The organism is Mycolicibacterium celeriflavum (assembly GCF_010731795.1).
In the GTDB taxonomy this organism is placed as follows: Bacteria; Actinomycetota; Actinomycetes; order Mycobacteriales; family Mycobacteriaceae; genus Mycobacterium; species Mycobacterium celeriflavum.
In genome coordinates, this window is the sequence record NZ_AP022591.1 from 1,991,178 (window position 1) to 2,048,164 (window position 56,987).

The window sequence follows — 56,987 nt, forward strand, 5'->3', positions numbered from 1 at the left end:
TGGTGCCCCGATCGACGGACGATGCAGTCGCGGCGGCGGCGCGGCGCTTACGCTGCGGGGTGATGGCAGCGGCGGCAGCGGCGGCGTGCGCGGGATGGGCCGCAGCGGCGGTGGCGACGACGTGGAGGGCCCGCGGCATGCCGGCAGCCGGAATGGCCGCGCCTACGCCGGTGAACGCGCTGTTGCTGTTCACGATGTCGGCCCCTCCTCTCGCACAAAAAGCACCCAAGCGGTGCGATGTCGAGGCTAAGGGTAACAGCCGCAACGCACAACCGATTTTCTGACCTGCGGGTTTGGCGCGATTTTTACGACGATTGGCGTCCCTTGACCATGGCGAGCACATCGGCGCCGTACTGCTCGAGCTTGCGGGCGCCGATGCCCGGAATGGCGACCAGCGCGGCATCGTCGGCCGGCAGCATCTCGGCGATCGCGATCAGCGTGTTATCGGTGAATACCACGTAGGCGGGCACGCTCATTTCCTTGGAGGTGCGCAGCCGCCAGTCCTTGAGTTCGGTGAGCAGTTGCTCGTCGACGTCGGACGGGCAACTTTCGCAGCGGCGCAACATGATCGCGGGCGGTGCGGTCAACACGCTGTTGCATATGCGGCAGCGCGGGGTGGCGCCGCGCGCACGCCGCGGCTTCGTCGGGGCGTCCCCGCCATGTGACGACTGCGGTGCGATGCCGTTGAGGAAGCGGGACGGCTTGCGGCTCTGCCGTCCACCGGGCGTTCGGGCCAGCGCCCAACTGAGCGCCAAATGCACTCTCGCCCTGGTGATTCCGACGTAGAGGAGCCGACGCTCCTCTTCCACCGCTTCGCTGTCCGGGCCATGCGCGAGGGCGTGGGAGATCGGCAGCGTGCCATCAGCGAGGCCGACCAGGAACACGGCGTCCCACTCGAGGCCTTTGGCCGCATGCAGCGACGCGAGCGTGACGCCCTGCACGGTGGGAGGATGCCGGGCGTCGGCGCGCTGCCGCAGTTCGACGAGCAGAGCAGGCAGGTCCAGTGACGGGCGCAGCGCCACTTCCTCGGCGACGAGTTCGGCCAGCGCGGTCAGCGCCTCCCACCGCTCGCGCGCCCTGGTGCCTGCGGGGGGTTCGGCGGTCAGCCCCAGCGGCTCCAACACGACGCGCACCGCCTCGGGCAGTCCCTCGGCGTCGTCGGTGTCCACACCGCGTTCGGCAGCCCGTTGCAACGCCACCAGCGCCTGTCGGATCTCCTGACGGCTGAAGAACCCTTCGCCGCCGCGGACCTGAAACGGCACACCGGCTTCGGTGAGCGCTTCCTCGTAGACCTCCGACTGCGCGTTGATCCGGTACAGCACCGCGATCTCGGCCGGTTCGGTGCCGGATTCGAGCAGCCGTTTGACCTGTTTGGCCACCGCGTTGGCCTCGGCGACCTCGTCGGGGTACTCGGCGAACGTCGGCGCCGGGCCGGGGTCTCGCTGCCCGACCAGATGCAGCCTGCTGCCCGCCATCCGGCCGCGCGCGGCGGCGATGACTCGGTTGGCCAGCGACACCACCTGCGGCGTGGACCGGTAGTCGCGTTCGAGGCGGACCACCGCCGCATCGGGGAAGCGCCGGGAGAAGTCCAGAAGATAGCGGGGGGTCGCGCCGGTGAACGAGTAGATGGTCTGGTTGGCGTCGCCGACGACGGTCAGGTCGTCGCGCTCACCGAGCCAGGCGTCGAGCACCCGCTGCTGCAGGGGCGTGACGTCCTGGTACTCGTCGACGACGAAACAGCGGTAGCGGTCGCGGAACTCCTGCGCCACGGCGGCGTCGTTCTCGATCGCCGCGGCGGTGTGCAGCAGGAGGTCGTCGAAGTCCAGCAGGGTCGTGCCGTCGCGACGGGCCTTCAGCGCCTCATAGCCGGTGTAGACGGCCGCAACTTTCGCCGCATCGAACGGGATGTCGCGGCCGGCCTGCGCGACCGCGGCCGGATACGCCTCGGGGCTGATCAACGACGCCTTCGCCCACTCGATCTCGCTCGCGAGGTCACGCACGTCGTCGGTGCCCGTCGACAGACCGACCCGGTTAGCGGCCTGCGCCACCACCGCGAACTTGGTGTCGAGCAGTTCCCAGATCGTGTTGCCGACGACGCGGGGCCAGAAATAGGACAGCTGGCGGCGGGCGGCGGCGTGAAACGTCATCGCCTGCACCGAACCGGTGCCCACCCCGCCGGAAGCGGCGTCGAGCGCCCTCAGGCGAGCGCGCATCTCCCCGGCCGCGCGCGAGGTGAACGTCACCGCGAGCACCTGGCCGGGTGCGACGTGCCCGCCCGCGACGAGGTGGGCGATGCGGCGGGTGATGGTGCGCGTCTTGCCGGTACCGGCACCGGCCAGCACGCACACCGGTCCGCGGGCGGCAAGCACGGCCTCGCGCTGCTCGTCGTCGAGGTCGTCAATCGGGCTCGTGCCACTGTGCACCGAAGCGGCCTCTACCGACATGCGGTCCATCTTGGCAGGGGCCGGTGACAAATGGCCGGTACGCCGTCGGGCATGTTCGCTCCATCGGTTACGTTGAACGCGTTATGAGCGCAGCACAGACTCCCGTGATCATGTACACCACCACCTGGTGTGGCTACTGCGTGCGCCTGAAGAAGGCGCTGCAGGCGGAGGGCATCGCGTTCACCGAGGTCGACATCGAGAACGATCCCGCGGCTGCGGAGTTCGTGGCCTCCGCCAACGGCGGCAACCAGACCGTGCCGACGCTGAAGCTTCCCGACGGTTCGACGTTGACGAACCCGACCGCGCGCGACGTCAAGGCCAAGCTGGCGGGTTAGTTCGCCCTCAGCCCTGCGCGACCCAGGATTCGATGATCTCGCGCGCGATCGAGATCGACCCCGGAAGCAGCAGCCGCGACGTGGAGTCGCTGCTCCAGTCGCCGTGCTCCAGCGCGTCGCGGATCTCGGCGCGGGTGAACCAGGCCGCCTCGGCGATCTCGCCGTCGTTGAACGAGAACTCCTGCTCGGGATCGCCGATCGCGTGAAAGCCGACCATCAGCGACCGCGGGAACGGCCATGGCTGGCTGCCGAGGTAGGTCACGTCGGTGACCGTGAGCCCGATCTCCTCGGCGATCTCGCGGACGACGCAGCTCTCGAACGACTCACCGGCCTCGACAAAGCCCGCGAGTATCGAGAACAGCCGCTCCGGCCACACCGTCTGGCGGGCCAGCACTGCGCGGTCGTGTCCGTCGTGCACCAGGCAGATGACCGCGGGATCGATGCGCGGAAACTCCTCGTGGCCGTTGACCGGGTTGACCCGCGCCCAACCGCCCTTGACGGCCTTGGTCGGCGACCCGTCCACCGCGCTGAAGCGCGCGCTGTCATGCCAGTTGAGCAGCGCGGTCGCGGTCGCGACGAGTTGCGCGCTGACATCGTCGAACACCTGGCCGGCCCGGCGCAGGTCGAGCACCTCGGTTTCGGTGTGCGGGTCTTCCGGCCCTTCGAGCGCACCGCGGATCGCCCACACATGGCGGCCGTCGTTGAGCCGGCCGAGGAACACCGCGTTCTCCGGCGGGCGATCGCCCAGCTTGGCGGCGTCGCCGAGCACGACCCGGCCGTCGGCGAGCAACACCTGGTTGCGGCGGTCGACGCGCAGCACCAGCGCGTCGGGCCACCCGGCCAGCGCCGCGTCGACGTCGGTGCGCAGGGCGTCGGCGCGGTCGGCACCGACGCGGGACAGCAGGGGGACGTTACGAAGCCGGAACGGCGCCATCATTCGGAGTCCGCGCTCCGGATGTAGAGCAGCCGGTCGCCGGCTTCGACCGTGTCCACCTCCGGTGAGTCGACGCGCAGCAGCTGTCCGTCGCGCACCACGCCGAGCACGATGTCATGAAGGTGGCGCGGAGATCCGCCCGCCTCTTTGGGCGTCACTTCCCGTTCGGCGATCGCAAAGCCGGCATCCGGTGTCAACAGATCCTCCATGATCTGCACGACGCTGGGCGTCTGGGTGGCGATACCGAGCAGCCGGCCGGCGGTCTCCGAGGACACCACAGTGGAATCGGCACCCGACTGCCGCAGCAGATGCTGATTGTCGGATTCGCGGGCGGCGGCGATGATCTTGGCGTTCGGCGCCAGTTCCCGCGCCGTCAACGTGACCAGCACGGCGCTGGCGTCGTCGTCGGTGGCCACGATGATCGATTTCGCGTGCTGGGCGCTGGCCAGCCGCAGGATGTCGGCTTTGGTGGCGTCGCCGTGAACGGTGACCAGCCCGGCACCGCGGGCCCGCTCGAGCACCGCTGCGTTCTCGTCGACGACGACGATGTCGGCGGGGGCGACCTCGTCGCCGACCATCGCGGCGACCGCCGTCCTGCCCTTGGTGCCGTAGCCGATGACGACGGTGTGGTTGCGCACTCTGCTCCTCCATCGCTGGATCTTCAATGCCGCGCGCGACTGGCTGGTCAGCGTCTCCACTGTGGTGCCGATCAGCACGATCAGGAACGCCACCCGCAGCGGCGTTATCACCAGCACGTTGATCAACCGGGCTTCGGGCGTGAACGGGGTGATGTCGCCGTAGCCGGTGGTCGACAGCGACACCGTCGCGTAGTACAGGCAGTCCAGCAGCGACAGGGTGTTGTCCTGCACGTCGCGGTAGCCGTCGCGGTCCAGATAGACGATGAGAACCGCCGCGAACAGCGCCGCCGTCGCATAGATGACCCGCCGGATGATCCGCTGAGTGGGGCTGACGAACGGCTCGGGAATTCGCAGGATGTCGACGAGCCGCGAGTCCGGCTGTGAGGTCAGGTCCTGCTCGATCGCGGCGAGCCGGCGCCGCAGCCTACCTTTTGCCACGAGGACCCGTTACCGGTCCCGCAGGGGTGTGCACGCCACAATGTAATCATGACCTCTCCCCTGCCCGAACTGCAGCAACCGCCCGCCCCTTCGCGCGCCTACCGAATGGGGGCCGGCCTGCTCGGCATGGGGACGTTGCATTTTGTCGCGCCGAAGCCGTTCGACACGATCATTCCCGCCGAGTTGCCCGGCAGCCCGCGCTTCTACACGTATGCGTCGGGCCTCGCCGAACTCGGTGTGGGCGGCATGCTGCTCGCGCCGAAGACCCGACGCGTCGGCGCGCTCGCCGCGGTGGCACTGTTCCTCGCGGTGTTCCCGGCCAACGTCAACATGGTCCGGCTCTGGAAAGACAAGCCGCTGCCGATGCGGCTGGGCGCGATCGCCCGTCTGCCGCTGCAGATTCCGATGATCCTCGAGGCTGTGAAGGTATACCGGGAGTCCTAGGCCGCCTCCAGCAGTCCCGTGAGTTCCTCGACGCCGGGCAGTGGATCGGGGACGACAGTCGTGCCGCTGCGGACATAGTGGAACGCGGCCCGCACCGATTCGACCGCGCAGCCGCGCAGCGCCGCCCACGCCAGCCGGTACACCGCCAACTGAACCGCGTTGTGCCGCTGAGCTTCCGGTGTGCCCGGCGGCTGTCCGGTCTTCCAGTCCACCACGGTGACGCCGCCGTCGTCGTCGGCGAAGACCGCGTCGATACGGCCGCGCACCACCCTGCCCCCGATCACCATGTCGAACGGGACCTCCACATCGATCGGGGTGCGGGCGGCCCATGGCGAAACCGCGAACGCCGCCTGCAGTTCGGCCAGTTCATCGGCAACAGCGGCGTCGTGGTCGACCGCGCCCGGCAGATCGTCGAGGTCGAACAACCGCTCGGCGTGGTAGAAGCGCTGCACCCAGTCGTGAAACGCCGTGCCCAGCAAGGCATGCGGATCGGGACGGGTCGGCAGCCTACGGCGCAGCCGCTGCCCGACCGCCTCGGGATCCCTGCCGAGTTCCACCAGCGTGCTGACCGACACCTGAAGGGGCAGTGGCGGCGCCGGTGTGTCGGTCACCCGGTCGCGTTCGGCGATGAGCGCGTCGACGTCGGCCACCCAGCCTTCATAGTCGACGGGCTGCTCATCACATCCGCCGGCCATCGCCTCGGCCACCAGCGCGGCACCCCGCTCGACGTCGACGCGGCGCGATCCGGCCGGGTCGGCAGGCCACACGGCTTCAATCACCTCGTCGCGCAACGGATTCGGTTCACCGTCGGCGGGAGTGGGCGCCCAATGTTCGATGACGCCGCACGGTTCGCCCGTGGCGGCGGACCGGTCGATGACGTCCTTGAGCTCACACAGGAATTCCGACGGTCCGCGGGCCTTGCCCTCGGCCGCCCCCCAGTGATGACCCGAGAGCAGCAGCGTGTCTTCGGCGCGGGTGAGCGCCACATAGAGCAATCGACGCTCCTCGTCGATGCGGCGCTGCTCGAGGCTCTTCTTGTGGTCGGCGATCGCATCGGAGAGCCGCTTGCGGTCGTTGACGTCGGCGGTGTCGAGAACTGGGACGCCGTGCTCGGACGTCGTGGCCCGGTCGCCACGCAGCAGCGGCGGCAAATCGCCGGCGTCGGTGAGCCAGGTGCGAGCGGCGCCGGTGGACGGGAAGACCCGGCCGCTCAGGTGCGGAACGGCCACCACCTGCCATTCGAGTCCCTTCGCCGCGTGGATGGTCAGGATCTGCACCCGGTCGGTCGCGACGGACGCCTCGGCGGGGGCGAGGCCGTTCTCCACCTGTTCGGCGGCGTCGAGATAGGCCAGAAACCCGGTGACGCCGGCCCCGGGACGACTCGCGAAGTCCGCGACCACGTCGGCGAACGCGTCGAGATGTTCGGTACCCGTCCAGCCCGCCGAGACCGGACGGCGCGCGCGCACCTCGGTGTCGACGCCGAGAACCCGACGCACCTCGGCGACGAGTTCGGGCAGCGGGTTCGACAGGTGCGCGCGCAACGCGGTCAGCTCGCGACCCAACGCCACGATCCGGGCATAGCCCGTCGGCGAATATGCCTCGGGCGCACCGGGGTCGGTGACGGCTTCGGCCAGGCAGGCGGCATCGGCGTCGGGGCCGGCTTGCACGGCGATCCGCTCCGCGGCGTCCGCAGTCGCCACGCCGCCGGTGTCGTCGAGGTGCACCGCCCGCCGCCACAGTGCGGTGATGTCGCGTCCGCCCAGCCGCCACCGCGGCCCGGTGAGCACGCGCATGGCCGCGCTGCCGGCTGTGGGGTCGGCGATCAGCCGCAGCATCGCGACCACGTCGGCCACCTCCGGCACACCGAGCAGACCAGCCAGCCCGACGACTTCGACGGGCACACCGCGTGCGGTGAGCGCGTCGGCCATCGGCGAGGCGTCGGCGTTACGCCGCACCAGCACAGCGGTCGTCGGCGCCGGCACGCCGCGCCCGCGCGCCCCGTCGTAGAGAGCGGCGATGTGGTCGGCGACCCACTCACGTTCGGCCACAACGTTGTTCAACAATGCGCACCGGATGGTTCCCGGATCGGCGTCGGGCCGCGGCCGCAGTGAGCGCACCGCCACCGAACGGCGCCGCGCCTGCGCGGATACCGCGTTCGCCAGGTAGAGCGCGCGAGGCGGATTGCGCCAGCTGGTGCGCAGCTCCAGCGTGGGCGCCGGTGTGCCGTCCGAGCGGGGGAAGTCGGTGGTGAAGCGCGGCAGATTGGTGGCCGATGCGCCGCGCCAGCCGTAGATCGACTGGATGGGGTCGCCGACGGCGGTCAGCGCGAGGTCGTCGTCCACGCCGCCACCGAACAACGACGACAGGGCGACCCGCTGCGCATGGCCGGTGTCTTGGTACTCGTCAAGCAGCACCACCCGGTACCGGCTGCGCAGTTGTTCGCCGACGCGCGGGAACTGCTCGGCCAGTCGGGCCGCCGAAGCCATCTGGATGCCGAAGTCCATCACCTTCTCGGCACGCATCCGGCGGTGCAGCTCGTCGATCAGCGGCACCAGTTCGGTGCGCTCGGTCTGGGTGGCCAGCAGCCGCAGCAGCCACTGGCTCGGGCCGCGGTCGCGTTGGTACGGCCCGGCGGGCAGCGTGTGCACCAGCCGCTCGAGTTCGACGTGGGTATCGCGCAGCTGGTCGGTGTCGACGAGGTGCTCGGCGAGCTGACCCGCCAGCCGCAGCACCATGGAGGTGACCGCCGCCGGTGTCTTCTCGGTGTCCAGCTCGGGGTGCTCGCACACGACACGGAAAGCCAACTGCCACAGTTCGGTTTCGCTCAGCAACCGGGTATCCGGCTCGACGGGCAGCAGCAGCCCGTGCTCACGCAGCAGGTCCCCCGCGAACGCGTGGTAGGTGCTGATGGTGGGCGGTTCGTCGGCGTCACCCGCTGGGTAAAAGGTGCCCGTTCCCGACAGGCGCGCCAGGCGGGTGCGGACCCGGCGCAGCAGTTGTCCGGCGGCCTTGCGGGTGAAGGTCAGCCCGAGTACCTCGCCGGGGCGGGCGTAGCCGTTGGCGACCAGCCACACCACCCGTGCGGCCATGGTCTCGGTCTTGCCCGCACCGGCGCCCGCGATGACCACCAGAGGTCCAGGTGGTGCGGCGATCACCGCGGCCTGCTCGTCGGTCGGCGCGAACATGCCCAGCGCCGCGGCGAGTTCGGACGGACTGTAGCGCGCGGTCATGACACACCTCCGGTGGCGGTTTGGGCGGGGCACATCGACCGCACGGGGCAGTGACTGCATCCGTCGTTGATCCGCGCGACGAATTCCGGGCCCTGAGTGGCCGCCGCGGCCCGGCGCACGGTGTCGCGCCACTCGGTGTGCTTCTCCGCGGTCAGCGCGTCCTGCTCCCGCTGGGTGGCACCGGCGGCGCCGGTCTTGCCGAGGTAGACCAGGCGACCACCGCCCGGTGACTCACCATGACCGAGCAGACCTTTCGCGATCGCCAGCTGATACATCGCCAGCTGCGCATGGCTCTGCGCGTCGTCCTTGGTCACCGGGCTCTTGCCCGTCTTGAGGTCGACCACCACGAGCCGGCCTTCGCTGTCGCGCTCGAGGCGGTCGACCCGACCTCGAACCCGCACGTCGGGCGCGCCGTCATCGCAGTCGACGACCACGCCGTCGACTGCGACCTCGCTGCCCACCTCGGTGAGCTCGTCGCGGGTCTGCGCGCGCCACTGCGCGAACGTCGCCAACATCGCGCGGTGGCGGCCGAGTTCGTTGTCGGCATACCAGCGGGAGTCGAACGGCAGGCGGGGCCAGAGCTTCTCGAGAACGTTGACCATCTGGCTTTCGGTGCGCCCGGGGTCGGCGACCAGGGCATGCACCAGCGACCCGACCGCCGAGCGCACGTCGCGACCGTCGGCGCCGCCGTGGCGTTCGAGCAGCCAGCGCAGCGGGCAGTCGGTGAGCATCTGCAACGTCGACGGGGAGAGCGTCACGGTATGGTCGTCGCCACTCCACAGCGGTTCTTCGCTGGACAACGGCGTCATGGTCTGCCACTGCGCAGGGTCGGCGCCCGGCACCCCGGCCGCCGCCAGCCGAGCCAACTGTGTTGCCGCACAGGCCCGCACGTCGTCGTCGGCCGCGCCGTCGGCGGCGCACACCACCCCCCGTAACCGCCCGACCAGCGCGGCAGGCGCCAACATCCGCGGCGCGGTGACCGGTGTGGTGATGTCGGGTACAGCGTCACCCGCCTGCTCGGCGAGTTCGTGGCAGAACGCCGAGGGGAGCATCGACTCGTCACCACTGTCGCTGTCGACCGCCGTCACCAGCAGGCGACCGCGGGCACGTCCCAGCGCGGCGATGAGCAACCGGCGCTCCTCCGCCAGCAACGGCGCCCTGGTCGACACTCCCCGGTCGCCTTCCGCGGTGACACCGTCGAGCACGTCGACGAGTTCCTGGGTGGCCAGCACGCCGCCGCGGGGAATCGTGTTGGGCCACAGCCCTTCCTGCATACCGGCGATGACGACGAACTCCCACTCACGGCCCAGCGCGGCGTGGGCGCTGAGCACCGCGACCGCCTCGACGTCGCCGCCGTGCTCACGGGCGGGCAGGCCGAGTCCCGCGACGTGGTCGATGAGCCCGCGCAGGGATGCCGCCGGGGTGCGGTTGACGTACTGCTCGGCGACGTCGAACAGGGCGGTGACGGCGTCAAGGTCCCGGTCGGCCTGCGCACCCGACGGGCCGCCGCGTTCGCTTGCGGCCAGCCAGCGCCGTTGCAGACCCGAGCGGTGCCAGGCCTGCCACAGCGTGTAGCGCGGGTCGTCCCCGTCGTCGGCGCTGCGGCGGGCCCCGACCAGCACCCTGCGCACGCGACTCAACGGACGGGCCAGGTTGTCGGGCAACCCGTCGACGCCGTGCTGCAACGCCTCGACGAGCAGGTCGCCGAAATCCCTTGGCGGCCGGGAACCATCGAACCGCCGCAACGCGCGGCGCAACTGGCGCAAGGACACCGGATCGACACGGCCGATCGGTCCGGTGATCAGCGCCGAGGCCCGCTCGACGTCCAAACCCTGCGCGGTCGCGGCGAGCACTGTGAGCAGCGCCTGCACCGCGGGCTGCTGACCCACCGGCGTCGACGACGGCATGTCGACGGGAACGCCCGCGGCCGCCAGCGTGCGGGCCACCGCGGCACCGAGGCGGGGCACGGACCGCACGATGACCGCCATCTGCGACCAGGGCACCCCGTCGACCAGGTGGGCGCGCCGCAGCGCGTCGGCGATCAGCGCCGCCTCGGCATGCGGCGAGGCGGCGATACGTACCGCGAGCGTGCCCGCCGGGCCGGGTGTTCCGGTCAGCACACGACCTTTGTCGGCACCCGGCAAGCGTCGCGCGACTCCGGTGATGGCGTCGGCGATCGCCGGTGCGCAGCGGCGGGATTCGGTCAGCACGATCGCCGCCTCGTCGCCACGCAGCAGCGCAGGATCTGCCCCGCGGTAGCCGAACACCGCCTGGTTGGGATCGCCCGCGAGCACGGTGAGTTCGGCCCCTTGGGCCAGCACGCGTACCAGCCGTGCGGCCTGCGGGTCCAGTTGCTGCGCGTCGTCGACGAGGAGCAGTTTGACGCGGGACCGCTCGCCGGCCAGCAGCTCGGCGTCGGTGCCGAACGCCTCCAGCGCCGCCCCCACCAGTTCTGCGGCGCCGAGCGCGGGGATGGTGGCTTGCGGCGCGGCCATTCCGACGGCCGAGCGCAAAAGCATGATCTGCTCGTAGGCCTGCGCGAACTGACCGGCCGCCAGCCACTCCGGCTTGCCCGAGCGCCGTCCGATGCGTTGCAGGTCAAGGGGATCCACACCGCGTTCGGTGCAGCGCGCGAGCAGGTCACGCAGCTCGTTGGCGAAGCCGACGGTGCTCAACGCCGGCCGCAGGTGATGCGGCCACGCGATCGCCGACCGGTCGCCGTCCTCCACGTCGCCGGCGAGCAGTTCCCGCACAATGCCGTCCTGTTCGGCTGCGGTGATCAACCGCGGCGGCGGGTCGCCATTGCGCTGCGCCGCGAGTCGCAGGACCGCGAAGGCGTATGAATGCACGGTGCGCACCAGCGGTTCACGCACAGCGGTGTGCGAGCTCGCTCGCAGCAGTTCGGCGGTGATGGCAGCGCGGGCCCGCACCCCGAGGCGAGCCGAACCGGTCAGCAGTAGAACGGCTTCGGGCTCAGTGCCCGCGGCGATGTGCGCCGCCGCGGTCTGCACCAACAGCGTGCTCTTACCGGTGCCCGCACCCCCGATCACGCGCACCACGCCGCGCATGCCGGGCTCGGTGAGCGCGGTCGGGCTGAGATCGGTCTGTGGCGCGGACATGAACGCATGACACCACGGGGGTCCGACAAGTGGGCGGCACCGGATGCTGGCAGCATCAACACCTGTGACCGAACTCCTGCATGTTCACCGCTACGGTCCGCCGGGTTCGGCGCAGGTATTGGCCATCCACGGCCTGACCGGGCACGGGCAGAGGTGGCAGACGTTGGCGACGCAGCATCTGTCCGAGTTCGCGGTCGCCGCGCCGGACCTGCTCGGCCACGGTCGTTCGTCATGGGCGGCGCCGTGGACGATCGAAGCCAATGTGGCGGCGCTGGCCGGGTTGCTCGACGGGCCGGTCGTGGTTGTCGGGCATTCGTTCGGCGGTGCGATCGCGTTGAGTCTCGCTGCTGCGCGACCGGATTTGGTGTCGGCGCTCGTATTGCTCGATCCCGCAGTGGGGTTGGACGGCAGGTGGATGCGCGACATCGCCGACGACATGTTCGCCTCGCCGGACTATCCCGACCGCGCCGAAGCACGCGCGGAGAAGGTGAACGGGTCATGGGGCGAGGTGGACGCGAACGAGCTGGAGCGCGAACTCGACGAGCACCTGATCGACCTGCCGACCGGCCGGTGCGGTTGGCGGATCAGCATTCCCGCGATGATGGCCTACTGGAGCGAGCTCGCGCGTCCGATTACGTTACCGTCCAACGGTGTTCCGGTAACGCTGGTACGGGCGATGAAGACCGACCCGCCGTATGTCACCGACGACTTGCTCACAGGAATCGCCGACCGTCCCGACTTCACACTGATCGAATTCGATTGCGACCACATGGTGGCTCAAGCCCGGCCCGAAGAGACCGCGGGCCTGATCCGCGAGCGATTGAACTAGCGATGGCCGCGATCACCGACGAACAGGTCGAAGCGGTGCGCGCTCTGGTGGCGTCCATTCCTGCCGGTCGCGTGTCGACGTACGGCGACATCGCCGAGGCGGCAGGGCTTTCCAGTCCGCGCATCGTCGGCTGGATCATGCGCACCGACTCGTCGGACCTGCCGTGGCACCGCGTGATCACCGCGTCGGGGAAGCCCGCACCGCACCTGGCGACGCGTCAGCTGGAGCGGCTGCGGGCAGAAGGCGTGCTCGCGCACGACGGCCGGATACGGCTCAGCGAGGTTCGGCACACGTTCTGAGCACGTCGAGTGAGAACTGACGGCTGTGCTCGATACCGGGTCGCGACCAGGAATGCTATTTCGCGCGCAAAAGGCGCCCTAGAGCACCAGGCGCACCAACGCCGCCGTGCGAGCCAGTCCGGGGAACGCGGCAGCCGTCGACCGCGGGTGAAGCGCGTGCACCGCGATGCGGAACATCAGCGCGCGCAACAACATCTGCGGCCATTCGGGCAACGGGCTCCACCGTTCGATGAGCCCGTCGTCGGCTTCGCCCCAGGACAGCGCGTCGACCACGACGACGCCGGCCGCCCACGATGCCGGCCGCCAGTACGGGATGATGTCGGTGATCCCCGGCGCGGCGGTGCCCGCGAAAAGCACTGTGCCGTAAAGATCCCCGTGCACCAGTTGGCTGGGGCTCTTCGTCGGCCTGCGCAGCCCGGCGAGTTGGTTGAGCAGTTCGACCGAGCGCTGCCCGTCGGCCGAACCGGGCGCCACGCGTGCGCCCGGCGGCAGCGAATGCAGCGGGCGTTCCTCCCACGCTGCGCGGTCGGCGGCGATGAACACGTCGACGTCGGCCCACGGCGCCACCGGCGGCTGTGTCAGAAACCTCGGGCGTTCCAGCTTGGCCGTCGCCTCGTGCAGCCGCACCGCGGCCGAGACCACCTCGTCGTGGCGCGGCTCCGGGGTCCCCGCTACGAAGGTATCCGCGCGCCAGCCGGCGACCACGTACCGTCCGTCGGTGGAGCGCACGGGACGCGCCAACCGCACTCCGTCGACGAACAACGTCTCCCGCACCTTGGCCGACCAGGCGGCCCGGGCATGGTCGGCGACCATCGACAGCACGACTTCGCCGCAGCGCCAGCCGCCTTCCCAGCTCGATCCGAGAGGAACCGGCGCAACGCCGGTCAGGCCGAACGCGGCCAGCACATGATCCGGTGGCCGTTCGACAGTCACCACCTCAGCGTAAGCCGAATACCGGCTAACCAGCCGTTAGTACATGACCATGTCGGGTTCGAGTTGGTTGCCCCAGGCCACGATTCCGCCCTGAACATGCATCGCGTCGGAAAATCCCGCCTTCTTCGCGATCGCCAACACCTCGGCGGAGCGCACCCCGGTCTTGCAGTAGAACACCGGCGTGCGGTCGACCGGCAGCCTCGCCAGCGCCTCACCCGACTCGAAGGAGCCCTTCGGGATCAGCTCGGCACCCTCGATGCGGTTGATGTCCCACTCGACCTGCTCACGCACGTCGATCAGGGCCAGCGGCTTGCCGGAATCCAGCAGCTCCTTGAGCTCGCGCGGGGTGATCGTGGAGTCGGCAGCGGCTTCGGCGGCGGCATCGGAGACGACGCCGCAGAACTCGTCGTAGTCGATCAGCTCGGTGATCTTCGGCGTCGAGGGGTCCTTGCGGATCTTGATGGTGCGGTACGTCATGTCCAGCGCGTCGTAGACCATCAGGCGGCCCAGCAGCGTTTCCCCGATTCCGGTGATCAGCTTGATCGCCTCGGTGCCCATCACCGACGCGACCGAGGCGCACAGGATGCCCAGCACGCCGCCCTCCGCGCAGGACGGCACCATCCCGGGTGGCGGCGGCTCCGGGTACAGGTCGCGGTAGTTCAGGCCCCGACCGTCGGGGGCGTCCTCCCAGAACACCGAGATCTGGCCCTCGAACCGGTAGATCGAGCCCCACACATACGGCTTGTGCGCCAGCACCGCGGCATCGTTGACCAGATAGCGCGTGGCGAAGTTGTCGGTGCCGTCCAGGATCAGGTCATACTGCTCGAACAGCTCGACCGCGTTGTCGGGCTCGAGGCGGAACTGGTGCAGCCGGACGTCTACCAGCGGGTTGATGTCGAGGATCGAGTCACGGGCGCTTTCGGCCTTGGACCGGCCGATGTCGGACTGGCCGTGGATGATCTGGCGCTGCAGGTTCGACTCGTCGACCACGTCGAACTCGACGATTCCGATCGTGCCGACGCCGGCCGCGGCGAGGTACAACAGCGTCGGCGAACCCAGCCCGCCGGCGCCGATGACCAGCACCCGGGCGTTCTTCAGCCGCTTTTGCCCGTCCAGGCCGAGGTCCGGGATGATGAGGTGGCGGCTGTAGCGCGCAACTTCCTCGCGGGTGAGTTCGGCCGCCGGTTCGACCAGCGGCGGCAACGGTGTCGACACCGAGAAATCTCCTTGTTTGACGTCTGCAGACCATCTCAGCAGGTACGACTTTCAACAGCAATGCGACCTCAGCGCTTCCCGCACGCTCGCCGGCTGTGAGCGTGCGGGAAACGCTGGAAAACGTCGGCGTGTCGTGTGCAAACCCGCACGTTCGCGCAGAAGACGCAACGGAGGGGGTGACGCAGGTCTCGCTCAGGCGATCGGGTACGGCCAGGGGTTGGGCTTGCAGGTGTGGTTGTCCGGCTGCACCGACTGCGGGTCGAACCGCGCGGCATCGTTGTTGTTGGTCGAGAAGGTCTGCTGCATCATCACCGGCGCCAGCTGATCGTTACCCCCGCACGGCTCGTGCCGCTGATAGCCGATCGCGTGGCCGACCTCGTGGTTGATCAGGTACTGCCGATACGAGCCGACGTCGCCCTGAAACGGCACCGCGCCGCGCACCCAGCGCGCCTCGTTGATGAACACGCGCGGCTGGCCGTCGGCGTAAGCCGGGTTGTAGCAGGACGCCTCCAGCTGGATGTCGTATCCGCAGCCTTCGCGAACGGTCATCGGCGTGCTCAGCGAGATGCGGAAGTCGGGCTCGCCGCCCGACGCCGCGTCGAGGCGGATGAACGCGAACTGCGGATTGTGCGTCCAGCTCTTGGGGTTGGCCAGCGTCTCGCTGACCATGCGGGCGAACGCCTCATCGCCGCCGAACGTCGCGGTGTCGATGCCGTTTTCGACCTCGACGGTGTATCTGAACACCTTCGCGGTGCCCTGCCCGACCTGGGCCGTGGTGCCCGGCACGATGTGCCACGTCTTGGCGCCGGCTTGGGTGAACGGCCCGCCCTGAGGCAGGATTCCGGTCGGCAGGTTCGCGTCGAACTGTGTCAGCCCTTTCGGCGGCGCGCCGATGATCGCCGTGCTGGCCACCCCGATGGTCGGTGGACCCTGCACCGGGCCCTCGGCCTGCTTGGGCGCGGGCGCGCTGGTGCCGGTGATCGTCTGGTACACCACGACCGCGGTCACGACGACGAGGACCGGCAGCGCGTAGGCCCGCCAGCCGTAGGTGGAAAGGAAGCGGCCGAGCCACGTCTGCTTGCGAATCCCGCGGTGCTCCTCGCGATTGGACCTGACCCGTCCCGAGCTCTCGGCGAGCGGGTCACGTTGAGCGCGCAGCGGCTCGCGCCACTCGTCGCGCAGCACGGGCACGCGGCCGCCGCCGCGACGCTCTGGACCCAGTTGTCCTCCTCGCGTGCGGGAGTCGTAGGTCACCGAAACAGGATGACACAGGCCAGCGCCGTCGAACTTCCGGCGCGCCACCGTCGGCTGGAGTCGCTGTGAGCCGTGCCTCACGTGCGCGCATTGCCAACGGTAGTAGTGTCATTGCGAAAAACTACAGCCAGATGACGCCAGATGAAGGAAGTGATGAGCGATCTCGCCAACACCGCCGCGAGGAGAGGCGCACAGCCGGGCAGCGGCGAAGTGTTGAACCGCCGGGGCAGCAGACTGCCGCGCGATGAGCGCCGCGGCCAACTCCTGGCCGCTGCCAGCGAGGTTTTCGTCGATCGCGGCTACCACGCCGCAGGGATGGACGAGATCGCCGACCGTGCCGGTGTGAGCAAACCCGTTCTCTACCAACACTTCTCGTCGAAGTTGGAGCTGTATCTTGCGGTGCTGGCCAGGCACGTGGAAAACCTGGTGTCCGGAGTGCGCCAGGCGCTGCGCACCACCACCGACAACCGCCAGCGGCTGCGCGCCGCGGTCCAGGCGTTCTTCGACTTCATCGAGCATGACGGCCAGGGCTACCGGCTGATCTTCGAGAACGATTACGTCAACGAACCGCAGGTCGCCGCGCAGGTGAAGGTGGCGACCGAAGCGTGCACCGACGCGGTGTTCGACCTGATCAGCCGGGATTCGGGGCTGGAGGCGCACCGCGCCAGGATGATCGCGGTCGGCCTGGTGGCGATCAGCGTGGACTCCGCGCGGTACTGGCTCAACAACGAACGACCGATCTCGAAGGACGCCGCGGTCGAGGGCACGGTGCAGTTCGCCTGGGGCGGCCTGTCACACGTGCCGCTTACCCGGTCTTAGCCCCGAGTCCGACCCCGAAGCCGACGCGCCGAACATCGGCGGCGCCGATCTCCACGTAGGCGATCTTGGACGTCTGCACCAGGAAACGCCGACCCTTCTCGTCGGTCAGCGCGAGCACGCCCGAGTCCTTGGCCAGCGCGTCGGTGAACAGTTTCTCCACCTCGCTTGGTGTCTGCGCGCTGTTGAAGCTCAGCTCGCGCGGGCTGTCCGTGACACCGATCTTGACCTCCACGCCGTGGTCCCTTTCCGTTGCACCGAAGAACTTGACGCAAGGCTAATGGACGGCGCGCCGCGCGCAGCGCGGCGGTGAGTTCGCGGTCGGCGAAGCTCCGAGATCAACGGCGACCGAACCGAGTCCGGACCGTAACCAACACACCAGCCGCTGAACCTCACCCGTCACTCCAGCATCGATAGCATCAGGCCCGGCAACAATTTCCGTGCCCCACACGACCCGGGAAAACCCATATGAACAGGCCTTACACTGCGCATTCACCGTATTCGCTGACCCCGACCGAACGGATCCCCAGCTACGCCGGATACGCCGGACCACCCGCCGCGGACCTCGATTACGAGCACGACGGGATGCCGGCGCCCGAGGAGTACGAGGACTACGACGAGTACGAACAGCAGTACGACGAGGAGCGCATCGATCGGCGCTGGATGTGGGTGGCCGGGATCGCCGGCGTGATCCTGTTCATCGCAATCGGAACCACCGGCATCATCCTCGGCGGCGGCGACAGCGGTTCGGTGTCAGCCACCGCGACCTCGGATGCACCCACGCTGTCGAGTGCGCCGGCCACCACGACCGCCCCGCGGGCCGGCGGCACCCAGCCCGTCCCCTCGTCGCTGCCGCCGGAGACGGTCACGACTGTCAGCCCGACCGCCGAGACGACCGCGCCACCCACCTCGGCCCAGCCCGCGGCCGTCCCGCCGCCTGCACCGGTATCACCGCGCACCATCACCTACCGGGTGACGGGCAACCGCCAGCTGATCGACCTGGTGACGGTGATCTACACCGACGGCCAGGGCGCCCTGAGGACCGAGGTCAACGTCGCGCTGCCGTGGGCCAAGCAGGTGGTGCTCGAACCCGGTGTGGAGCTCAAGTCGGTCACCGCGACCAGCGTCGCCGGCCAGCTGAACTGCAGCATCACCGATGCGGCGGGCACGCTGATCACCGCGCAGAACAACAATTCGATGATCGCCAGCTGCACCCAGTAGCGCAGTCACGGCGGGGGTCAGGCCAGCCCGAGCTCCTGCATGCGGGAGGTGTGTGTGCGCTGCAGCCGGTCGAAGAACTCGGTCAGTTGCGTCAGCCCTTCGCCGCTGGCCATCACCAGATCGACCAACTCGTCGTGATCGGCCAACACGAACTGCGCCTGGGTGATCGCCTCACCGAGCAGGCGACGCGACCACAGCGCGAGCCGGTGCCGCTGCTTCTCGCTGGCCGTCACCGCCGCGCGCACCTCGGCGACGACGAACTGCGAGTGGCCGGTCTCCGACAGCACCGCGCGCACCACTTCGGCGACCTCGGCGGGCATCGAGTCGGCGATCTCGAGGTAGAAGTCGGCGGCCAGAGCATCGCCGACATATGTCTTGACCAAAGCCTCGAGCCAGGTGCTCGGAGTGGTCAGCCGGTGGTAATTCTCAAGTGCTGACGCGTATTTCGTCATCGCCGGCACGACGTCCACTCCGCGGCGCTCGAGCGCGTCCCGCAGCACCTCGTAGTGGTTCATCTCGGCGGCCGCCATGCTGGCCATGTTGATGCGTCCGCGCAGGTTCGGCGCCATGCGCGCCTCGTCGGTGAGCCGGTAGAACGCCGCCACCTCGCCGTAAGCCAGCAGCGCGAAAAGTTCGTTGACGCCGGGATGCTCGGCCGACACACCTGACGTCGCCGAGTCGGTTTGCCCGGGTGCCGGTGGCGTCGAGTTCATGGGCCCAACTCTAAACGTCACCGCGCCTGGCCGGTCGGGCGAACATCACCAGGTATGATGGTTTCGGGCAGCGGCATTGAAGAAAGCTCGCCGCCACCCAAGAAATGTGCGTGCACGCAGTCGGCCCGCCTACCTCAGCGCCGGGCTCTGGTCTTCACTGGCCATTACTTTTGTCGAACTCGTGCGCGCGTGGAAGCCATGAGGATGACAATTGAAAGGCCTCGTTTTCGCGTATGACGCATCTCAATCCCACATTTGCTGAACTCGGAGTCCGCGACGAAATCGTGCGCGCACTCGCCGAGGACGGCAAGCAACATCCATTTGCCATTCAAGAGCTGACCATGCCGATGGCGCTGGCCGGCGACGACCTGATCGGCCAGGCCCGCACCGGCATGGGCAAGACGCTGGCCTTCGGTGTGCCGATGCTGCAGCGCATCACCACCGACGCCGACCGCCCCCTGACCGGCGTCCCGCGGGCGCTTGTGGTCGTGCCCACCCGCGAGTTGTGTCTGCAGGTGTACGGCGACCTGGCGGCCGCCGGGAAGTACCTCACGGTCGGCGACCGCAAGCTGTCGGTCACCTCGATTTACGGCGGACGGCCCTACGAGGGCCAGATCGAGGCGCTGGAGAAGGGCGTCGACGTCGTCGTCGGAACGCCCGGTCGCCTGCTCGACCTGGCCCAGCAGGGGCATCTGAAGTTGGGCGGACTGTCCATGCTGGTGCTCGACGAGGCCGACGAGATGCTCGACCTCGGCTTCCTGCCCGACATCGAGCGGATCCTGCGCCAGATTCCCGACAGCAGGCAATCGATGCTGTTCTCGGCGACGATGCCGGACCCGATCATCACGCTGGCCCGCACCTTCATGAACCAGCCGACGCACATCAGGGCCGAAGCTCCGCATTCGGCGGCCACCCACGACACCACCGAGCAGTTCGCCTACCGTGCGCACGCGCTGGACAAGGTGGAGATGGTCGCCCGCATCCTGCAGGCCGAGGGCCGCGGCGCCACGATGATCTTCACTCGCACCAAGCGCACCGCGCAGAAGGTCGCCGACGAACTCGCCGAGCGCGGGTTCAAGGTCGGCGCCGTGCACGGCGACCTCGGCCAGGCGGCCCGCGAGAAGTCGCTCAAGGCGTTCCGCACCGGCGATGTGGACGTGCTGGTCGCCACCGACGTCGCCGCCCGCGGCATCGACATCGACGACATCACCCACGTGATCAACTACCAGATCCCCGAGGACGAGCAGGCCTACGTGCACCGTATCGGCCGCACGGGCCGCGCGGGAAAGACCGGAATCGCGGTGACGCTGGTGGACTGGGACGAACTGGCACGTTGGACGATGATCGACAAGGCGCTCGGCCTCAACACACCCGATCCCGCCGAAACGTACTCCAGCTCGCCACATCTCTACAGCGAGCTGGGCATCCCCGCCGACGCCACCGGCAATGTCGGTGAGCCCGTCAAGGTGCAGAGCAAGCGCGCCCCGACGGAGAAGGCGGCCGACCGCCCCGCCCGCACCCGCGACCGGACCCGTCGCCGCACGCGCGGAGGCAAGCCGGCCGGCGGGCATCCCGAAGCGTCCACCTCACCCGAGCAGGAGTCCAGCGACGCCGGCGACAGTTCCGGTGACGTGGGTCCGGCCAAGCGTCGACGCCGGCGTCGGCCGCGCAAGGCCCCGGCCAGCACCGGCTAGCGAGGCGCCGGCGCGCGATGGTCAAACCCGAACGCCGCACCCGGACCGACGTGCTGGTGGCTCTGGCGATTGCCGTCGTGGTCGCGGTGACGGCCGGTTTGGTCTGGTGGACCAGCGACGCGCGGGCCACAATCAGCAGGCCGGCCGCTGCCCCGGTGCCGCCGCTCACCCCCGCCAAGGCGGTTCCGCAGTCGGTGCGCCAGTTGTGGACCGCACCCAGCGGGCGCACGACGAGGCCGCTCGTCGTCGGCGGCGCCGTGGTAACGGGTGACGGCAGCACGGTCCAGGGCCGCGATCCCGCGACGGGCGACACGCTGTGGAGCTATTCGCGTGACCTCGAGCTGTGTGGGGTCAGCTACGTCTACCAGTACGCGGTGGCGGTATACCCCGACATGCGCGGATGCGGCCAGGTCAGCACGATCGACGCCAAGACCGGCACACGGGGGCCGGCGCGGACCTCCTATGCCGATCCCGAGGTGAAGCTGACGTCGGACGGCACCGCCGTGCTCTCCGCGGGCGAGAGCCGACTCGAGCTGTGGCGCTCCGACATGGTTCGGATGATCAGCTACGGCGCGCTCGACGCCCGCATCAAACCGGACACCCCGGCGTCGCCGCTGTGCCGGTTGGTGTCGGCGCAGGCCAGTTCCAGCGCGGTGTCGGTGCTCGAGGCGTGCCCGCGGCAGCCCGATCTGCGCCTCACGCTGTTGCGACCCTCCGACGAGGAGGACACCCCGGAGTTGAAGTACGTGCCGCAGCCGGGCGTGTCGAAGGATTCCGGCGCGCGGGTGGTGGCGGTCGCCGACACCACGACCGCCGTCTACGTGCCCGCTCCCAAACCGGCGGTGAACATCGTCGACGAGACGGGCGCGACAATCGCCAGCACGGAGGTGGCCCGCCCGCCGTCGCCGCAGGCCACGATGTCGCGTGCGGGCGACCTGATCACCTGGTGGACCGGTGAGAGCGTAATGGTCTTCTCCGCCAACGGACTTCGCTACAAGTACACCGTCGCACCGGCGGGCGGCAACGTGCCGGTGGGGCCGGCGACGATCATGGCGGGCCGGTTGCTGGTGCCCGTCACGGGCGGCTACGACGTGTTCGATCCGGAGACCGGTCGGGGCGAACGCCATATTCCGGTGGCCCGGCCGCCGGGTTCGGCGCCGGTGGTGCCCGCGGTGGCCGGGTCGACGCTGCTCGAACTGCGCGGCGATCAGCTGGTGGCGCTCGGCTGATTTGTGATTTGGGTGTAGTTGGTCGCGGTGGACGCGACGAACTACACCGAAATCGCTAAATTTCGGGGGCGAATGTCGGCATCGGCTTGCCGGTCTTCCAGTGCTTCAGCAGCGCCGCGGCCAACTCGCGGTAGGCGTGCGCGCCCTTGTTCTTGCGACTGGCCAGCACCGAAGCCCCCGAGGCGCTGGCTTCGGCGAACCGGACGGTGCGCGGAATCGGCGGCGCCAGCACCGGCAGGTCGTAGCGGTCGGCGACGTCGAGCAGCACGTCGCGGCTGTGCGTCGTGCGCGAGTCGTACAGCGTCGGTAGCGCCCCCAGCAGATTCAGATCGGCGTTGGTGATCGCCTGGACGTCGGCGATGGTGCGCAGGAACTGCCCGACGCCGCGGTGCGCCAGCGTCTCACACTGCAGCGGCACGATCACGTCGTCGGCGGCGGTCAGCCCGTTGAGGGTGAGCACGCCGAGAGACGGCGGACAGTCGACGATCACCACGTCGTAGCCGGTGTCGGAAAGCTTGGCCAGCGCACGCTTGAGCGCGTACTCCCGGCCGGCGCGCATCAGCAGCATCGCCTCGGCGCCCGCGAGGTCGATGTTGGCCGGCAGCAGTGTCATGCCCTCCGGGGTGTCGAGCAGCGCGGCGTCGGGTTCGACCTCGCCGAGCAGCACCTCGTGAATCGACACCGGCAGCTTGTCGGGGTCGTGGCCCAGCGAGAACGTCAACGACCCCTGCGGGTCGAGGTCCACCACCAGGACCCGCTTGCCGTCCTCCTGGATCGCCGCACCCAACGACGCCACCGTCGTCGTCTTGGCTACCCCACCCTTTTGATTGGCGACCACAAGTACCCGAGTCACGATGCTCATCGTTGCACGGGCAGGTACGTCGCGACGGGCCGTGCGGCAGAATCAGTGAGCGTGGGCCTTCTGCAGCACCGCCTGGTATTGCTTCGTCACGGCGAGACGGAGTGGTCGAAGAGCGGTCGGCACACCGGCCGCACCGACCTCGAACTCACCGAAACCGGGCGCGAACGCGCCAAGCTGGCGGCCGAAGTGCTGGCCCAACTCGAGCTCGACAACCCGCTGGTGCTCAGCAGTCCGATGCGGCGCGCCGCGGACACCGCCGAACTGGCCGGGCTGACCGTCGACGAAGTATCGCCGCTCCTGCAGGAATGGGACTACGGCCGCTACGAGGGGCTGACGACGCCACAGATCCGTCAGACCGTCCCCGACTGGTTGATCTGGACGCACGGCGCCGACGGCGGCGAGAGCGTCGCGCAGGTCACCCAACGCGCGGACCGCGCCGTCGAGTTGGCGCTGACACACATGGATTCACGCGACGTGGTGTTCGTCGGACATGCACACTTTTCCCGCTCGGTGATGGCGCGATGGGTCGAGATGCCGGTGGGCGAAGGGATCCGATTCGCGATGGCGCCGGCCTCGCTCGCGGTGCTCGGCTTCGAGCACGCCATCCGGCAGGTCATCGCGCAGGGGCTGACCGGCCACCGGGATCCGTGTAAGCCACGGTGACTCGCGAGCCGTCCTTCGTCCTGGCCTCCCGCGGTGCCGTCGTCGCGGAGGGGGTGCACACCGCATTCCCGAAAGTCGCCGACGCGCGCGCCGCGCTTGCGTCGCACAGCGCTCCGATCATCGTGGGCGCGTTGCCTTTCGACATGACCAAACCGGCGGCCCTGATCCGGCCGCAGAGTGTTCAGTTTCTCGACGCGTTGCCGGAGTGGGCGCTTCGTCCGCTGCCCGACGTGCGGATCGCCGAGACGCTGCCGGATCCGGACGAACATCGCTCGCGGGTCGCCGCGGCGGTGGACCGGCTGAACAATCCGTCGAGCGGGCTGCACAAGGTCGTGCTGGCCCGCGCGCTGCGGTTGGCCGCCGGCGGCCCGCTGGACGCGCGCACCGTCCTGCACCGGCTCGTCAGCGCGGACCCGGCGGCCAACGGCTACCTCGCCGATCTGACCGCGGCGGGCGGCGGTTACTCGGGGGCGGTGCTGGTGGGCGTGAGCCCGGAACTGCTGGTGGCCCGCCGCGGCGATCAGGTGGTCTGCGCGCCGTTCGCCGGATCGGCGCCCCGCTCCCCGGACCCGGACACCGACGAGGCGAACGGTGCGGCGCTGGCCGCATCCGCGAAGAACCGCCACGAACACCAGCTGGTGGTCGACACGATCCGCGACTTGCTCGAGCCGCTGTGCGCGGATCTCGACGTCGCAGCCGAGCCGGCACTGCGCAAGACCGACGCGGTGTGGCATCTGGCCACCCGTATCACCGGCCGGCTGCGCGAAAAGTCCACTTCCGCATTGGATCTGGCGATCGCCCTGCACCCAACCCCCGCGGTCGGCGGTGTGCCCACGGCCGACGCGGCCGACCTGATCGCCGAACTGGAGGGTGACCGCGGCTTCTACGCCGGCGCCGTCGGCTGGTGCGATCAGCGCGGCGACGGCCGCTGGGTGGTGTCGATCCGGTGCGCGCAGCTGTCGGCGGATCGCCGCACCGCCGAAGCGTATTCCGGTGGCGGCATCGTCGCCGAGTCCGATCCCGACGACGAACTCGACGAAACCACAACGAAATTCAACACCATCCTCACCGCTCTGGGTGTCGACCCGTGGCCGAGCTGATCCGCCGGGTGCGGCCGGGCGACGAGCCCGAACTGACGGCAATGATCCACGAACTCGCCGAGTTCGAACACGCCGCGCACGAATGCACCGTCACCGAAAACCAGTTGAGCCGAGCGCTTTTCACCGATCCTGCGACCTTGCAGGGCCACATCGCCGAGGTCGACGGGCAGGCCGCCGCGGCCGCGTTGTGGTTTCGCAGCTTCTCCACGTGGGACGGCGTCGAGGGCATCTACCTCGAAGACCTGTATGTGCGGCCGCAATTCCGCCGGCGCGGGCTGGCCCGCAAGCTGCTGGCCACCCTGGCCCGAGAATGCGTCGAACACGGATACAGTCGGCTGTCGTGGGCGGTGCTCGACTGGAACGTCAACGCGATCGCGCTCTACGACGCCGTCGGCGGCAAGCCGCAGACCGACTGGATCACCTACCGGGTTTCGGGACCCGAACTGTCGGCGCTGTCCGCGGAATCGCCCTGAGCACCCACCCACTGCAGCGCGGACGGGCTGAACAGCAGACCAAGCGTCACCACCGCCACGACGCCGAGCGCAACTGCGTAGACCCACTGGTGCGAACCCACACCCATGTACCAGACCACCGGCAGCAACAGCAGTTGCGCGAACACCGCGATGCCGCGACCCCACCGCCTGCCCGTCCACAACGCCCAGGCTGCGGCCAGCACCGCCGAGCCCATGATCGCGAACCACAGCGCGGTGCCGTACTTGTTCAGCCCCGATTCCTCGGCCCCGCCGAACCCGCTCACGAGGTAGACCAAGGCTGCCGCCAGCGCGACGACGCCCTCCGCGGCAACGAGGGCAGCGGCCTGCCGCACGGTCGTCGGTGAGGGAACGATCACGTCGTCGAGCGTAGAGGGTGCGGCGCGCCCCTTCAGTAGGCTCGGAGTCCGTGCGCGCCGTGCTGATCGTGAACCCCAATGCCACGTCGACGACTCCGGCCGGGCGCGACCTGCTGGCCCACGCGCTGGAGAGCCGGGTGAAGCTGACCGTCGCGCACACCGACCACCGTGGGCACGCCATCGAGATCGCCCGCGACTCGGCGCGCGCCGGTGTCGACGTGCTGATCGTGCACGGTGGCGACGGCACGGTGAACGAAGTGGTCAACGGCGTTCTCGAGATCAACGGCCCAGGCGCCGCCGCCCCGGCGGTCGGCGTCGTCCCAGGTGGCTCCGCCAACGTGTTCGCGCGCGCGCTGGGAATCAGCCCCGACCCGATCGAGGCGACCAATCAGCTGGTCGACCTGTTGTCGGGGTACCGGCACCGCAGGGAATGGCGGCGGATCGGCCTGATGGACTGCGGTGAACGGTGGGGGGTGTTCACCGCGGGCATGGGTGTCGACGGTGACGTGGTGGCTGCCGTCGAGGCCCAGCGCGCGAAGGGCCGGAAAGTCACCGCCTCCCGCTATGTGCGCGTCGCCATCCGGGAGGTGCTGACCAGCGCCCGTAAGGAACCGTCGCTGACGCTGCATCTCCCCGACCGCGAACCGGTCGATGCCGTCCATTTCGCGTTCGTGTCCAACGCCAGTCCATGGACCTACGCCAACGCCAGACCGGTGTGGACGAATCCGACCACGACGTTCGAGACCGGCCTGGGCGTGTTCGCCACGACCAGCATGAACGTGTGGGCGAACCTGAGGCTGGTGCGGCGAATGCTGGCGAAGAAGCCGCGTATCGAGGCCAAGCACCTCATCCGCGACGATGACCTGCCCTGGCTGCAGGTGACCAGCGAGACACCGGTTGCGTGTCAGATCGACGGTGATTACGTGGGCATGCGGGACTCGATGAGGTTCACTTCGGTCCCGGATGCGCTGGGCGTGCTTGCGCCGGCCCTAGAGAACGCCTCTGACCTGCGGTGATACGTTCGCGGCGTAAGATTCGAGGCGCAGTTGGATCGAGTCTAGTACAGGCGAGTGGGTGATATGCGAAGCCACCCGGCTAGTGACATTGCGCACTTGTTAACTCACGAGTATTGACATCTGTCCAGCCTGTGAAAGCATCGAAGCAACGTTGCAAAAACATTCAATGTGCACGCGTTAAACAGCCGAAGAAATAAGCGTGCGCTGCGCTGCGCACACTGGACATATCTTGACGAGGAGTTTGATCTTATGGATTGGCGCCACAAGGCGGTCTGTCGCGATGAAGATCCGGAGCTGTTCTTCCCGGTGGGGAACAGCGGCCCGGCACTCGCTCAGATCGCTGACGCGAAGCTCGTCTGTAACCGTTGCCCGGTGACCACCGAGTGCCTTACCTGGGCATTGGAGTCCGGACAGGACGCAGGCGTGTGGGGCGGCATGAGCGAGGACGAGCGTCGCGCGCTGAAGCGGCGCAACGCTCGCACCAAGGCTCGCAGCGGAGTCTGAGTTCGCGTCCAGCACCAACCTTTACGGCCCCGACATTTGTCGGGGCCGTATCTTTGTGCGAATTCAATTTGGCCAATTCGCCACATTGCGAATAGATGGGCCAATTAGCGAATGGCGAACAGTTCTACTGGGCGGCGCGCCGCGGGCGACCCAGCGGCACACGCAACACGACGTCGGTCCCGCCGGTGGGGACCTCGTGCATGTCCAGCGACCCGTCCAGTTCCGCCGACACCAGCGTCCGCACGATCTGAAGACCCAGCCGGTCGGCTCTCTCCAGGCTGAACCCGTCGGGCAGTCCGCGCCCGTCGTCGTGGACGACCACGTCGAGCCACCTCGCCGACCGTTCGGCCCGGATCGTCACGCCGCCCTGTCTGGTCCCAGGCTCGAATGCGTGCTCGATAGCGTTCTGCACCAGCTCAGTGATGACCATGACCAGCGCGGTGGCGCGATCGGCATCAAGCACGCCCAGATCACCCACCCGGTTGATGCGAATCGGACTGTCCACTGCCGCAACGTCATTCATCATCGGCAGGATTCGGTCCACGACCTCGTCGAGGTTGACCTCCTCATCCACCGACATCGAGAGCGCGTCGTGCACCAGCGCGATCGATGACACCCGTCGCACCGATTCCATCAACGCCTCGCGGCCTTCGTCGTTGTTGGTGCGGCGGGCCTGCAGGCGCAGCAGTGCCGCGACGGTCTGCAGGTTGTTCTTCACGCGGTGATGGATCTCCCGGATCGTGGCGTCCTTCGACAGCAGCGCACGGTCGCGACGCTTGACCTCGGTCACGTCGCGGATCAACACCGCCGCGCCGACGGCCTTGCCGTGCGCCACCAGCGGGAGCGTGCGCATCAGCACGGCGGCACCGCCGGCGTCGACCTCCATGCGCATGCTGGACCCGCCGGCCAGCGAGTCGCCCACGTGGTTCGCCAGCTCCTGCGCCTCGAACGGGTCGCCTATCAAGGGACGCGTGACCGTGACGAGGTTGTGGCCACCCAGTTCGGCGGCCAACCCCATCCGGTGGTAGGCCGAGATCGCGTTCGGGCTGGCGAAGGTGACCACCCCCGTCTCGTCGAGCCGGATGAACCCGTCACCGACACGTGGGCTCGACCGCGACATTGCCAGGTCTCCGACGTTCGGGAAGGTGCCCTCGGCCAACATGTGCAGCAGATCGCGCGCACAGTCGAGATACGCGACTTCCAGCGGGCTGGCTTTGCGGGAGGCCAGAGCGGTCTGATGGGTCAACACCGCGACGACCTCTTCCTTGTACCGAACAGGCACTGCCTCGACGTTGAGACCGGGTGAAACCTGTTGTCCCGCACCGTCTCCCACGACGATCTCACCCGAGGTGAACGCCGCAGCGACGACGGGCAGCGCGTCGGCCCCGGCCAGCGTGCTGACCGCGTCGGCCAGTAGCACCGTCGGGGCGGTGTTCGGCCGCACCTGCGCCACGCAGACCAGCGAGCCGTCGTCGCGGCGAACCCACATCAGGTAATCGGCGAACGACAGGTCGGCGAGCAACTGCCACTCGCCCACCACCGCATGCAGATGATCGACCGCGTTGCCGGGCAGCATGGTGTGCTCGGCGAGCAGGTCACCGAGGGTGGACATCGCGGCTTACTTCCTGCGGCGGATCACGCGGACGCGGTGATCAGCTGATCACCGCGATGAGGTCACCGGCCTGGATGACGTCGCCGACGGCGACGCTGACCTTGCTCACGGTGCCCGCCACCTCGGCCAGCACCGGAATCTCCATTTTCATCGACTCCAGCAGCACAAGGGTGTCGCCTTGGCCGATCTGATCGCCCTCGCTCACCACGACCTCGAGCACACTGGCCACGATCTCAGCGCGAACGTCCTCGGCCATCCTCACCCCACTCATTCCGCTGCTGTAAATGCCTATCGGCCTACATCGAACCACATGACCGGCCCGTCAGCGGTGTCGCCGGGCCATGAGACAATGGTCCCGACGCGCCCGCCGGAGGTGGGCCGAGCAATCCCCCAGATTATTCGGAGGTAGACCATGGCCAAGCGTGGCCGGAAGAAGCGCGACCGCAAGCACAGCAAGGCCAACCACGGTAAGCGGCCGAACGCCGGTTCGAAGTCGGTGCGCTAGTCGGGTCGAATGTCGGCCCGCGTGTCGCTAACCGCGCCGAATGATCGTCGTGCGGCTGATCTCGATGCGCAGCCGCTCTCGCAGGCTTTCGGGCGCCCGGTCGCCGCTGCACTTCTTCGCGATCAGCTTCTTGACCCGCTCCTCAACGCCGTAGTGCCGTAGACACGCCGGACAGTCTTCGAGGTGCTGGCGCAGTTTGTCCCGGGTCTCGGGCGTGCATTCACCGTCGAGCAACGTCCACACCTCGGCGATGACCGCCGCGCATTCGGGGTGCTCGGGGTCGACCGGGCGCTGCCAGCGCTCTTCGTCCGAGAACGAGCTCATGACGAGACCTCCTCGGGCGTGTCCATCTGCTGTCCCCGCATGAAGCCGCGCTCCCTGGCCACGTTGGCCAGCAGTTCGCGCAGCTGGCGCCTGCCTCGGTGCAACCGCGACATCACCGTGCCTATCGGCGTGTCCATGATCTCGGCGATCTCCTTATAAGGGAAGCCCTCGACGTCGGCGTAGTAGACCGCCATCCGGAAATCCTCCGGTAGCGCCTGCAGCGCTTCCTTGATCTCGTTGTCCGGCAGCAACTCGAGCGCCTCGACCTCGGCTGAGCGCAGCCCGGTCGACGAGTGCTCGGCATTGGCGGCGAGCTGCCAGTCGGTGATCTCCTCGGTCGGATACTCCGAGGGCTGGCGCTGCTTCTTGCGGTAGCTGTTGATGTAGGTGTTGGTCAGGATGCGGTACAGCCACGCCTTGAGGTTGGTGCCCTCGCGGAACGACCGGAAGCCGGCGTAAGCCTTCACCATGGTTTCCTGCAGCAGGTCCTCGGCGTCGGCCGGGTTGCGCGTCATGCGCAGGGCGCCGCCGTACAACTGGTCGAGCAGCGGAATCGCATCACGCTCGAAGCGCGCGGTCAGCTCGGCGTCGGTCTCCTGCGGCGGCGAGGTATCCGGCTCTGTCTCCGGCGCCGTATCGCGCGTTGACCCGTCGGAGTCGGTCATCGTGGGGAACACCGTCCCTTCTGTCGCGGTGCCACCGAACAAGCCCGGCATATCCACCGGGCGCACGGGGAAGTCCATGGCCAGCGTTGGCACACCTGACTCCCTTCACTCATCGTAGAGGTTGAGACCGACACGTTTTCTGGCCGCCGAGTCCTCGCGGCATTGCAGTCATCGTCAATAACAGCGGTCCCCGCCGCGGTTGTTCCCAGAATCCCGACCTCTGCGCGTGCGCCGCTCCGGCGCGGTGCCCCTGACCGGTGCGAAACTGCATTCGAGCAGGCCGCCACTCGGCCTTTCGCTGCTGGAACACAGTTTCGCGGCCCGCTCGGTGCTGCGGCCGAGGGCGGCATAGGGTGACGCCATGTCGCTCAACGGGAAGACCATGTTCATCTCCGGCGCGAGCCGCGGTATCGGCCTGGCGATCGCCAAGCGCGCGGCGGCCGACGGCGCCAACATCGCATTGATCGCCAAGACCGCCGAACCGCATCCCAAGTTGCCCGGCACGGTCTACACCGCGGCGAAGGAGCTGGAGGAGGCCGGCGGACAGGCATTGCCCATCGTGGGCGACATCCGCGATGGTGACTCGGTTGCCTCGGCGGTCGCCAAGACCGTCGAGCAGTTCGGCGGCATCGACATCTGCGTCAACAACGCCTCGGCGATCAACCTCGGCTCGATCACCGAGGTCCCGCTGAAGCGGTTCGACCTGATGAACGGTATCCAGGTGCGGGGCACGTATGCCGTTTCGCAGGCGTGCATTCCGCACATGGTGGGCCGGGAGAACCCGCACATTCTGACGCTGTCGCCGCCGGTGCGACTCGAGCCGGAGTGGCTCAAACCGACCGCTTACATGATGGCCAAATACGGCATGTCGCTGTGCGCGTTGGCGATCGCCGAGGAGCTGCGCGACGAGGGCATCGCCTCCAACACCCTGTGGCCGCGGACGCTGGTGGCCACGGCCGCGGTGCAGAACCTGCTCGGCGGCGAGGAGGCGATGGGGCGTGCCCGCAAGCCCGACGTCTACGCCGACGCCGCGTACGTGATCCTCAACAGGCCGGCCCGCGAGTACACCGGGAACTCTGCGCTGTGTGAGGACGTGCTGCTCGAGTCGGGCGTGACCGATCTGTCGGTGTACAACTGCGTACCGGGCGCCGAACTCGGCGTCGACCTGTGGGTCGACACGCCCAACCCACCGGGATACCAGGGTCCGTGACGCCGGTCACGCCGCGCAGAGTTCGACGCCGAGCAGGTTGGCCGGCCAGAACGCCGCGGTGAGCATGAAGGCGCCGATGTCCGAGCCCGCCGGAATCCGGGTGCGCAGTGCGGTGTCGATCAACTGCACCTGTTCGGCGTCGAAGAAGGCCCACGCCAGACCGATCAGCAGGTAGGGAATCGCCAGCCACATCGCGACCTCGATCATCGCCTCGACACTGACGCGACGGCTCAGCAGGCGGCGCAGCGCCGCCATACCAGCGCCCTGTGTGTGCGGACGCGGCGGCGCACATCGGCGAGCAGCACGTAGCTGCCGCCTCGCCGGACGAACACCGGCAGAAATCTGTTGACCAAAGCGACTGTCAGAAACAGCATCTCGAAGTGAAACTGCCTGAAGCCGCTCCACCGCAGGCCCATTTGCTCCCGGAACACCGGCGCGAGGAAGCCGGTGGTGAGGAACTTCAGCAGCGGCCGGAACGGCAGCGCCAGCAGCGGATTGATCATGCGCAGGTTCACCATGTCGAGCAGGTAATTCCGCACCCGGTCGTCGATCGAAACCCGTTGACACGCGCCGCGCCAATAGTCGTCGAACTCGGCGCGGGTCGGCGGCCACTGCTCCTCGGTCACCTGCAAGGTGGTGCCCAGCGGCCAGGCGGACCGGTAGAACTGATCGGCCTGTTGAGGTGTCAGCTCGCCACGCAGCAGCTGATACGTGTCCTCCAGTCCGACGAAAAGGCAAGCGGCGACCCACATCTGCAGTTCGCGGTCGAATGCGTTGTACCGGACCGGGCTTTCGGCGGTCGACTTGACGTGCCGGTGTGAGGAGTTGACCGCCTCGCGGAACGCGGCGCGATCGTCGGGTGTGCCGAGCACGGCCACGGCGAGGTACTGGAACGTCGTCCTCGCCCGCTTCCAGGGGTGCTTGAGCAGGTTTCCGGAATCGACCTTGCTTTCGGCGACGCCGTGGCCCACCTCCGGCCAGGACAGCTGCATGACGACGTTGGCCGCACCCGCGGCGAAGGCCCAGAAGTCCATGGCCTCCGCGGCGGTGACCGGCTCGGTGTCCCATCGCGCGGTGCGACGGCGCACGGTGATGCGGTAGCGGTCGGTCATGCGACGCACACCGCGGAGAAGACCATTGCCGGCCAGAACGCGATCGTCGCGATGAGCTGGCCGAGCCACGAAAGGCCCGTGCCGTCCAGCTGGTCGCGGTTCAGCGCCGTCCAGACCACGCCGATGACGAGGTAGGGTGCGGCGAGCATGAGTGCGGTGCCGATCCACTCGGCGATGGTCATCTCGAAGGTCAGGACCTTCCTCACTGCGCTGAGCACCCCTGCTCCCTCCAGTTACCCGATGCGGTCACTATGTTAATGACCATTCAGGCGTGAGCAGGTCGATTCGCCCAGACGGAATTGTCTGACGTGAACGCGGCGCGGGCTCACTTCAGCATCGAACGCACGCTGTCGGAAAAGGCGGCGGTGGTGAAGCACGTCGGCTCGGCGAACTCCTCGAGCGTGAGCGCGTCGGCCCAGTCGGCGTCGGCGGCGGTGCGAAGCAGCGGCTTGGCCATTGCGACCGTGTGCGGCGGCATCGCGCCGATTCGCGAGCACCACTCGTCGGCGGCGGCCAACAGCCGATCGTGTTCGACCACCTCCTGGACCAGGCCGAGGCGCTGGGCCTCGCGGGCGTCGATGTGCACGCCGCGCAGGTAGAACGCGAGCGCCCCCTGGTAGCCCAGGATTCGGGTCAGCGCCCAACTCGTGCCCACCTCCGGTATCAGCCCCAACCGCCCGAATGCCGGGACAATCACGGCACGCTCGCTGGCGATCACCAGATCACATGTCAGCGCCCAGGCCAGCCCGACGCCGGCCGCCGCTCCGTTGAGCGCGGCCACGAAGATTGTGTCCGATCCGGCGATCAGCCTTGCGATGCCGCCGAATTCGCGACGGATCCAGCGCCAGACGTCGGCTGTGCCCTCCGGCGCGTCGAGTTGGTCGATCGCCGCGTCCATCATCTGCAGATCGCCTCCGGCGCTGAAGCCCGGATCGGCGCCGGTGAGCACGACGGAGCGCACGTCAGGGTCGGCATCCAGTTCGACGAGCGCGGATCGCAATTGCCGCACCAGTGGGGCCGACAGCACGTTGAGCCGCTGCGGTTCGTCGAGCGTGACCAGCGCTCTGTCGGCGCGGCGCTCAACTCGCAACCGCACCGGCGCGGCGGGGTCGTCGCCGGCGGCGACCATCGTCCGGTACAGCGAATCGGCCTTCTCGGTCATGACACATCCTCCTCGATGTCGTTGGCACGCAACGCCGCCCACGCGGCATTCGCGACGATCTCACCCGTCCCCGGAGACATCCGCTTCGCCGGTCCGACCGAGTGCCGGTACGTCAGAGCAGGGTGCCTTGCTCGGTCTGCGGTTCCACCGGCTCGATCAGCTCCGGACCGTTGTTGCGGACGCTGTTCACCAGCCGAGACACCTCCCGGATCTCGATGCGGTCCAGATCGCCGTGGCCGCGCAGCACGCCTTCGTCGATCGGCGCGTCGGGGTCCAGCCAGCGGTCCCAGTCGCGTTGGCTGACGGTCAGCGGCATCCGGTCGTGGATCCCGGCGAGCGGACCCGCGGCGTCGGTGGTGATGATCGCGCAACTGAGCAGCGGCTGGGAATCCTTCGGAGCCCCCTTGGGCCGCCACGTCGACCACAACCCCGCCATGAACAGCGGCTCACCGTCGCCGGCATACATGAAAAATGGCGTCTTGGCGCCTTTCTCGCCCTGCCACTCGTACCAGCCGTCCATCGGCACCAAACAGCGCTTGCTCTTGGCCGAGGTGCGAAACACCGGCGAGGTGGTCAGCTTGTCGGAGCGGGCGTTGATCAACAGTGGGCCCTTGGTTTCCGGGGCGCCCTCCTCGGTGGACTTGGCCCAGGGCGGCACCAGGCCCCAGCGCATCGACCGCAGCCGCCGGGTGGCCTCATCGTCGGGTTCGGTGTGCCGCTTGACCACGGTGCTGATCGTCGTGGTCGGGGCGACGTTGTAGTTGGGCCGCGTCGGCTCCTTACCGGAGGTCGTCTCGTCGATCGCCTTGATTTTCTCGGCCAGCAGCGCCGGGTCGGTGGTCACCGCGAAACGTCCACACATGAATCCCATGGTGGCACGCGGAGCCGACAAGGGAAGATGGGAGCCGTGAGCGTGCGCGGAGACCGAGAACTGGCGGCCTGGTCGGCACCGTCGACGTCGAGTCCGGTGCATGCGACGGTCACCGTCCCGGGCTCCAAGTCGCAGACGAACCGGGCGCTGGTGCTGGCGGCGCTGGCCACCGCGAACGGCGAGTCGACGATCAGCGGCGCGCTGCGCAGCCGCGACACCGACCTGATGGTCGGTGCGCTGCACGCGCTCGGCGTGACGGTCGGCGGCCTCGGCGACGAGCTGAGCATCGGCGGAGAACTGGCGCCGCCCGACGGTGCGCGTATCGACTGTGGGCTGGCGGGCACGGTGCTGCGGTTCGTTCCGCCCGTCGCGGCCCTGAGCAGCGCGACGGTGACGTTCGACGGCGACGAGCAGGCCCGCACCCGCCCGATCGCGCCCCTGCTCGACGCGTTGCGCGGCCTCGGCGTCGACATCGACGGCGACGGGCTGCCGTTCGCCGTGCGGGGCGCCGGAGCGGTCGCGGGAGGCACCGTCGAGATCGACGCGTCGGCGTCCTCGCAGTTCGTCTCCGGCCTGCTGCTCTCCGGTGCGGGGTTCCGCGACGGACTGACGATCGTGCACACCGGTGAGTCGGTGCCGTCGGCCCCGCATGTGGCGATGACGGTCGCGATGCTGCGCGACGCCGGCGTCCACGTCGACGACAGCAAGCCCAACAAGTGGCGGGTGTCGCCGGGGCCCGTCGCCGCGCGGCACTGGGTCATCGAGCCCGACCTGTCCAACGCGGTGCCGTTCCTCGCCGCAGCGGTGGTCAGCGGCGGTACTGTGCGGTTGACCGGCTGGCCGCGCGTCAGCACACAACCAGCCGACACCATCGTCGCGATCCTGAAAAAGCTGGGATCGGCTGTGCAGCACGGTGACTCGTATCTAGAAGTACACGGAGCCCAGGTGTACGACGGCATCGACGTCGATCTGCACGAGGTCGGTGAACTGACACCGGCGGTTGCGGCGCTCGCCGCACTGGCCTCCCCCGGCTCGGTGTCGAAACTGTCGGGTGTCGCGCATCTCCGCGGACACGAAACCGATCGGTTGGCCGCGCTGTCGACCGAGATCAACGGCCTCGGCGGACACTGCGAGGAGACGGCCGACGGCCTGCTGATCACCGCCCGGCCGCTGCACGGCGGGCTGTGGCACTCCTACGCCGACCACCGGATGGCCACCGCGGGAGCCATTGTGGGGCTGCGGGTTCCCGGCGTCGCGGTGGAGGACATCGAGACCACCGCCAAGACGCTGCCCGGCTTTCCGCAGCTGTGGGCCGACATGCTGGCCGGACAGGCGAGGGAGGTGGGCCCGGCTTGAGTCGGCGCGAGTACGACGAGTCCGATGTCCGGGTGCGACCCGGCCGGGGCTCGCGGCCGCGGACCAAGACTCGGCCCGACCACGCCGACGCTCAGGAGGCGATGGTGGTGACCGTCGACCGGGGACGGTGGGGCTGCGCGCTCGGCGGCGACCCGGACCGCCGGGTCGTCGCGATGCGGGCGCGGGAGTTGGGCCGCACGCCGATCGTCGTCGGTGATGACGTCGGGATCGTCGGTGACCTGTCGGGCCGGCCGGACACGCTGGCCCGCATCGTGCGGCGCGGTGACCGGCGAACAGTGTTGCGCCGCACGGCCGATGACACCGATCCCAGCGAGCGCGTCGTCGTCGCCAACGCCGACCAGCTGTTGATCGTCGTCGCGCTCGCCGACCCGCCGCCCCGTGCCGGCCTGGTGGAGCGTGCGCTGATCGCCGCCTACGCCGGCGGGCTGGCGCCGATCCTGTGCCTGACCAAGACGGATCTCGCTGCTCCCGAGCCGTTTGCCGCGCAGTTCGCCGACCTCGATCTGACGGTCACCATCGCGGGCCGCGACGATCCGCTCGACGTGGTCGCGCCGCTCTTGGCCGACCGGGTCACCGTGCTGCTCGGCCACTCCGGAGTCGGTAAGTCGACTCTGGTGAATCGTCTTGTGCCGCAAGCTGAACGGGCGACCGGCGAGGTCACCGACGTCGGCAAGGGCAGGCACACGTCGACGCAATCCGTGGCGCTGCCGCTCAGCTTCGGGGGCTGGGTCATCGATACGCCGGGCATCCGGTCGTTCGGACTGGCCCACATCGAACCCGACGATGTACTGCTGGCCTTCTCCGACCTGGCCGAGGCGATCAAGGACTGTCCGCGGGGCTGCGGGCACATGGGTCCGCCCGCCGATCCCGAGTGCGCGCTCGACGCGCTGAGCGGTCCGGCGGTCGGCCGCGTCGGCGCGGCCCGGCGACTGCTGTCCGCGCTACACGACGCCGCGGCCTACTGAGCGGCCCAGCGCGCCGAGCGTGCGTGTTTGCACACGACACGCCGCCAATTTATCGACAAGCGCGCACCCTCACAGGAGGGCGAGTGTGCGTGACCCGTTGCAGGAGATCAGCTCAGCCATTCGGTTGCGCGCCGTCGACCTGGCCCCGAGCGTGCACAAACTGCTGAAAACCCGCGGCGTGTCGTGTGCAAACACGCACGCTCGCGCATGAAAAAGTCAGGCGGCCAACCGCTTTTCGCGGCGACGTGCCCGAGCGGCATTGATCGCCGACTTCAGCCCGCGGCGCTGACCCGGCTCCAACTCGGCGAACATCCGCTCGCTGCGGGTCTCCGGCGCATCGTCGGCGGTGTCGCGCAGGTACTTGTCCGGCAGCGACAACTTCGCGATCGTGCGCCACGTTTTGCCGTACTGGACCAGGAACGAACCCGTGGTGTAGGGCAGGTCGTACTTGTCGCACACGTCACGCACCCGGTGCGAGATCTCGTACAGGCGATTGCTGGGCAGGTCCGGATAGAGGTGGTGCTCGATCTGGTGGCACAGGTTGCCGCTCATGAACCGCAGCACCGGACCGTTTTCGAAGTTGGCGCTGCCCAGCATCTGGCGCAGAAACCACTCGCCCTTGGTCTCGCCGACCATGTCCGTCTTGGTGAATTTCTCTGCGCCGTCGGGGAAGTGGCCGCAGAAGATCACCGCGTTCGCCCACACGTTGCGAATGATGTTGGCGACCGCGTTGGCCTTTGCCGTCGACTTGTACGTCGCACCTGGCGACAGCGAGGTCACCGCCGGCCAGGCCACGTAGTCCTTCAACACCTGCGCACCGGCCTTGACGCCGAACTCGCGCACCCGGATCAGCGTGGCCTTGCGGTCATCGCGGCCCTTGAAGATCTTGCCCAGCTCCAGGTGCTGCAGGCCCACGCCCCACTCGAACAGTGTGGCCAGCATCGTGTTGTAGAACAGGTTGCCGAGGTTGAACGGCTTCCACTTGGTGTCACGCGTGACGCGCAGCAGGCCGTAGCCCACGTCGTCGTCCATGCCCAGGATGTTCGTGTACTTGTGGTGCATGAAGTTGTGGGTGAAGCGCCAGTGCTTGGACGCCCCGCTCATATCCCACTCCCAGGTCGAGGAGTGGATTTCGGGATCGTTCATCCAATCCCATTGGCCGTGCATGACGTTGTGGCCGATCTCCATGTTCTCGATGATCTTGGACACGCCAAGGGTGACCGTGCCGGCCCACCATGCCGAGCGCCGCGAGCTTGCGGCCAACATCACGCGGGCTGCGACCTCCAGCGCCCGCTGAGCGGCGATGGTGCGGCGGATGTAGCGGGAGTCGCGCTCACCGCGGGAGTCTTCGATGTCCTGGCGGATCGCATCCAATTCCACGGCCAGGCTCTCGATGTCCGCATCGGTCAGATGCGCGAATTCGGGAACGTCAGTGATTGCCACCGTCAAGCCTCCTCTCGCATGCCTACGCTACCGTAACCTACGTACCCGTAGGTTACCAGCCAGTAAACCTCAGACATCGAGCACGCAATCACCCGACGCTGCGGAGATACACGTCTGTATCCGCGACCCGGGCTCGCGCTCGTCGCCGGTGCGCAAGTCGCGAACATGCCCGTCGACCAGGCCCACCACACACGACTGGCAGATGCCCATCCGGCAGCCGAACGGCATCCGGACGCCCACCTGCTCGCCGGCGTCCATCAACGGCGTCGCGGCGTCCACGGTGACCGTCTCGCCGCTACGCGCGAACTCGACGGTGCCGCCCTGCCCGTGCACGGCGGCCTTGGACACCGCAAAGCGCTCGAGGTACAACCGGTCTTGGAGGCCGGCCGCCGACCAGGCCCGCTGGGCCGCGTCGAGCATGCCCTCCGGACCACACGCCCACGTCTGGCGCTCCCGCCAGTCGGGCACCTCGTCGTCCAGCCGCGTCACGTCCAGCCGGCCCTGCGTGCGCGTCGAGCGCAGCCGTAATTCGTAGCCGTCGTACCTGCGGGCCAGCTCACCGAGCTCGCCGGCGAACATGACCTCTGATTCCGTTGGCGCCGAATGCACATGAACGATGTCGGTGATCTGGTCGCGGCGCGCCAGGGTGCGAAGCATCGACATAACCGGCGTGATGCCGGAACCACCGGTGAGGAACAGCACCTTCGGCGGTGCCGGGTCCGGCATCACGAAGTTGCCCTGCGGCGCGGCCAACCGCACGATCGTGCCGGGCGCGAGCCCGTCGACGAGGTGGGTCGACAGGAACCCCTCGGGCATCGCCTTGACCGTGATGGTGATCGTGCGGGTGGTTCGCGACGGCGTCGAGGTCAGCGAGTACGACCGCCACCGCCAACGGCCTTCGATCTGCACACCGATCCCGATGTACTGGCCGGGCCGGTAGTCGAACGTGAATCCCCATCCCGGCTTGATGACCAACGTCGCCGAGTCCTCGGTTTCCCGGCGAACGTCCAGCACCCGGCCGCGCAGCTCACGCGCCGACCAGAGCGGGTTGGCGAGCTTGAGGTAATCGTCGGGCAGCAGCGGCGTCGTGATACGCCCGGCGATGGTCCGCAAGGCGCTCAGGCCCGGATGCTGCTTGGCCCCCGCGACCGTCGGCCGCACTGTGTCGGCGACATTGGCCGAGACCTTGACGTAGTTCTTGGCCATGAACCTACGGTACCGTAACTTACGATGTCGTAGCCACTCCTACGGGCAAATTCGACGGATCTCTCAGCCCAGCGTGTTCTTGTAGACCTTCCCGTCCTTCATAATGACCTTGAAATTGCGCCCGGGGTCGGCCACCAGGTTCAGATCCGCCAGCGGGTCACCTTCGACGAGCAGCAGATCGGCCAACGCACCCTGCTCCACCACCCCCAGTTTGCCCGAGTAGGGACTGCGCTTGCCGGACAGAGCAAGCAATTCGGCATTGGTGCCGGTGGCCATCTCCAGCACCTCGGCCGGCGAAAACCAGCGGCTCAGCTGCGCCAGCAGCGCACCCTGTTTGGGGGCCAACTGCGGCGAGAAGAGGATGTCCGTGCCGAACGCTGTTTTGATGTTGTGCTTGCGGGCCAGTTGATAAATGTTCGTGACGCCGTCGACGATCTCCTTGGCCTTGGCGGCTTCGTCGGAGCCGGGTGGGAACGCGCCGATCATCTCGGCCGGGATGGGCTGCGTGCTCAACCAGATGTCCTTGTCGGCCATCTCTTTCGCAGTGGCGTCGTCCATCAGGTGGGCGTGCTCGATGACTCGAACGCCCGCGCGGATCGCCTGTGTGATGGTCGCCGGGGTGTAGGCATGCACCGAAACGTAGGTGCCCCAGTTGGTGGCCGCCTCCGTCGCGGCGCGCAGTTCCGGTTCGGTGAATGCCACCACGTCGAGCGGACTGTGCGGCGACGACACCCCGCCGCCCGCTGTCAGCTTGATCTGAGAGGCGCCCTGGAACAGCTGCTCGCGGGCGCGCATCCGAACCTCGTCGGGGCTGTCGGCGATCATGCTCGCCCCCAATTGCTCCTGCACAGACGGCGGCCCGCCGGGGCTTCGCGGCAGATCGTGACCGGTGCGGAAGTCGCCGTGTCCACTGGTCACCGTGATCATGGCGCCGGACGGAAAGATCCGCGGCCCGTCGATGACACCCTCGTCGATGGCCCGTTTGAGTCCGAAGCTGGGTCCGCCCAGGTCGCGCACCGTCGTGAAACCGCGCATCAAGGTGTCACCGGCCTCAGCGCCGGCCAACAGGTTCAGGTACCCCGGATCCAGGGTGGCCAACTGCGTCACCGGCGGGCGCACGAGCATCGTGTGCCAGTGGTTGTCGATGAGGCCGGGCATCAGGGTGCGCCCGCCGCCGTCGATGACGGTGGCGTCCGGCTCGGCAGGCAGCGGGTCAGTCGAGATCCGCTCGATGCGGTTGCCCGTCACCCGCACGTTCGACGGGGCCGACAATCGGTCGCTGTGGCCGTCGAAGATCCGGACATCGCGAAAATCGGTCACCGGCGCACCAGATCGCTCATCGGGCGACGGCGTCGGAGCCGCGGGCGAGGTGTCCGGCTGCAGTGCGCTGGTCGGCGGGCTGTCGGCGTCGTCGTCAGAACATCCGAAGGTGGCCAACATCAATGCGAGCGCGGCGAACAGAGGCAGGCGTCTCATCAACACACTCCGATTCAGTTGTATTGGCGCTCAGAGCAATTCGAGTAGGAACGGCAGCTCCTGGGGGGCATACCAGGCCAGGTCGTGATCTTGGGCATCCCCGACGGTGAATTCAGCATCCTCGTCCCCCAGATCGGCCTCGTCGACCACCTCCATGGCGGCCACCACGGCCGTCTCGGCGTCGGCGTTGTCAACGTACACGGCGATCACCGCATCGAATGCGATCGGACCGGGTAGTCGCACCACCGCGTCATCGAGATCGGGCCGGGCCGTGGCTCCGTCGACCTCCGCCTCCACGACGGCGCGCCTCGGCGGCAGGTCGGCCATGCCTTCGCCGGCCAGCAAGCGCAGCGAGGCCAGGGCGGCTTCCCGTCGCGCCACCTCGGCGAGTTCGTCGTCGTCGCCCTCGGCATAGGACTCGCGCAGTGCGGGCGTCACCGCGAACGCGGTGCCGCTGCGGGCGTCCAGCGTCCGGTCGGCGACGAGCTGCTGCAGCATGGCCAGGGTCGCCGGGATGTAGACGCGCACCAGGCGAGATTAGCCGGTCGGGGACTACTCGGATTTGTCGCTCGCGGGATCCTTCTCCACCGAGATGATGAAGTCGTCGCCGTGTTGTATGACACCGTGAATGACGGCGCTGTCGACGGCCTCCGCCGCGTACTCCCTGCGGACCATCAGCGGGTCACGGCGAAGATCCTTCACCAGAGCAACCGCCATGCCGACCATCACGAGCACGAACGGCAGCGCAACGATGATCGTGATCGTCTGCAACCCGGTCAGCGCGTCCTGCCCGCCGACCAACAGCATCACCGCGGCGACGGCACCTGTCGCGACGCCCCAGAAGATCACGGTCGATCTGCCGGGTTTGATGGTGCCGTGCTGCGACAGCGAGCCCATCACCACCGACGCCGCGTCCGCACCGGAGACGAAGAAGATCGCGACCAGCACCATCACGATCACGCTGGCGACGGTGGCGATCGGGTACTGCTCGAGCAGGCCGAACAACTGGGCCTCGATGCTGCCCTCCCCGGCGAGGTCGACGCCGCCCTGCTGTTCTCTGATCGCCGAGCCGCCGAACACCGCGAACCACACCAGCGACACCAGGCTCGGCACCAGCAGCACCCCCGCGACGAACTGACGGATGGTGCGCCCCCGCGAGATTCGCGCAATGAACATGCCGACGAACGGTGTCCAGGACACCCACCAGGCCCAGTAGAAGATCGTCCAGGACTGCAGCCATTCGTTGACCGCGGCGCCCTCTGCGCCGGTGCGCGCCGACATCATCGCGATGTCGGCCAGGTAGCTGCCCAGCGACGTCGGCAATAGGTTGAGGATGAAAACCGTTGGGCCGACCACGAATACGAACATGGCGAGCAGTACCGCCAGAACCATGTTGATGTTGGACAGCCACTGGATGCCGCGCGCGACCCCCGATACCGCCGACAACACGAAGGCCACCGTGAGCACCGCGATGATCATGACGAGGACCGCGTTACCGGTCTCCCCGATGCCGCCAACGATCTGCAGGCCGCTGCGAATCTGCAACGCGCCCAAGCCCAGTGAGGCGGCCGAGCCGAACAGCGTGGCGAAGATCGCCAGCATGTCGATGACCTTGCCCCACCGTCCGTTCGCGCGCGAGCCCAGCAGCGGCTCGAAGGCCGCACTGATCAGCTGCACCCGGCCTTTGCGGTAGACGCCGTAGCTGATCGCCAGGCCGACGACCGCATAGATGGCCCACGGGTGCAGCGTCCAGTGGAACAGCGTCGTGGCCATCGCGGTCTGCACCGCCTCGGGACCACCCTGCCGGCCGGTGCCGGGCGGCGGCGACGCGAAGTGCGACAGCGGTTCGGCCACCCCGAAGAACATCAGGCCGATACCCATGCCGGCACTGAACATCATCGCGACCCACGACACCCCGTTGAACTCGGGTTCCTCGTCGTCGCGGCCCAGCGGAATCGCGCCGTAGCGGCCGACCGCCAGCCAGAGGATGAAGACCACGAAGCCGGAGGCCGTCAGCACGAACAGCCAGCCGGTGTTGTTCATCACCCATGTGAGGGCGCTGTCCGAGGCGGTGGCCAGGGTTCGGGTGCTGACGAAGCCCCACACCAGGAAGGCGATCGCGATGACCGCGGTGACGCCGAACACGATCCAGTCCACGCCGCGCGAGCGGGTGATGGCGTCCTCTTCGATCGGCTGATCGAGCACGGGGTGGGGTACGACATCATCCGTGGGCGACATGAACGCCCGCCGCGTCGCGGCTTTGACTTTTCCGGTCGTCTCGTTCTCGGCTTTGGTGGTCATGGTGAGCCAATTCGACCCCGGTAGCGGTGAGCGCGTCAATCCCGCAAATGCAACAACCGCATCACTGAGCGGCCTCTAGCAGTTCTTCCAGCGATTCTCGTAGCAGGCTCGGCAAAACGTCGACGTCGCTCATCGCGTCGCGGTCGGCGTTGATTCCGAAGTAGACCATCCCGTTGTACGACGTCACCCCGAGCGCCAAGACCTGGTTGGCCAGCAGAGGCGGCACCGCGTAGGTCTCCAGCAGCTTGGTGCCGGCGATGTACATCTGATGCTGTGCGCCCGGCACATTGGTGATCAACAGGTTGAACTGGCGCGCCGAGAACGTCGTCGCGACACGAATGCCCATTGCGTGCAGGGTCGGGGGCGCGAACCCCGACAGGGTCACGATGGTCCTGGCATCGACCAGGGTGGCGGCGGTGGACGCCGATTCGGTGGTGTGCGCGATCTGCGAGAGCCGCACCACGGGGTTGGGCTCGCCGACGGGGAGGTCCACGAGAAAAGGGGACACCTCGCTGATCGCCTGGCCGGGGCCGGTCGCGTCGAGTTCGGCGTCGGGATACACCGACATCGGCGCCATCGCGCGCACCCTCGTCGTGGCGGTCACCGGCTCACCGCGCGACATCAGCCAGTTGCGCAATGCGCCGGCCACCACGGCCAGCACGACGTCGTTGACATCGCAGTCGTAACGGGCCCGCACTGCGCGAAAGTCCTCGAGTCGTCCGCTGGCCACCGTGAGTCGCCGGTTGCGCGAGACGGTGGTGTTGAGCGGGCTGCTCGGCGCGGTGCCGCGCGCGACCGTGCGGGCCACCTCGACGAACCGGCGCCCCATGGCGACCAACTGGCCCGCGTTGGTGGCGACGTCGACGACCGCGGAGCGCAGCGCACCGAACTGGTCGGCCGGGCGCGTGATCCACTCGCCGACGGCACCGAGAAGCAATTGCCGATCACTGGGCTCGCGCAGCGGGATCCAGATGTCCTCGCCGAACTCCGGCGGCTTCTGGGTGCGGTCGGCGATGACGTGGCCGATCTCCAGCGCCGTCATCCCGTTCACCAACGCCTGATGTGACTTGGTGTAGAGCGCGATGCGGTTCTTTGCCAGGCCCTCGATCAGGTACATCTCCCAGAGCGGCCGGGACTTGTCCAGCGGCCGCGACCCCAGCCGGGCGATGAGCTCGTGCAACTGGGCATCGCTGCCCGGCGACGGCAACGCCGAACGGCGGATGTGATAGGTGATGTCGAAATCACGGTCGTCCACCCACACCGGTCGCGCCAGGCCGAGCGTGACCTCGCGGACCTTCTGGCGGTAGCGCGGAATCTGCGGCAGCCGTTGTTCGACGGTGGCGAGCAGGGTTTCATAACTCAAGCCGCCGCGGGGTTTGCGCAGAATCGACAGTGACCCCACGTACATCGGCGTCGACGTGTTCTCCAGGTGATAGAACGACGCGTCCGCCGCCGACAACCGGGTGACCATCGCGACGCCGCTCCTCCCCTGTACCCCGCGTGCAAGACCCCGTCACGCTATAGCGCGACCCCGGGGTTGCGCATCACGGGTGCGCCGGACCCTCTGCGAACCGTGCGATCATGATGGGGTCTGCGACTCTCCAGCGGACACGTCCCATCTCGTCGACTTGCTGGAGAAGTTGTGGTGCCACCGTCGCGTACCCCCACCGAGGAAGTTCCATCCGCCCGACGGGCAGGAATTCGAACCGCGGTGATCGAACCCGTCGTCGACTGCGAGCCGGCGCCCGTGGGCGTCGCCGCCTGTCCACCGCCGACGCCGAAATCGCTGCGCCGCCGCCAGTCTGGCGGACCGGGTGCGGGCGGGCGAACGGTGCATCCGCAGCGACCGATACCGATCGCGCCCGTCCGGGAGCCTGCACCGTCGCGGGCCGCCGTCACCTTCGCCGACGCGGCGTTGCGCCGGGTGCTCGAGGTGATCGACCGGCGTCGCCCGGTCGCCCAGTTGCGACCGCTGCTGGCGCCGGCGCTGATCGAAACCGTGCTCGCGATGACCCGTTCCCCGCAATCGACCGCAGCCACGCTTCGCCGCATCAGGTTGCGCATGGTCGATGACGAAGGGCCTGCCGCCGAAGTGTTCGGCACCTACAGCCGAGGGCAGCGCATCCGGGCGATCGCGGCGCGGATCGCGCTCGAGGGCGACCGCTGGCGCATTGTCGCGCTCCAGATCGGTTGAGCGCCACTGCGCTCGGCGCGCCGGTCGGGGCTTAACGCCTGCGCATCGCCTTCTCTTCGCGGGCCCGCTGGCGCTCGGCCTGGCGGCGCTCCTTGCGGCTGCCGCCGGCGGCCGGCCGCCGCGGTGCGCCGCCGCCGTTGTCCGAACGCTGCACCTGGGCCGAGCCGTCCTCCGACGGCCCGCTGTAGGTCAGCGGCCGTGACTCGTCGCCGATTCCCTTGGCGCGCAACCCGGCCGGGACCGGCCGCTCCTTGGTCGCCACAGCGCCCTGGCCGCCGTCTTGGGCTTGGGCGGCCGCGGCCTCGGCGAACTCGGTCAGCCCGGCCGGGGTGGCGACTGGGGCGACCGTCGGCGGCGGCGCGGGTTCGACCGAGACGTTGAACAGGAACCCGACCGACTCCTCCTTGAGGCCCTCGAGCATGCCGATGAACATGTCGTAGCCCTCGCGCTGGTATTCGACGAGCGGGTCGCGCTGTGCCATCGCGCGCAGGCCGATGCCCTCCTTGAGGTAGTCCATCTCGTAGAGGTGTTCGCGCCACTTGCGGTCCAGCACGTTGAGCAGCACGTTGCGCTCCAGCTGGCGCATCGCCCCCTCGCCCGCGATCGCCTCGAGCTCCTTCTCCCGTTCGGCGTAGGCGCGGTCTGCGTCGGCGATCAACGCATCGAGTAGTTCCTCACGGGTCAGCTCGCCGGGCTCACCGACGGCGTCGGAGTCGATCAGGTCGTGGTGGTCGATGCCGACGGGGTAGAGCTGTTTGAGCGCGGTCCAGAGCTGCTCGAGGTCCCAGTCCTCGGCGTAGCCCTCGGCGGTCGCTCCGTCGACGTAGGCGGTGATCACGTCCACGAGCATCTTGCGGGCCTGCTCGGCGAGGTTCTCCCCCTCGAGGATGCGCCGCCGCTCGTCGTAGATGACCATGCGCTGCTTGTTCATCACCTCGTCGTACTTGAGGACGTTCTTGCGGACCTCGAAGTTCTGCTGCTCGACCTGGGTCTGCGCGCTCTTGATCGCGCGGGTGACCATCTTCGCCTCGATCGGCACGTCGTCGGGCAGGTTCAGCCGGGTCAGCAGCGCCTCCAGCGTGGCGCCGTTGAACCGTCGCATCAGCTCGTCGCCCAGCGACAGGTAGAACCGCGACTCGCCCGGATCGCCCTGGCGGCCGGAGCGACCGCGCAGCTGGTTGTCGATGCGGCGTGACTCATGTCGTTCGGTGCCCAGCACGTAGAGGCCGCCTGCGGCGATGACGTCCTCGGCCTCCTGCGCGCATTCGCCCTTGACCTGGGACAGCATCTCGTGCCAGCCCTTTTCGTATTCCTCGGGCGTTTCGACGGGGTCCAGGCCGCGTTCCCGCAGCCGCTTGTCGGTCAAAAAGTCCGGGTTGCCGCCGAGCACGATGTCGGTGCCGCGGCCCGCCATGTTGGTGGCGACGGTGATCGCGCCCAGCCGGCCGGCCTCGGCGATGATCGAGGCTTCCTGCTCGTGGTACTTCGCGTTGAGCACGTTGTGCGGGATGCGACGCTTGGTGAACTGGCGCGACAGGTACTCCGAGCGTTCCACGCTGGTGGTGCCGATCAGAACCGGTTGGCCCTTCTCGTACCGTTCAGCGACGTCGTCGACGACCGCGATGTACTTGGCCTCTTCGGTCTTGTAGATCAAATCGGACTGATCGGCGCGGATCATCGGCTTGTTGGTCGGAATCGGCACGACGCCAAGCTTGTAGATCTCGTGCAGCTCCGCCGCCTCGGTCTGGGCGGTGCCGGTCATGCCGGCGAGCTTGTCGTAGAGCCGGAAGTAGTTCTGCAGCGTGATCGTGGCCAGCGTCTGGTTCTCGGCCTTGATCTCGACGTGCTCCTTGGCCTCGATGGCCTGGTGCATGCCCTCGTTGTAGCGGCGACCGACCAGTACGCGGCCGGTGAACTCGTCGACGATGAGCACCTCGCCGTCGCGCACGATGTAGTCCTTGTCGCGCTGGAACAGCTCTTTGGCCTTGAGCGCATTGTTGAGGTAGCTGACCAGCGGCGAGTTGGCGGCCTCATACAGGTTGTCGATGCCGAGTTGGTCTTCGACGAACTCGACGCCCAGTTCGTGCACGCCGACGGTGCGCTTGCGGATGTCGACCTCGTAGTGGACGTCCTTCTCCATCAGCGGGGCCAGGCGGGCGAACTCGGTGTACCAGTTCGACGCGCCGTCGGCCGGGCCGGAGATGATCAGCGGGGTGCGGGCCTCGTCGATCAGGATGGAGTCGACCTCGTCGACGATCGCGAAGTTGTGGCCGCGCTGGACCAGGTCGGCCAGGGAGTGCGCCATGTTGTCGCGCAGATAGTCGAAGCCGAACTCGTTGTTCGTGCCGTACGTGATGTCGGCGCCGTAGGCGGTCCGCCGCTGGTCGGGCGTCATCTGCGCAAGGATCACGCCGACCTCCAGGCCCAGGAAGCGGTGCACACGTCCCATCCATTCGGCGTCGCGCCGGGCCAGGTAGTCGTTCACGGTGACGATGTGCACGCCCTTGCCGGACAGGGCGTTGAGGTAGGCGGGCAGCACGCTGGTCAGCGTCTTGCCTTCACCGGTCTTCATCTCCGCGACGTTTCCGAAGTGCAGTGCCGCGCCGCCCATCAACTGCACCTTGAACGGCTTCTGATTCAGCACGCGCCAAGCCGCCTCGCGCGCGACCGCGAACGCCTCGGGCAGCAGGTCATCGAGGCTCTCGCCGTCGTCGACGCGCTTCTTGAACTCGTCGGTCTTGGCCCGCAGCTCGGCGTCGGTCAGCTTCTCGATATCGCCTTCAAGGGAGTCGACGTAGTCGGCCACTCCATTGAGGCGCTTGACCATGCGGCCCTCGCCGAGACGCAGCAACTTTTGCAGCACGCTAGTTCCCCTATGGGTTGAAAGTCTTGAGCTCAACCCATGGTAGGTGACATGCGGGCGGACCCGGCCGAGCTAGGTCAAGCCCCGGCTCAGGCGAGCCGAATCAGCCTCCAGCCTCAGGCGAGCCGAATCAAACCGTAGTCGTAGGCGTGCCTGCGGTACACCACGCACGGCCGGTCGGACTCCTTGTCGTGGAACAGGAAGAAATCGTGGCCGACCAGCTCCATCTGCGACAACGCATCGTCGACGGTCATGGGCGTGGCCGGGTGTTCCTTTTCCCGCACGATCCGCCCGGGAGCATGTTCGTCGAGCGCCGCGCCGTCGTGCTCGGGCGGCGTCGTGGTCGGCGCATCAGCCGGCGGGGCGACCGCGGTGGCCTTGGCTACCGACACCGGGGTCTTGTCGCCGTAATGGATCTTGCGCCGGTCACGCGCGCGACGCAGCCGTTCGGCGAGCTTGTCGACCGCCGATTCCATCGCGCCGTAGAAGCTGTCCGCGCAGGCTTCGGCACGCACCACCGGGCCGCGGCCGCGGGCGGTGATCTCCACGTGTTGACAGTTTTTGCGTTGCCGTCGGTTCCGCTCGTGGTCGAGCTCGACGTCGAACAGATAGATCGTGCGGTCGAATCGTTCCAGGCGTGACAGTTTCTCTGCGACGTAGTTGCGGAAGTGGTCGGGAATCTCGACGTTGCGGCCGGTGACTGCAACCTCGGCGCGCGGTCGGGGTTCGGGTGTCTCGTCCTCGATCACCATCGTGCGGGAGTCCAGGGATTGGCTTGACATGCTTGGCAACTCGTTTCTTCGCGGTCCGCACGCGTCAGCGTGCCCGGGTTGTCATGGAATCCGCACCGACGGCGCTTGCATGTCTCGCCGCTCGCCGGTGCAAGGTGTCGTCTACTCACCTCCTACCGCGTCGGCGATGGTGGCGCTTGTGGTTCTCCAGCGCCGGCCGTGAGTCATTCACGGGTGTTGAAGCCGACGGTAGCCGCGTTCACCCGGTAGTGCCAGTGAATCCGCCGACCTGTTTTCAGTTCTTCACATCGGTCTGATATAGGACCGTGGCCGCAGCCCTCAGGCGTTTGCCACAACCAGCACTGCCGTCACGCGTGCCGCACCCGTGTGCAGCACGCGGACCGATTCGGTGGCCGTCGCGCCGGTGGTGACGATGTCGTCGATGACGAGCGCTTCGCCGGTCACGGGCCGGACTGCGCGGACCCGCCCCGCGATGTTTCGCTGACGGTCGGCCGTGGACAACCCGACCGAGTCGGCGACGAACGCGCGGGTCCGCAACGCGGGGACGACGGCCACTCCCGGCAAGCCGTCCGTCGCCGCCCTTGCCATCCGGGTCACGGGGTCTCCGCCGCGCCGCCGGGCCGCCCACCTGCGGGTGGGCGCGGGGACCACCGTCAACGGTGTGCCGACCAGTCCCCAGGTGAGCAGGTGCACGAGGCCGACCCGCAGCGCAGCGGCGAGCGGCTGAAGCAGGTCGGTGCGGCCGTATTCCTTGACCGCGATGACAGCTGACCGCCGAGGTCCCGCGTAGCGGCCCAGCGAGTACACCGGCACTCCAGGGTCCGATCGCGGCAAGACGAGGCGCGGGTCCTCGGGCCTGACCGTCAACGTCGCGGCGCAGGCGTCACACCACCGCGTCGACGGGGCACCGCATCCCCCGCACTGCAGCGGCAGCACCAGATCCAGCATGTCGGCAGTGTGGCGGTTATCGGTGACATCGAGATGGGGTACTCCGTCGGTCATGCAAGACGAGCGGGAGTCCTTCATCGTTGATTGCCTGCTGACGGCGTTCGCCGATCTGATGGAGGCGGACCCTGATGCCTTCCGTACGAAATTCCGCAAGATGGCGGCCGACCCGTTCGCGTTCTACCGCGGCAGCGCCTGCGTCTTCTACGCCGACGTGGCGGGGCGCGACGATCGGTGGGCCGACGAACGCACGAGCGGCGTGTGGATACAGGGTGATCTGCACACCGAGAACTTCGGCACCTACATGGACGGCGAAGGCAAGTTGATTTTCGACGTCAACGATTTCGACGAGGCCTACATTGGGCACTTCACCTGGGACCTGATGCGGTTCGCCGCCAGCGTCGCGCTGATGTGTTGGCAGAAGGCGCTCTCGGATCACCAGATCAGCACCCTGATCGACACGTTCGTGCGCTCCTACGTCGACCAGGTGCGGTGGTTCCTCGACGCCGACGACGACTCGAGCTTCTCGCTGAATCTCGACACCGCGCGCGGCGCCGTCCTGTCGACGTTGCAGAGCGCCCGGTTGTCCACCAGGGCCGAGATGTTGGACCGTCTCACCGCGGTCGACGACTGGGACCGACGCTTCCGGGATGCCGCAGGCGTGCGAAGGCTTGAGGACGCCGAACGCGAAAAAGTCGAGGCCGCGTTCGCCACATATCTCGACACCATCCCGAAAACCAAGCGGTTTCAAGGCATCACCTACGACATCAAGGACGTGATCGGCAAGACCGGCCACGGAATCGGCAGTGCCGGGCTTCCCACCTACACGCTCTTGATAGAAGGATTCAACCAGGCGTTGGACAACGACGCGGTGCTGTCGATGAAGCAGGGCAACGTCGCCGCGCCCAGTCGCGTCGTCGACCACAGCAGCCTGGGTAAGCACTTCAAACACCACGGCCACCGCACCGCGGTGTCACAACGCGCGCTGCAGGCACACGCCGATCCGCTGCTCGGCTACACCGACATCGACGGTGTCGGCTTCGTCGTCAGCGAGATATCGCCGTACGAAGCCGATCTGGACTGGAGCGAGCTGACCGAGCCGGACGAGTTGGCCGAGGTGATCGAGCAGCTGGGCCGGGCGGTGGCCAAGGTGCACTGCGTCGGTGACGTCGACAGCGATCAGAAGGTGGTCGAGTTCCAGACCGAGGAGGCCATCGTTGCGGCCATCAGTGGCCGAGTCGACGAATTCGCCTCGGACATGGTGAAATTCGGGCTCGAGTACGCGGCCACGGTGCGTGACGATCACCGGCATTTCGTCGAGGCGTTCCGCGAAGGGCGCATCCCGAAAGTCTCGTCGACTTAACGCGGGGTGACGATCCCGTTGTCGTAGGCGTAGACGATGGCCGCGGCGCGGTCCCGCAGACCGAGCTTGACGAAGATGCGGCCTATGTGGCTCTTGACGGTGACGCCCGAGATGAACAGCTCCTCGGCGATCTCGGAGTTGGAGCGGCCCTTGGCGATCAGCGTCAGGACATCGGCCTCGCGTGCGGTCAGGTCCGCGAGCGCGGTGCCGCGCGGCGGCGGGGCGGCACTGCGGTAAGTCGCCAACACCCGTGCGGTCACGGCCGGGTCGAGGTAGCTGTCCCCACGGGCCACGGCCCGGACCGCGCGGATCAGTTCCTCGGCCGACGAGTCCTTCAGCACGAAACCGCAAGCGCCGGCGCGTAACACGCCCGAAAGCAGTTCGTCGTCGTTGAAGGTGGTCAACGCGAGCACCGGTGGGCCGCCGCCGGCGCAGAGCATCCGGGTGGCCTCGATGCCACCGACGCGGCGCATCCGCAGATCCATGACGACGATATCGGGACTGTGGCGGGCGACGGCGTCGGGCACCTCGCCACCGTCGGAGCATTCCGCGACGATCACGAATCCGTCCTTGCGGCGCAGAATGCGGCGCAGGCCCGACCGCACCAGGTCCTGGTCGTCGACCAGCAGGACCGCGATCTGTGCCACGTCCCCGGTCACGACGGGCACCACGGTGGACGCCAACCACCCACGTCATCGAGCGGGATGTCGGCGTGCACCGACCACCCCTCTTCCGACGGTCCGATATCGATGCGCCCGCCGAGCAATTCGATGCGTTGGCGCATTCCCCGCAGTCCCCGCCCTTCGCACGCCGGGGCCGCGACTGCGATAGGCAGTTGATTGACGACGGTCAACGCCGCCGATGTCCGCGAGATCACCAGCCTGACTACAGATTTCGCTTCGGGGGCGTGCTTGGCGACATTGGCAAGCGATTCCTGGGTGATCCGGTACAGGGCCAAGCCCACCGCAGCCGACGCCCGATCCAGCCGGCCTTCTACGTCGAGGTCCACCTTCAGTCCGGCACGTCGAAACTCCTCGACAAGGCTTGGGATCTCGCTTGCACCCGGCTCCGGTGCCGTCTTCATCGGCGCGCCGTCGAGCAGTCCGACGGTGCGGCGGATGTCGGCCATCGCTTGGCGGCCGAGTTGTTCGGCCTGTTCGAGAGCGTCTATCGCGTCGTCGACATCCCGGTCCTGCTGCAGTCCGCGACGGGCCGCGGTGGTGTGCAGCAGCGTGATGCTCAGCGAGTGTGCGATGACGTCGTGTACCTCACGGGCGATGCGTCTGCGCTCATCGGCGGCGGCGTGCGCAGCGAGCTGAGCCTGTGCCAGCTGTTGTTTGATGATCAGCTCCTGCTGGGTGTGCATGAGAAAGCCCACCAGCCACCCCATTCCGACGAAGCTCAGGTAGAGCGCGATCACGTCGAGACGGTCCCAAGCCGACGCGGCGACGAGCACCGCGGCAGCGACTGCGGTCGCCAGAAGACCACCGAGCATATTTGTCAGCGCTCCGACCACCCCGACCGTCAGCACCAGCAGCAGCGGAGCGAAGTCGGCGGTGACCGGTGTAGAGGTGGCGAACAGGAAGATCGCGGTGGCCGCTGTCCCGGAAGCACAAAGCACCGGAGCCTTGAACGTTGCCCGGATGCCGAGGACAAGGAAAAGGGCGAATGGTGCGACGGCGACCGCGATCGCGAGCAGCGTCGCCGGTAGGTCCGTGGCCGGGCGTTGCAGTGCCGCGATCAACACGATGCCGACGATGCTGACGTCGGTGAAGATCACGAAGGCCCAATTGAAGCCGAGCGGGACCAGCTCACCCCGTCGGCGAATCCACTCCCGCACGGAGACCGTCGCCGCGCCCAGCATCGTTCGATCGTAGAAGACGCCGCCTACCTGGTACATCATCCCGCGGTAGGTACCCGGCGTCCGACCGTGGTAGGAGCCGAGAACCGGCCCCTGGCACGACGCGCGAAGACGCCGCACCTTCGTAGCCTCGAACCCATGACATGGTCAACGTTGCACGAGCGCATGGCCTTCATGGATCGGCCCTTCGGTGGCGAAGAAGGCCAGCGCATCGTCGATCTCTACACCGTCGCGGGCAGCGATCAGACGGTGGCTTGACGTGGCGGAGCGGCTGGCACATCTCACGAGCCGCTACGCCGTCTGGGTCGTCGTGGTCTGGGTCGTCGCCGCCGGTGCCGCCAACCTCGCGGTGCCGCAGCTGGAACGCGTGGTGGAATCACACTCCCGCTCCTTCATGCCCGCTCAGGCGCCCAGTTCCGTCGCAGCAATGCAAGGCGCCACGCTGCTCGGTGAGAAACCCAGCAACAACCTCAATTACGTTGTCCTCGAAGGTGACCAACCCCTTGGCGACGACGACAAAGAGTTCTACCACCGGCTCGTCACCAACCTGCGCGCCGACGACGAGCATGTGTACGCGGTGACCGACCTGTGGTCCGACCCGGCGACTGCCGCCGGAGCCCAGAGCGAGGACGGCCATGCAGTCACGGTCATGACGCGGCTTTCGGGCATGCTCGGGACCTCTCGAGCGGCCGACGCTGTAGACGCACTGCGCGACATCGTGATGCGACTTGACCCGCCGGACGGGTTGGGTGTCTACGTCACCGGGCCTGGGGCCACGATCGCCGACGAGTTCCGCGCGATCGACCGGCAGATGCTGGGTATCACGGCCGCGACCGTCGCGCTGATTCTGCTTCTCCTGCTGATCGTCTACCGATCACCGGTCGGCGCCGCGATCCCGCTGATATCGGTCGGCCTCGCGCTCGCGGTGGCACGACCGATCGTGGCCGCACTCGGCGACGCCGGACTCGCCGAGGTGTCGCTGTTCTCCGTCGCGTTGCTGGCCGCGATGATGCTGGGCGCGGGCACCGACTACGCGATCTTTCTGATCGGGCGCTATCACGAGGGCAGGCGGCGCGGCGACCCATCGGCGGCCTCACTGCTGCACGCCTGCCGGGGCGTCGCGCCCGTCATCGTCGGATCAGCTCTGACCATCGCGGCGGCGCTGACGAGTCTGAGTTTCGCGGAGATCGGGATGTTCCGGAGCACCGGAATCCCCTGTGCGGTCGGCGTTCTGGTGGCCATGCTGGCATCGATGTCGCTGACCCCGGCACTGATCGCGCTCGCGGGCCGCCGCGGCCGGCTGGAACCCCGCCCCTCAACGGGTGCACGCCGGTGGCGGCGGATCGGTGTGCACGTGGCACGTTGGCCCGCTCCGATCCTGACCGCCAGCGCCGTACTGATCGTCGTCTCTGCCATTCCCGTTGCCGGGCTGCGGATCGGGTGGAACGAGCCGGCGGCGACTCCGGCGGACACCGAATCGAACCAAGGCTACGCCGCCGCCGATCGCCACTTCGGGGCAAACCATCTGCTCGCCACGGTTGTCAATGTCGCCGCCCCACACGACATCCGCAATCCCGCCGGGCTGATCGCCGTCGAGAGGATCACCCGGCAGATCATGGAAATACCGGGCGTGCGGATGGTGCAGTCGGCGAGTCGCCCGGCGGGCACGGTGCCCGACGAAGCCACGCTCAGCTGGCAGGCGGGCATCATCGGCGAACAGTTCGCCGCCACGATCGATGGCTTCACCGAACGGCTGGGCGGCATCGCGGCACTCGACAATGCGCTGGGATCGATGACCACCGCGGTCGATCAGCTGTCACAAGGCCTGCAGGGCAGCGCCGCGGGGTTGAGCCAGATGGGATCGGCTGCCGCCGACATGCGGGCGGGAATGGCCGGCTTGGAGACGAATGTGACCGCGGTGTCGGGCTACCTCGACCCGCTTCGTGGTTTCGTGTCGTCGACTCCGAATTGCCCGGCCAACCCGATCTGTTCGGTTGTCGCCCGAGTGGTGCAGCCGGCTGACGACGTCATACGAAGTTCAGCTCAATTGTCGAGCGGTGCAACCAAACTCACAGACGGGTCCACCGATGCCACCGAGGCGCTGGCGGCTCTGCCGCCTGCGGTGGACACGATGAGCGCCCAGTTGCGACAGGCCCGCGCCGCCACTGCCGACCTCGCGTCCCTGACGACGTCGTTGGGCCCGCAGTTGCACCAGGTGACCGACTATCTGCAAGAGATCGCCACTGCGTTTCGGGACAGCGCAGCGGGCGGGTTCTATATGCCGCAGCGTGCGCTGGCCGATCCATCGTTGCGTGCCGCGCTGGACCGACTGATGTCCGACGACGGGCGCGCGACCTACCTTCTTGTCTACGGCGATGGGCACGAATGGGGCGGCGAAGGCGCGCACCGGGCCTCGCAGATCGAGACGGCCGTCCGGGAGGCGACGAAGGAAGGCACGCTCAAACCCACGGCGGTGCACATCACCGGCGTCGGTCCGGCGACCGCCGATCTGCAGCGACTGGTCGCCGGCGACACGACCATGCTGATGGCGGTGACGTTGGCGCTGATCTTCGGAATCGTTGCGCTGCTGTTGCGCAGCCCGGTCGCCGGCATCGTCGTGGTGGGCACCGTCGCCGTGTCGTATGCGGCGGCGCTGGGCGCCAGCGTCGTCATCTGGCAACACCTGTTGCACCACGACCTGCACTGGGCGGTGGCACCCATCTCGTTCATCGCGCTGGTTGCGGTCGGCGCCGACTACAACCTGTTGCTGGCCATGCGGATTCGCGAGGAAACGCATGCCGGGTTGGGCACCGGGATTGTGCGGGCATTCGGTGCCACAGGTGGCGTGGTGACGGCGGCGGGCATCGTCTTCGGTATCACGATGTTCGCGTTGGCGGGTAGCAGCGTGCTGAGCATCGCGCAGATCGGGGTCACCATCGGCGTGGGCCTGCTGCTTGACACGCTCATCGTGCGCACGTTCGTGCTGCCGTCGCTGGTGGCGCTGCTCGGCCGGTGGTTTTGGTGGCCGACCGTGCGATTGGTCAATCCGCGACCTTCGCCGATTTCTGCAGGAGGATCGTGAGCGCTCGCTCGAATTCAACAGCCCTGACGCAGAATCGGCACGCGAACGGCCGGTCAGCCGGGCAGCACGGGTTCGGCGCCCGCCACCATCAGCGGGCGCACCTCGGCCCACGCCGGGTCCTCCTCGGCCACCGACCCGGACAGTTGCATGATCCCGCGCGCATCGGCCACGTACACGGTCGACGGGTTGGCCGCCACGGTGGTGACCGGCATCAGCAGGTTGCGGCTCGGCCCGTCGGAGTTGACGCCGTCGAGGTTGACGTAGGACACCGGATGCTGGGGATCGGTCCGGCTCACCACGATGTCGTCGCCCGTGCGCCACGACAGCGAAACCACAGTGTCGCGTAGGCCGAAGCCGAGCCGTCGCGGATAGGTCAGCGCGTAGCCACCGCCCGGCGTCTGCTCGACACCGGCCAGGATCACCCGACCGTCGATGACCATCGCGGCGCGGGTGCCGTCGCGCGAGAGCTGCAATTCGGTGATCGGACCGGGAAACTTGGTCGACACCAGGGTGGAGTCGACCGGGATGCGCGCCGGCTGACCCGAGGCGTCCTGGATGACGCGCACTACGTTGTTGCCGTCGATCACCACCCACACCGCGTTGTCGAGGGACCAGCTCGGACGCGACAGCTCTCTCGCCTCGAGTACCTGTGAGGCGTTCCCGCCGAGCGCACCCACCCACATCGACGACGCCATGTCGGGTGCGCCGGGCCGCAACGTCACGATCGACGCGACCTCCTGCCCGGTGCGCGACACCGCCGCCGAGGTCTGGTTCGGCATCTGCCCGAACGGCCCGGGAACCCGGGGCGCCCGCTGACCGTCGAGGGCGACGAGCGAGCCGCCCACCAGCGCGTGCAGACCCGCCGCGACGCCGGAGGCCGCCCCCGGGTCGGTGGCCGCCACGTCGGACGTCTCCCAC

General features: G+C 68.2%; 54 protein-coding genes (2 of these 54 cut by a window edge). 20 read left to right on the top strand and 34 right to left on the bottom strand.

Annotated elements, in window-relative coordinates; genetic code table 11:
* On the bottom strand, window positions 1-193 hold the 5' portion of the coding sequence (locus tag G6N18_RS09755) for a hypothetical protein (protein ID WP_083004962.1). 5 nt of this gene lie to the left of the window's left edge; the window shows 193 of its 198 coding nt (coding positions 1-193); its start codon is at window positions 191-193; its stop codon lies off the left edge, out of view.
* A 112-nt stretch (window positions 194-305) separates the two neighbouring features.
* Window positions 306-2,453 carry an ATP-dependent DNA helicase UvrD2 gene (locus G6N18_RS09760; protein ID WP_272937598.1) on the bottom strand — a complete coding sequence of 716 codons (2,148 nt, stop codon included), beginning with the start codon at window positions 2,451-2,453 and terminating at the stop codon, window positions 306-308.
* Window positions 2,454-2,527: 74 nt separating this feature from the next.
* On the opposite strand from G6N18_RS09760, the gene G6N18_RS09765 reads away from it, so the two are divergent.
* On the top strand, window positions 2,528-2,779 hold the full coding sequence (locus tag G6N18_RS09765) for a mycoredoxin (protein ID WP_067221157.1): 252 nt from the start codon (window positions 2,528-2,530) through the stop codon (window positions 2,777-2,779).
* A 7-nt stretch (window positions 2,780-2,786) separates the two neighbouring features.
* On the opposite strand, the gene nudC is transcribed toward G6N18_RS09765, so the two are convergent.
* Window positions 2,787-3,713, bottom strand: a complete 927-nt coding sequence (gene nudC / locus G6N18_RS09770; protein WP_067221154.1) for an NAD(+) diphosphatase — start codon at window positions 3,711-3,713, stop codon at window positions 2,787-2,789.
* Window positions 3,713-4,789, bottom strand: a complete 1,077-nt coding sequence (locus G6N18_RS09775) for a potassium channel family protein (RefSeq protein WP_067221150.1) — start codon at window positions 4,787-4,789, stop codon at window positions 3,713-3,715. Before G6N18_RS09775 ends, nudC begins: the two co-directional genes overlap by 1 nt.
* Window positions 4,790-4,837: 48 nt before the next feature.
* On the opposite strand from G6N18_RS09775, the gene G6N18_RS09780 reads away from it, so the two are divergent.
* Complete coding sequence (locus G6N18_RS09780; RefSeq protein WP_067221146.1) at window positions 4,838-5,233, top strand: DoxX family protein; 396 nt, start codon at window positions 4,838-4,840, stop codon at window positions 5,231-5,233.
* Here the strand turns inward: G6N18_RS09780 and G6N18_RS09785 are convergent.
* Window positions 5,230-8,463, bottom strand: coding sequence for an ATP-dependent helicase (locus G6N18_RS09785; protein ID WP_109749522.1), 3,234 nt, complete (start codon window positions 8,461-8,463; stop codon window positions 5,230-5,232). The genes G6N18_RS09780 and G6N18_RS09785 overlap by 4 nt on opposite strands.
* Entirely contained in the window at window positions 8,460-11,582 is a 3,123-nt protein-coding gene (locus G6N18_RS09790) for an ATP-dependent helicase (protein WP_067218988.1), read from the bottom strand. Before G6N18_RS09790 ends, G6N18_RS09785 begins: the two co-directional genes overlap by 4 nt.
* A 43-nt stretch (window positions 11,583-11,625) precedes the next feature.
* Here G6N18_RS09790 and G6N18_RS09795 point away from each other — a divergent pair, with 43 nt between their 5' ends.
* On the top strand, window positions 11,626-12,411 hold the full coding sequence (locus tag G6N18_RS09795) for an alpha/beta fold hydrolase (protein ID WP_109749521.1): 786 nt from the start codon (window positions 11,626-11,628) through the stop codon (window positions 12,409-12,411).
* A 2-nt stretch (window positions 12,412-12,413) separates the two neighbouring features.
* Window positions 12,414-12,710 carry an MGMT family protein gene (locus G6N18_RS09800; RefSeq protein ID WP_067218993.1) on the top strand — a complete coding sequence of 99 codons (297 nt, stop codon included), beginning with the start codon at window positions 12,414-12,416 and terminating at the stop codon, window positions 12,708-12,710.
* A 78-nt stretch (window positions 12,711-12,788) separates the two neighbouring features.
* Here the strand turns inward: G6N18_RS09800 and G6N18_RS09805 are convergent, their stop codons facing one another.
* The 3 genes from G6N18_RS09805 to G6N18_RS09815 all read right to left on the bottom strand — a co-directional run bounded on the left by G6N18_RS09805 (window position 12,789) and on the right by G6N18_RS09815 (window position 16,112).
* Window positions 12,789-13,643, bottom strand: coding sequence for a TIGR02569 family protein (locus tag G6N18_RS09805; protein WP_059165730.1), 855 nt, complete (start codon window positions 13,641-13,643; stop codon window positions 12,789-12,791).
* 36 nt (window positions 13,644-13,679) lie between these two features.
* A complete protein-coding gene (gene moeZ / locus G6N18_RS09810) occupies window positions 13,680-14,858 on the bottom strand; it encodes an adenylyltransferase/sulfurtransferase MoeZ (RefSeq protein WP_083004957.1) in 1,179 nt (392 codons plus the stop codon).
* A 192-nt stretch (window positions 14,859-15,050) separates the two neighbouring features.
* On the bottom strand, window positions 15,051-16,112 hold the full coding sequence (locus G6N18_RS09815) for a DUF3152 domain-containing protein (RefSeq protein ID WP_082949266.1): 1,062 nt from the start codon (window positions 16,110-16,112) through the stop codon (window positions 15,051-15,053).
* Between the two features lie 153 nt (window positions 16,113-16,265).
* Between G6N18_RS09815 and G6N18_RS09820 the strand changes: the two genes are divergently transcribed.
* Window positions 16,266-16,931: an HTH-type transcriptional activator FasR gene (locus G6N18_RS09820; RefSeq protein ID WP_067219172.1), complete on the top strand. Its 666-nt coding sequence runs from the start codon at window positions 16,266-16,268 to the stop codon at window positions 16,929-16,931.
* Here G6N18_RS09820 and G6N18_RS09825 read toward each other — a convergent pair.
* A complete protein-coding gene (locus G6N18_RS09825) occupies window positions 16,918-17,163 on the bottom strand; it encodes a DUF3107 domain-containing protein (RefSeq protein ID WP_059098976.1) in 246 nt (81 codons plus the stop codon). The genes G6N18_RS09820 and G6N18_RS09825 overlap by 14 nt on opposite strands.
* A gap of 233 nt (window positions 17,164-17,396) precedes the next feature.
* Here G6N18_RS09825 and G6N18_RS09830 point away from each other — a divergent pair, with 233 nt between their 5' ends.
* Entirely contained in the window at window positions 17,397-18,149 is a 753-nt protein-coding gene (locus G6N18_RS09830; protein WP_067219000.1) for a hypothetical protein, read from the top strand.
* Window positions 18,150-18,166: 17 nt separating this feature from the next.
* On the opposite strand, the gene G6N18_RS09835 is transcribed toward G6N18_RS09830, so the two are convergent.
* Entirely contained in the window at window positions 18,167-18,862 is a 696-nt protein-coding gene (locus tag G6N18_RS09835; RefSeq protein ID WP_067219004.1) for a ferritin-like fold-containing protein, read from the bottom strand.
* 233 nt (window positions 18,863-19,095) lie between these two features.
* Here G6N18_RS09835 and G6N18_RS09840 point away from each other — a divergent pair, with 233 nt between their 5' ends.
* Together G6N18_RS09840 and G6N18_RS09845 are read left to right on the top strand one after the other, a co-directional pair.
* A complete protein-coding gene (locus G6N18_RS09840) occupies window positions 19,096-20,556 on the top strand; it encodes a DEAD/DEAH box helicase (RefSeq protein ID WP_067219006.1) in 1,461 nt (486 codons plus the stop codon).
* Window positions 20,557-20,573: 17 nt separating this feature from the next.
* Entirely contained in the window at window positions 20,574-21,785 is a 1,212-nt protein-coding gene (locus G6N18_RS09845; RefSeq protein ID WP_067219008.1) for an Rv3212 family protein, read from the top strand.
* 55 nt (window positions 21,786-21,840) lie between these two features.
* Here G6N18_RS09845 and G6N18_RS09850 read toward each other — a convergent pair whose 3' ends face one another.
* Window positions 21,841-22,647: a ParA family protein gene (locus G6N18_RS09850; RefSeq protein ID WP_083004955.1), complete on the bottom strand. Its 807-nt coding sequence runs from the start codon at window positions 22,645-22,647 to the stop codon at window positions 21,841-21,843.
* A 51-nt stretch (window positions 22,648-22,698) separates the two neighbouring features.
* On the opposite strand from G6N18_RS09850, the gene G6N18_RS09855 reads away from it, so the two are divergent.
* Genes G6N18_RS09855 through G6N18_RS09865 form a run of 3 tightly spaced genes read left to right on the top strand, consistent with a single transcriptional unit; the run spans window position 22,699 to window position 24,883 of the window.
* Window positions 22,699-23,310 carry an acid phosphatase gene (locus G6N18_RS09855; protein WP_083004951.1) on the top strand — a complete coding sequence of 204 codons (612 nt, stop codon included), beginning with the start codon at window positions 22,699-22,701 and terminating at the stop codon, window positions 23,308-23,310.
* Window positions 23,307-24,410 carry an isochorismate synthase gene (locus G6N18_RS09860; RefSeq protein WP_083004949.1) on the top strand — a complete coding sequence of 368 codons (1,104 nt, stop codon included), beginning with the start codon at window positions 23,307-23,309 and terminating at the stop codon, window positions 24,408-24,410. The genes G6N18_RS09855 and G6N18_RS09860 overlap by 4 nt, the downstream gene beginning before the upstream one ends.
* Window positions 24,398-24,883, top strand: a complete 486-nt coding sequence (locus G6N18_RS09865; protein WP_083004946.1) for a GNAT family N-acetyltransferase — start codon at window positions 24,398-24,400, stop codon at window positions 24,881-24,883. The genes G6N18_RS09860 and G6N18_RS09865 overlap by 13 nt, the downstream gene beginning before the upstream one ends.
* On the opposite strand, the gene G6N18_RS09870 is transcribed toward G6N18_RS09865, so the two are convergent.
* A complete protein-coding gene (locus G6N18_RS09870) occupies window positions 24,832-25,260 on the bottom strand; it encodes a hypothetical protein (RefSeq protein ID WP_067219023.1) in 429 nt (142 codons plus the stop codon). The two genes, G6N18_RS09865 and G6N18_RS09870, sit on opposite strands and share 52 nt — an antisense overlap.
* A gap of 50 nt (window positions 25,261-25,310) precedes the next feature.
* Between G6N18_RS09870 and G6N18_RS09875 the strand changes: the two genes are divergently transcribed.
* Together G6N18_RS09875 and whiB1 are read left to right on the top strand one after the other, a co-directional pair.
* On the top strand, window positions 25,311-26,276 hold the full coding sequence (locus G6N18_RS09875; protein ID WP_083004943.1) for a diacylglycerol/lipid kinase family protein: 966 nt from the start codon (window positions 25,311-25,313) through the stop codon (window positions 26,274-26,276).
* Between the two features lie 249 nt (window positions 26,277-26,525).
* The gene (gene whiB1, locus G6N18_RS09880) at window positions 26,526-26,780 is read left to right on the top strand and encodes a transcriptional regulator WhiB1 (RefSeq protein ID WP_014208822.1); all 255 of its coding nucleotides are present in this window, start codon (window positions 26,526-26,528) and stop codon (window positions 26,778-26,780) included.
* A gap of 124 nt (window positions 26,781-26,904) precedes the next feature.
* Here whiB1 and G6N18_RS09885 read toward each other — a convergent pair whose 3' ends face one another.
* On the bottom strand, window positions 26,905-28,392 hold the full coding sequence (locus G6N18_RS09885) for a two-component system sensor histidine kinase PdtaS (RefSeq protein WP_083004940.1): 1,488 nt from the start codon (window positions 28,390-28,392) through the stop codon (window positions 26,905-26,907).
* 40 nt (window positions 28,393-28,432) lie between these two features.
* Window positions 28,433-28,648 (bottom strand): biotin/lipoyl-binding carrier protein, encoded by a 216-nt coding sequence (locus tag G6N18_RS09890; RefSeq protein ID WP_067219034.1) that lies wholly within the window; start codon window positions 28,646-28,648, stop codon window positions 28,433-28,435.
* A gap of 156 nt (window positions 28,649-28,804) precedes the next feature.
* Between G6N18_RS09890 and G6N18_RS24895 the strand changes: the two genes are divergently transcribed.
* Entirely contained in the window at window positions 28,805-28,897 is a 93-nt protein-coding gene (locus G6N18_RS24895) for a 50S ribosomal protein bL37 (protein WP_003882799.1), read from the top strand.
* A gap of 27 nt (window positions 28,898-28,924) precedes the next feature.
* Here the strand turns inward: G6N18_RS24895 and rsrA are convergent, their stop codons facing one another.
* Window positions 28,925-29,221 (bottom strand): mycothiol system anti-sigma-R factor, encoded by a 297-nt coding sequence (rsrA, locus tag G6N18_RS09895; RefSeq protein ID WP_083004937.1) that lies wholly within the window; start codon window positions 29,219-29,221, stop codon window positions 28,925-28,927.
* Window positions 29,218-29,886, bottom strand: coding sequence for a sigma-70 family RNA polymerase sigma factor (locus G6N18_RS09900; protein WP_407663578.1), 669 nt, complete (start codon window positions 29,884-29,886; stop codon window positions 29,218-29,220). Before G6N18_RS09900 ends, rsrA begins: the two co-directional genes overlap by 4 nt.
* A gap of 361 nt (window positions 29,887-30,247) precedes the next feature.
* On the opposite strand from G6N18_RS09900, the gene G6N18_RS09905 reads away from it, so the two are divergent.
* On the top strand, window positions 30,248-31,096 hold the full coding sequence (locus tag G6N18_RS09905) for an SDR family oxidoreductase (RefSeq protein ID WP_067219043.1): 849 nt from the start codon (window positions 30,248-30,250) through the stop codon (window positions 31,094-31,096).
* Window positions 31,097-31,102: 6 nt separating this feature from the next.
* On the opposite strand, the gene G6N18_RS09910 is transcribed toward G6N18_RS09905, so the two are convergent.
* The 5 genes from G6N18_RS09910 to G6N18_RS09930 form a co-directional block, all read right to left on the bottom strand.
* Window positions 31,103-31,351 carry a hypothetical protein gene (locus G6N18_RS09910; RefSeq protein ID WP_083004924.1) on the bottom strand — a complete coding sequence of 83 codons (249 nt, stop codon included), beginning with the start codon at window positions 31,349-31,351 and terminating at the stop codon, window positions 31,103-31,105.
* Window positions 31,327-32,208, bottom strand: coding sequence for an oxygenase MpaB family protein (locus tag G6N18_RS09915; protein WP_083004923.1), 882 nt, complete (start codon window positions 32,206-32,208; stop codon window positions 31,327-31,329). The genes G6N18_RS09910 and G6N18_RS09915 overlap by 25 nt, the downstream gene beginning before the upstream one ends.
* The gene (locus tag G6N18_RS09920; RefSeq protein WP_234806217.1) at window positions 32,205-32,426 is read right to left on the bottom strand and encodes a hypothetical protein; all 222 of its coding nucleotides are present in this window, start codon (window positions 32,424-32,426) and stop codon (window positions 32,205-32,207) included. Before G6N18_RS09920 ends, G6N18_RS09915 begins: the two co-directional genes overlap by 4 nt.
* A 107-nt stretch (window positions 32,427-32,533) precedes the next feature.
* Window positions 32,534-33,370 carry an enoyl-CoA hydratase/isomerase family protein gene (locus G6N18_RS09925; RefSeq protein ID WP_083004921.1) on the bottom strand — a complete coding sequence of 279 codons (837 nt, stop codon included), beginning with the start codon at window positions 33,368-33,370 and terminating at the stop codon, window positions 32,534-32,536.
* Window positions 33,371-33,482: 112 nt separating this feature from the next.
* Complete coding sequence (locus tag G6N18_RS09930; protein ID WP_083004998.1) at window positions 33,483-34,232, bottom strand: SOS response-associated peptidase; 750 nt, start codon at window positions 34,230-34,232, stop codon at window positions 33,483-33,485.
* 69 nt (window positions 34,233-34,301) lie between these two features.
* Here G6N18_RS09930 and aroA point away from each other — a divergent pair, with 69 nt between their 5' ends.
* Both aroA and rsgA read left to right on the top strand, forming a co-directional pair.
* Entirely contained in the window at window positions 34,302-35,597 is a 1,296-nt protein-coding gene (gene aroA / locus G6N18_RS09935; RefSeq protein ID WP_234806219.1) for a 3-phosphoshikimate 1-carboxyvinyltransferase, read from the top strand.
* Entirely contained in the window at window positions 35,594-36,583 is a 990-nt protein-coding gene (gene rsgA, locus G6N18_RS09940; RefSeq protein ID WP_083004916.1) for a ribosome small subunit-dependent GTPase A, read from the top strand. The genes aroA and rsgA overlap by 4 nt, the downstream gene beginning before the upstream one ends.
* A gap of 216 nt (window positions 36,584-36,799) precedes the next feature.
* Here the strand turns inward: rsgA and G6N18_RS09945 are convergent, their stop codons facing one another.
* From G6N18_RS09945 to G6N18_RS09970, 6 genes are all read right to left on the bottom strand, one after another.
* Window positions 36,800-38,026 carry a fatty acid desaturase family protein gene (locus G6N18_RS09945; RefSeq protein ID WP_083004913.1) on the bottom strand — a complete coding sequence of 409 codons (1,227 nt, stop codon included), beginning with the start codon at window positions 38,024-38,026 and terminating at the stop codon, window positions 36,800-36,802.
* A gap of 69 nt (window positions 38,027-38,095) precedes the next feature.
* Complete coding sequence (locus G6N18_RS09950; RefSeq protein ID WP_083004910.1) at window positions 38,096-39,232, bottom strand: ferredoxin reductase; 1,137 nt, start codon at window positions 39,230-39,232, stop codon at window positions 38,096-38,098.
* Window positions 39,233-39,295: 63 nt separating this feature from the next.
* Window positions 39,296-40,708 (bottom strand): metal-dependent hydrolase family protein, encoded by a 1,413-nt coding sequence (locus tag G6N18_RS09955; RefSeq protein WP_234806216.1) that lies wholly within the window; start codon window positions 40,706-40,708, stop codon window positions 39,296-39,298.
* Between the two features lie 30 nt (window positions 40,709-40,738).
* Window positions 40,739-41,236, bottom strand: coding sequence for a DUF6912 family protein (locus tag G6N18_RS09960; RefSeq protein WP_083004907.1), 498 nt, complete (start codon window positions 41,234-41,236; stop codon window positions 40,739-40,741).
* 24 nt (window positions 41,237-41,260) lie between these two features.
* A complete protein-coding gene (locus G6N18_RS09965) occupies window positions 41,261-43,009 on the bottom strand; it encodes a BCCT family transporter (protein WP_067219077.1) in 1,749 nt (582 codons plus the stop codon).
* Window positions 43,010-43,070: 61 nt separating this feature from the next.
* Window positions 43,071-44,480, bottom strand: coding sequence for a WS/DGAT/MGAT family O-acyltransferase (locus tag G6N18_RS09970; protein WP_083004904.1), 1,410 nt, complete (start codon window positions 44,478-44,480; stop codon window positions 43,071-43,073).
* 240 nt (window positions 44,481-44,720) lie between these two features.
* Between G6N18_RS09970 and G6N18_RS09975 the strand changes: the two genes are divergently transcribed.
* Complete coding sequence (locus tag G6N18_RS09975; protein ID WP_220096949.1) at window positions 44,721-45,203, top strand: Rv3235 family protein; 483 nt, start codon at window positions 44,721-44,723, stop codon at window positions 45,201-45,203.
* A 31-nt stretch (window positions 45,204-45,234) separates the two neighbouring features.
* Here G6N18_RS09975 and secA read toward each other — a convergent pair whose 3' ends face one another.
* From secA to G6N18_RS09990, 3 genes are all read right to left on the bottom strand, one after another.
* Window positions 45,235-48,066, bottom strand: coding sequence for a preprotein translocase subunit SecA (secA, locus tag G6N18_RS09980; protein ID WP_083004901.1), 2,832 nt, complete (start codon window positions 48,064-48,066; stop codon window positions 45,235-45,237).
* A gap of 116 nt (window positions 48,067-48,182) precedes the next feature.
* Window positions 48,183-48,848: a ribosome hibernation-promoting factor, HPF/YfiA family gene (gene hpf, locus G6N18_RS09985; protein WP_083004898.1), complete on the bottom strand. Its 666-nt coding sequence runs from the start codon at window positions 48,846-48,848 to the stop codon at window positions 48,183-48,185.
* A gap of 288 nt (window positions 48,849-49,136) precedes the next feature.
* Window positions 49,137-49,766, bottom strand: a complete 630-nt coding sequence (locus G6N18_RS09990) for a ComF family protein (protein WP_083004991.1) — start codon at window positions 49,764-49,766, stop codon at window positions 49,137-49,139.
* Window positions 49,767-49,818: 52 nt separating this feature from the next.
* On the opposite strand from G6N18_RS09990, the gene G6N18_RS09995 reads away from it, so the two are divergent.
* On the top strand, window positions 49,819-51,126 hold the full coding sequence (locus G6N18_RS09995) for a DUF2252 domain-containing protein (RefSeq protein WP_083004895.1): 1,308 nt from the start codon (window positions 49,819-49,821) through the stop codon (window positions 51,124-51,126).
* On the opposite strand, the gene G6N18_RS10000 is transcribed toward G6N18_RS09995, so the two are convergent.
* Window positions 51,123-51,785 (bottom strand): response regulator, encoded by a 663-nt coding sequence (locus G6N18_RS10000; RefSeq protein WP_083004985.1) that lies wholly within the window; start codon window positions 51,783-51,785, stop codon window positions 51,123-51,125. The genes G6N18_RS09995 and G6N18_RS10000 overlap by 4 nt on opposite strands.
* Entirely contained in the window at window positions 51,782-52,990 is a 1,209-nt protein-coding gene (locus G6N18_RS10005; protein ID WP_083004982.1) for a sensor histidine kinase, read from the bottom strand. The genes G6N18_RS10000 and G6N18_RS10005 overlap by 4 nt, the downstream gene beginning before the upstream one ends.
* A gap of 256 nt (window positions 52,991-53,246) precedes the next feature.
* On the opposite strand from G6N18_RS10005, the gene G6N18_RS10010 reads away from it, so the two are divergent.
* Window positions 53,247-56,069, top strand: coding sequence for an MMPL/RND family transporter (locus G6N18_RS10010; RefSeq protein ID WP_083004892.1), 2,823 nt, complete (start codon window positions 53,247-53,249; stop codon window positions 56,067-56,069).
* A gap of 53 nt (window positions 56,070-56,122) precedes the next feature.
* Here G6N18_RS10010 and lpqB read toward each other — a convergent pair whose 3' ends face one another.
* Window positions 56,123-56,987, bottom strand: the final stretch of a protein-coding gene (lpqB, locus tag G6N18_RS10015) for an MtrAB system accessory lipoprotein LpqB (protein WP_083004888.1). The gene runs 893 nt beyond the window's last position; only the last 865 of its 1,758 coding nucleotides appear in the window; the start codon falls outside the window, past its right edge; the stop codon is at window positions 56,123-56,125.

Excerpts from the sequence above, each read along its gene's own strand:
- G6N18_RS09845 (WP_067219008.1), top strand. The coding sequence starts at position 20,574 with ATGGTCAAACCCGAACGCCGCACCCGGACCGACGTGCTGGTGGCTCTG.
- G6N18_RS09765 (WP_067221157.1), top strand. The coding sequence starts at position 2,528 with ATGAGCGCAGCACAGACTCCCGTGATCATGTACACCACCACCTGGTGT.
- G6N18_RS09955 (WP_234806216.1), bottom strand. The coding sequence starts at position 40,708 with ATGAGACGCCTGCCTCTGTTCGCCGCGCTCGCATTGATGTTGGCCACC.
- G6N18_RS09795 (WP_109749521.1), top strand. The coding sequence starts at position 11,626 with ATGCTGGCAGCATCAACACCTGTGACCGAACTCCTGCATGTTCACCGC.
- G6N18_RS09790 (WP_067218988.1), bottom strand. The coding sequence starts at position 11,582 with ATGTCCGCGCCACAGACCGATCTCAGCCCGACCGCGCTCACCGAGCCC.
- G6N18_RS09830 (WP_067219000.1), top strand. The coding sequence starts at position 17,397 with ATGAACAGGCCTTACACTGCGCATTCACCGTATTCGCTGACCCCGACC.
- whiB1 (WP_014208822.1), top strand. The coding sequence starts at position 26,526 with ATGGATTGGCGCCACAAGGCGGTCTGTCGCGATGAAGATCCGGAGCTG.
- G6N18_RS09885 (WP_083004940.1), bottom strand. The coding sequence starts at position 28,392 with ATGTCCACCCTCGGTGACCTGCTCGCCGAGCACACCATGCTGCCCGGC.
- G6N18_RS09840 (WP_067219006.1), top strand. The coding sequence starts at position 19,096 with ATGACGCATCTCAATCCCACATTTGCTGAACTCGGAGTCCGCGACGAA.
- G6N18_RS09905 (WP_067219043.1), top strand. The coding sequence starts at position 30,248 with ATGTCGCTCAACGGGAAGACCATGTTCATCTCCGGCGCGAGCCGCGGT.
- G6N18_RS09965 (WP_067219077.1), bottom strand. The coding sequence starts at position 43,009 with ATGACCACCAAAGCCGAGAACGAGACGACCGGAAAAGTCAAAGCCGCG.
- rsrA (WP_083004937.1), bottom strand. The coding sequence starts at position 29,221 with ATGAGCTCGTTCTCGGACGAAGAGCGCTGGCAGCGCCCGGTCGACCCC.
- G6N18_RS09900 (WP_407663578.1), bottom strand. The coding sequence starts at position 29,886 with ATGACCGACTCCGACGGGTCAACGCGCGATACGGCGCCGGAGACAGAG.
- G6N18_RS09915 (WP_083004923.1), bottom strand. The coding sequence starts at position 32,208 with ATGACCGACCGCTACCGCATCACCGTGCGCCGTCGCACCGCGCGATGG.
- G6N18_RS09970 (WP_083004904.1), bottom strand. The coding sequence starts at position 44,480 with ATGGTCACCCGGTTGTCGGCGGCGGACGCGTCGTTCTATCACCTGGAG.
- G6N18_RS09800 (WP_067218993.1), top strand. The coding sequence starts at position 12,414 with ATGGCCGCGATCACCGACGAACAGGTCGAAGCGGTGCGCGCTCTGGTG.
- G6N18_RS09835 (WP_067219004.1), bottom strand. The coding sequence starts at position 18,862 with ATGAACTCGACGCCACCGGCACCCGGGCAAACCGACTCGGCGACGTCA.
- G6N18_RS09890 (WP_067219034.1), bottom strand. The coding sequence starts at position 28,648 with ATGGCCGAGGACGTTCGCGCTGAGATCGTGGCCAGTGTGCTCGAGGTC.
- hpf (WP_083004898.1), bottom strand. The coding sequence starts at position 48,848 with ATGTCAAGCCAATCCCTGGACTCCCGCACGATGGTGATCGAGGACGAG.
- G6N18_RS09990 (WP_083004991.1), bottom strand. The coding sequence starts at position 49,766 with ATGCTGGATCTGGTGCTGCCGCTGCAGTGCGGGGGATGCGGTGCCCCG.
- G6N18_RS09760 (WP_272937598.1), bottom strand. The coding sequence starts at position 2,453 with ATGGACCGCATGTCGGTAGAGGCCGCTTCGGTGCACAGTGGCACGAGC.
- G6N18_RS09820 (WP_067219172.1), top strand. The coding sequence starts at position 16,266 with ATGAGCGATCTCGCCAACACCGCCGCGAGGAGAGGCGCACAGCCGGGC.
- G6N18_RS09785 (WP_109749522.1), bottom strand. The coding sequence starts at position 8,463 with ATGACCGCGCGCTACAGTCCGTCCGAACTCGCCGCGGCGCTGGGCATG.
- G6N18_RS24895 (WP_003882799.1), top strand. The coding sequence starts at position 28,805 with ATGGCCAAGCGTGGCCGGAAGAAGCGCGACCGCAAGCACAGCAAGGCC.
- G6N18_RS09925 (WP_083004921.1), bottom strand. The coding sequence starts at position 33,370 with ATGACCGAGAAGGCCGATTCGCTGTACCGGACGATGGTCGCCGCCGGC.
- G6N18_RS09910 (WP_083004924.1), bottom strand. The coding sequence starts at position 31,351 with ATGGCGGCGCTGCGCCGCCTGCTGAGCCGTCGCGTCAGTGTCGAGGCG.
- G6N18_RS09780 (WP_067221146.1), top strand. The coding sequence starts at position 4,838 with ATGACCTCTCCCCTGCCCGAACTGCAGCAACCGCCCGCCCCTTCGCGC.
- G6N18_RS09930 (WP_083004998.1), bottom strand. The coding sequence starts at position 34,232 with ATGTGTGGACGTTTCGCGGTGACCACCGACCCGGCGCTGCTGGCCGAG.
- G6N18_RS09950 (WP_083004910.1), bottom strand. The coding sequence starts at position 39,232 with ATGGCCAAGAACTACGTCAAGGTCTCGGCCAATGTCGCCGACACAGTG.
- G6N18_RS09850 (WP_083004955.1), bottom strand. The coding sequence starts at position 22,647 with ATGAGCATCGTGACTCGGGTACTTGTGGTCGCCAATCAAAAGGGTGGG.
- nudC (WP_067221154.1), bottom strand. The coding sequence starts at position 3,713 with ATGGCGCCGTTCCGGCTTCGTAACGTCCCCCTGCTGTCCCGCGTCGGT.
- G6N18_RS09995 (WP_083004895.1), top strand. The coding sequence starts at position 49,819 with ATGCAAGACGAGCGGGAGTCCTTCATCGTTGATTGCCTGCTGACGGCG.
- G6N18_RS10005 (WP_083004982.1), bottom strand. The coding sequence starts at position 52,990 with ATGCTGGGCGCGGCGACGGTCTCCGTGCGGGAGTGGATTCGCCGACGG.